The sequence below is a fragment of the Bacillus cereus group sp. N31 genome, from assembly GCF_016483245.1.
Taxonomy (GTDB): domain Bacteria; phylum Bacillota; class Bacilli; order Bacillales; family Bacillaceae_G; genus Bacillus_A; species Bacillus_A toyonensis.
Map to the genome: position 1 here is coordinate 57,672 of NZ_JAEHCH010000001.1, position 56,785 is coordinate 114,456.

Sequence of the window (56,785 nt, forward strand, 5' to 3'; positions counted from 1 at the left end):
TAACAGGGAGACAGCCAATTTTATTTTCAAAAAATAAAGTAGCAATTTCCTCAACGAAATCGAGAGGATGGCAAGTCATAACAGGATGTTTCATAATAAGTTCAAGTGGTTGCTGTAGCATATCGAGTGAAACTTGTTCATCTAAAATAGACGGACTTGCATCTCTTACATCCCGATCAGAAATAATGCCTACGACATGGTTGTGTTGATCGACAATTGGAATGTGCCGAATGCCTTTCGTACGTATCGTTCGGATTGCTGTTTCGATTGTATCGTTTGGATGTAGTGTAACTACATTTTGATTCATAATTTCTTCTACAATCATTCCAGTTGCCCCCTTCATTAATACATAAAACGATTGTGAAAACGTAGACGGTCAAATGCTTGAATAGAATCCGTATCGACGCGATTACCGATGCGGACCATTAAACAGTTGGCAGGATGTGAACAAATTTCAGGATCATCTGTAGCCATCCATTGTAAACCACCAGCATTCATCATCTTTTCCATTACTTTTCGGTACTCCCAAACATTTAAACCTGTTTGTTTTAAATCCCAGTGCCAATAATATTCAGTCGTCAATATAATGTAATCTTCCATATAATCGTCCATCATAGACACTTCTAATAAGTTCTTTCCGACAGAGCACCCACGGAAGGCTGGGACGACTTCAATTGCCCCGAGCTCAATTAAGTTTTCCATTTTTCCTTCTGACCATCGTTCGAGCGGATCAGGATACAAGTATGTAACATATCCAACAATCGTTTGGTCATGTCTAGCAATAATGAGACGGGCTTCAGGTAATTTAGAAATTTCGACAATTGCTTTATACTGCTGCTCGGCAGGACGAAACGCAATTAAATCTGGATGGAATTCATACATTTCAAGATTATGGGTAGAGACAGGACCTTCAATAATTAAAGTGCCTTTCGCTGTTTTCAAGTTTCTAGCATTGTATATTTTTTTATGAATCAATGTATTGCTCACCACCTTGAGGGTTTGTGAATCTATTAATATCGTACTTTATAATATATGCGATGTGAATCGAATTTTGTCATTAAAAATTTGTCTAAAAATCAACAAATATACTGAAAATTTTAAATGATATCATTATAATAGATAATAGAATACATAGGAGGGGGATGTAAAGTATGAAAGTAGAAACGCTTCCTGTCATTAAAGGAGAAAATAATTTGCCGAATTATGAAGAGGCATACGCGAATTTTAACTGGGAAGAGGTTAATAAAAATTTTACTTGGAATGAGACAGGCCGAGTAAATATGGCGTATGAAGCAATTGATAAGCATGCGAAATCCAATCGAAAAAATAAAGTAGCCCTTTATTATCAAGATGGATCGCGAAAAGAGAAATATACATTTAAGGAAATGAAGGATTTTTCTAATAAAGCAGGAAACGTCCTAAAAAATTATGGCGACGTTGAAAAAGGCGATCGCGTTTTTATTTTTATGCCACGTTCTCCAGAATTATATTTCGCGCTTTTAGGTGCAGTGAAATTAGGAGCAATTGTTGGACCGCTATTTGAAGCGTTTATGGAAGGCGCAGTTCGTGATCGTTTAGAAGATAGCGAAGCAAAGGTGTTAATTACAACTCCTGAATTGTTAGAGCGCATACCATTAAATGATTTACCAGCTTTAAAAACAGTCTTTCTTGTTGGAGATAATGTAGAAGAAGGCGGTAAAACGGTAGCGTTCAATCCTTTATTTGAACAAGCCTCAAAAGAATTACATATCGAATGGTTAGGCCGTGAAGACGGTTTAATTCTTCACTATACGTCTGGTTCTACTGGTAAGCCAAAAGGTGTTCTTCATGCGCAAAATGCAATGGTTCAGCACTATCAAACGGCGAAATGGGTATTAGATTTAAAAGAAGATGACGTATATTGGTGTACTGCTGACCCGGGCTGGGTAACAGGAACTGCTTACGGCATTTTTGCACCGTGGTTAGTCGGAGCATCAAATGTTATTTTAGGTGGACGATTTAGTCCAGATGCATGGTATGAAGCACTGCAAGATTACGGTGTAACAGTTTGGTATAGTGCACCGACAGCGTTCCGTATGTTAATGGGAGCTGGACAAGATGCAATTAAAAAATACGACTTATCACAAGTACGCCACGTATTAAGCGTAGGTGAGCCATTAAATCCAGAAGTAATTCGCTGGGGTATGAATGCATTTGGACTTCGTATTCATGATACGTGGTGGATGACAGAAACAGGTGGACAAGTTATTTGTAACTATCCTTGTATGGAAATCCGTCCAGGTTCAATGGGTAAACCAATTCCAGGTGTGAAAGCAGCGATTGTTGATAATGAAGGAAATGAAGTGCCTCCATACACAATGGGTAACTTAGCAATTGGTAAAGGTTGGCCAGCTATGATGCGTGGAATCTGGAATAACAAGCAAAAGTATGAGTCTTACTTTATGCCGGGAGATTGGTACGTATCAGGTGATTCAGCTTATATGGATGAAGATGGATACTTCTGGTTCCAAGGACGTATTGACGATGTAATTATGACGTCAGGTGAGCGCGTTGGACCGTTTGAAGTAGAAAGTAAACTAATCGAGCATGCTGCTGTTGCAGAGGCTGGTGTAATTGGTATTCCTGATCCAGTGCGCGGAGAAATCATTAAAGCATTTATCGCGCTTCGAGCAGGATACGAACCATCTGATGAATTAAAAGAAGAGATTCGTCAATTTGTAAAAAAAGGCCTAGCAGCTCATGCAGCGCCAAGACAAATTGAATTTAGAGATAAATTACCGAAAACGAGAAGTGGTAAAATTATGCGCCGTGTATTAAAAGCTTGGGAGCTAAACTTACCAACAGGTGACTTATCGACGATGGAAGATTAAGAGAGAAAGGTCTGAACGAAAAATGTTCAGGCCTTTCTTTTTTATGATATCATGAACTTATATATATAAGTTGAAGGGGATAGTATGATGAAAACAGAAAAAGAAAAGATGATACTAGGAGAAATGTACATACCAGCTGATCCAGTTTTAGTACAAGAAAGAGAGCAAGCACGTATATTAACGAGAAAATTAAATGATACGCCAGAAGAGCAATTGAAAGAGCGTAGCGAAATCGTAAAAGAATTATTCGGAACGACAGGAGATAATATTCATCTTGAATCTTCTTTTAGATGTGATTACGGCTATAACATTCATGTCGGCGAAAATTTTTACGCGAACTTTGACTGTACGATTTTAGACGTATGCCCGGTGACAATCGGAGTGAACTGTATGTTAGCTCCAGGTGTTCACATTTATACAGCAACGCACCCGCTTGATCCAATAGAGCGTATAAGCGGATCAGAATACGGAAAACCAGTTACAATTGGCGATAACGTATGGATTGGCGGAAGAGCAATTATTAATCCAGGTGTAACAATTGGAGACAATGCGGTGATCGCATCTGGTGCTGTCGTAACGAAAGATGTGCCTAATAATTTAGTAGTTGGCGGAAATCCTGCGAAGATTATTAAAAAAATAAAATAATATTTGAACGAAGTGCCTTCCTCGTCTGTATACATTTATGAAAGAATAGATGAGGGAGGCTTTTTTATGTCTAATAAATTACTTCTTACTTTTGCTTTAATTGGAATTATAGTCGTATTTTCTTGTGGTTTGCTATTACCAATGCCAATCGGATTTAAAGTTTCAATGATTACAGCTGGCGTTATGATGATTGTTATGTTTTCCATCATCATTCCATTTGATCGAAAATATATAGTACGGAAAAAAGGATATAAAATTGATTTTACAAAAACAAAAGTGTACTTTCGCTGGAATGTATTTGATACGATTTCAGCTTGTCTTGCAGTGTATGCATGCATATGTGTGCAAGCATTAAATATTTTAGTTTTAAGTGGTCATACAATACAAAATTCATATGTTCAATTTTTTACGCTTCAATCACAAACGTGGGTTATTGTCGCAAGTTGCTATTTAATTTCCCGTATTTCGTTAACGTTAAAAGGAATAAAGGAGATCAAAAATCATGGCGCAGATTGGGATTGAGGAAGAGCTCATGCTTGCGTACAAAAATGGAGATAAGCAGGCGGGAGAAAAACTATATGTTTTAATCAAACCAACGCTATACACATTTTTGTATCGATTTAATCGAGATGAACAATTGAGTATCGACCTCGTGCAAGATACGTTTTTGATGCTAGAGCGTAAGAAACATATGTATGAATCTGAAAAGGGCAAAATAAAAACGTATTTATTTCAAATTGGTTATCGTCTTATGATTAATAAATTAAATAGAAGAAAAAAGTGGCGTACGCTTTTGCCATTTTTAGTGCCGATTCAGGAAAAAGAATTTTCTCACGAAGATCGGCTCACAGTAAGAGAAGCAATTTTGAAAGTTCCCGAAGAGCAAAGAGCGGTCCTAATCCTTTCTTATTATCATGACATGCAGCAAAAAGAAATTGCAAAGGTATTAGATATTCCAGTCGGAACGGTGAAGTCGAGACTTCATAACGGAATAAAGAAATTGAAACAATTGCTGGAGGTGGATGAAATTGAGCGAAAATCCCTTTAAGAATGAATATAAATTAAAGCAGCATTTAGATAGTGATCATGTAGAAATACCAGATTTTCCAAAAACGGCAAGTCGCTACGATCGATTAATCGGATTTCTTGGTTCACCGGCGAAAGATCCTGTGGAGGCGACGATTGGAAATGATTTATCCATTGTTTTTCATACCTCGCTATTAGTCGGTGTTCCAATTCTTTCTCTCATTACGGTATTCTTTGTGACGTTATAAAGGATTGGCAAGGAGAGAAATCTGGCCCTTATTTGACACGCCTATATAAATGATGGTATAAAGAAAAGTATATGAATAATTGAGCGTGGAAAGGGAGAAGTAGTGATCATTTCCCTGTTTTAGAGAGCTGATGGTCGGTGGAAATCAGCACATAGATGATCGCGAATTACGCCCCTAGAGCATCTTTTTTCGATTGAATTGTATTCAAAAGGGAAAAGACGGTGCTAAGCCGTTATGTAAATAAGGTGGTAGGCTTTTTGGTCTGCAACTAGGGTGGTAACGCGATAATCAAAATCGTCCCTTATTTGAAGGGGCGATTTTTTTATGTTTTCAACCTTCACGCCAGTAATGAACTTAAAGGAGAGTATGTAGGATATGGGTATTTTACAAGATCTTGAATTTCGCGGTCTAATTAATCAGCAAACAGATGCTGAGGGCCTTGAGCAATTATTAGAAAAAGAAAGTGTTAAATTATACTGTGGTTTCGACCCGACAGCGGATAGCTTACACATCGGTCATATGTTACCAGTATTAATGTTACGTCGTTTCCAATTAGCTGGTCACCAACCAATCGCACTTGTTGGCGGTGGTACTGGTATGATCGGTGACCCAAGTGGTAAAAAAGCAGAGCGTACATTAAATACGAAAGATACAGTTGCTTACTACACAGAAAGCATTAAAAACCAACTTTCAAACTTCTTAGAGTTCGAAAACGTGGAAAACCCAGCAACAATGGCTAACAACTACGATTGGCTTGGTAACTTAGATGTCATTTCATTCTTACGCGATATCGGTAAAAACTTCGGTTTAAACTATATGTTAGCAAAAGATACAGTAGCATCTCGTTTAGAGACGGGTATTTCATTCACTGAGTTTAGTTACATGATCTTACAATCATACGACTTCTTAAACTTATACCAAAACCATAATTGCCGCTTACAAATCGGTGGTAGTGACCAATGGGGTAACATTACAGCTGGTCTTGAATTAATACGTAAATCAGAAGAAGATGCGAAAGCGTTCGGTTTAACAATTCCACTAGTTACAAAATCTGACGGTACGAAGTTTGGTAAAACAGAAGGCGGCGCAATTTGGTTAGATCCAGAAAAAACAACTCCTTACGAGTTCTACCAATTCTGGATTAACACAGATGACCGCGACGTTGTTAAATACTTAAAATACTTCACATTCTTATCTCATGAAGAAATTCTTGAGCTTGAAAAGCAAGTAGCTGAAGCGCCAGAAAAACGTGCAGCACAAAAAGCGTTAGGTTCTGAAATGACAAAACTTGTTCACGGTGAAGAAGCATTAGAGCAAGCAATTAAAATTTCAGCTGCACTATTCAGCGGTTCTGTAGCAGAACTGACTGCAAGCGAAATCGAACAAGGATTCAAAGACGTACCATCTGTAGAACGTACGGCAGAAGATACAGTGTTAATCGACTTACTTGTAGAAAGCAAAATCTCTCCATCAAAACGTCAAGCACGTGAAGATGTAACGAACGGTGCAATCTACGTAAACGGTGAACGTACACAAGCATTAGACTACGTTATAACAGAAAACGACCGCATCGAAGGTAAATTCACAATCATTCGCCGCGGTAAGAAGAAATATTTCTTAATTCGTTACTAATTAGAAACGAATATAAACAAATAGTACCCCGAATTGTAGGCTGAAAAGTTTATGATTCGGGGTTTTTATGTATGAATTTAGATTACCTTACGAGTTCTTGTAAATAGAATATGAAGAATTAATACGAGCATATAAAGTAAGCTAATGAGCATAACAATAAATGCTGTTGGATAAAATTTTGCTGCATATATAAAGAAATCGATTTGATAAATATCTTGGTAATTTGAAACGGTGCCTTTAAAATAATTCGTAAACTTAGCGCTATATTTCCATTCATCAGGATAATCTATTAAATTACTCCCCTGATACCAACTCATAAGTGCTGAAGTAATAAAAAGCATACATGCACTGCCCAATTGAACCATTTGGTTTATCGTCAAAAGAAATTAACCTCCTATTTTATGGTTATTATAGCGTGCATTCGTATTCCTGTAACCTTTTTGTTGTAATCTCCTTTTCGAGTTCATACGGAAGTCACATGTAAGCGGTATGATAAACGTATAACAAATAGAAAGGAGTGGTAAAACAAAATGTCACTAGAAGCGCTCATTATTTTTTCTTTGCTAAATGCGGGTCAGCTTGCAGAGAATTCGAAGGTGGATATACATAAAGAGCAAAAAGATGCTTATGTATATGTTCAAAAAGAGGAAAATAAATAATTTTATTTTATATATAAATGACAAAAAGCCAATCCAGAGGATTGGCTTTTTGTCATTGTGTTGGAAAAAGAGGGGAAATCCCTCTTTTTAAACATTAGCTAAAATTTGATCATAGCATGAAATAATAAGTGGTTCCAAATCTTTTAAATCATTAACATTATCAATGAAAATTCTACTTACTCCCTGTGATTTTGGGGCTTGCTCAACAACGAAATTAGGGCATAGCTGTTTAGTAGCTTCTAGATCTAGTCTTACAACTAAGGATTTTGCATCTCCATCAAGGAAGAGACGTATAAACCATTTTGTGATTACACGATTCATGATGCAAAAATAACTAATAGTATCTTTATATTTGAGGTCACTGATGTCTCTTTGATTTTCAGTTAATATTTCTTTAACAATGTTAAAGGCAGTCAGTTCATCTTCGATAGTGAAAACTCTATCTGTTTTGTCTTTTTTGCTAATGTCTTCCATTATTTCGGCAGAAGCGGCTGCAACTAGGCTTGTTTCTATTTTCTCCGTTATTTTTGTTTCTTTTGGTGTTAAACCATCACTGATTATTTCTAATAGTGTTCGATTAATTGCTTTTTTAACAATTGGTCGGAACCGCTCTAAAACGTTATTTGTAATTCTAGTTGAGCTAAAGTCTTTAATTAGAAAACGAAGGAAGTCATCTGAAGGATTTTTAAATAACTCTTTAATTGTGGAGTTTAAATTGGTCATATAAATAAGTTCTTCGGCATATTTTACGATCTCTTCAGCTTCAAAATTCTCTTTTGTAAAAGTTTCAATCGTTTCAATATCTAAATTACTTAAATTATCCATACTGAATGTGAAGAAAGGTTTTTCATCCATTACATTGTCATTTGTTAAATCAGTATAAAATTTGTATTCTATACCATTAGTTAGTACCCCTACTTTGACATCAGGTAAGGCATTGAAATACCTAGATAGTTGCGCATCGTGTTTAAGGAGGTTTTCTGTTACAGGTTTTGCCTCAATTAAAATAATTGGAACTCCATTTTTGAAAACCGCATAATCGACTTTTTCCCCTTTTTTAGTTCCAAAGTCTGCAATATACTCAGGTCTAACTTCTAAAGGGCTAAAAACGTCATAACCTAGCTTTTGAAGAAAAGGAATAATTAAGGATTGCTTGGTCATTTCTTCATTAGTTATGTACTCTTTTCGTTCTAAAATTTGGTTAGCTATTTTGTTTATGTCATTTCTGAATTCCATATCAACGTCTCCTCGTTATAAAGTTTAAAAATCCTTAATATTAATACTATTATTTAAAAATTCATAATATAACATAAGTTGTGTATGGAAATAGGAAGGTTATTTTTTTATTTGAATTAGATTAGATTAGATAAAACATATTTGTTTTAGGTGGGGGTATAGAGTATTGGGATTTTTATGTTACGTGGGATATAAAAAATTATGGTGAGAATTGAAAAAAGCCAATCCAGAGGATTGGCTTTTTGTCATTAACGAGAGTAGAACTCTACGATTAATGCTTCGTTGATTTCAGCTGCTAACTCAGAACGCTCAGCGTGACGAGTGTAAGTAGCTTCTAATTTATCAGCATCGAAAGTTAAGTATTCTGGTACGAAGTTGTTAACTTCGATCGCTTCTTTAACAACAACAAGGCTGTTAGATTTTTCGCGAACGCTGATAGTTTGACCAGGTTTAACGCGGTAAGATGGGATATCTACGCGAGCGCCATCAACCATGATGTGACCGTGGTTTACTAATTGGCGAGCTGCACGACGAGTGCGAGCTAAGCCCATACGGTAAACTAAGTTGTCAAGACGAGCTTCAAGAAGGATCATGAAGTTTTCGCCGTGCTTACCAGGCATTTTACCTGCTTGGTCAAATGTGCGACGGAATTGACGCTCAGTCATGCCGTACATGTGACGAAGTTTTTGTTTCTCTTGTAATTGTAAACCGTATTCTGAAAGTTTCTTACGTTGGTTAGGACCGTGAGGACCTGGTGCGTAAGGGCGTTTTTCTAATTCTTTTCCTGTGCCGCTTAGAGAGATTCCAAGACGACGAGACAGTTTCCAAGCTGGACCTGTATAACGAGCCATAGTTGACTCCTCCTTTAAAAATGTTTTTATTTACGTAAAATAAAAACAGACGTAATCGATATTTACGGGCATTTTGTTTTCATGTACCTTCGCTCCAGCAGCAGGGAGTTACGAGATACACCTCCGTAGAGGAACAAAATACAAACGATAAACTCACATTACAAGGCTGCCTTTTTATTTTACACAAACGCTATTATATCTTTTACCCAGAGTTTCGTCAAGCGAGTACGTTTTTGTTTTATGCATATAAATTTTGGAAATTAATATAAGAAGGAATTTAAAACAATATAAAAGAAGAGATAGAAACACAAATAAAACGTTTACATAAAATGTAGTAAAAACATTCATCAGTTTTTTAATGGTGAATATGCGGGATAAAAACATAAAGGGGATGTTTTTATGAAAAAGAAGCATATGGAGACAGCGTTAATTCATCACGGTTATACATCTGAGGAACATAAAGGAAGTTTAACACCACCGTTATTTCAAACGTCTACATTTACATTTGAGACTGCGCAGCAAGGAGAGGCGAGTTTTGCGGGAGTAGATCCGTCTTATATTTACTCAAGACTTGGAAATCCAACTGTAAAATTATTTGAAGAGCGCATGGCTGTGTTAGAAGGGGGAGAAGAAGCACTTGCTTTCGGATCCGGAATGGCAGCTATTTCAGCAACGTTAATTGGCTTTCTAAAAGCTGGAGATCATATTATTTGTTCAAACGGATTATATGGGTGCACGTACGGATTTTTAGAAGTGTTAGAAGAGAAATTTATGATTACACATTCGTTTTGTGATATGGAGACAGAGACTGATATTGAAAATAAGATTCGCCCAAATACAAAGCTCATTTTCGTTGAAACACCGATTAATCCAACGATGAAATTAATCGATTTAAAACAAGTGATTCGAGTTGCGAAGCGAAATGGCCTACTCGTCATTGTTGATAATACGTTTTGTTCACCTTATTTACAAAGACCGCTTGAGCTTGGTTGTGACGCAGTTGTGCATAGTGCGACAAAATATATTGGTGGCCATGGTGATGTTGTGGCGGGTGTAACGATTTGTAAAACGAAAGTGTTAGCTGAAAAAATTCGTCCGATGCGAAAAGATATCGGCGGTATTATGGCGCCGTTTGATGCGTGGTTATTATTACGCGGATTAAAGACGTTAGCAGTAAGAATGGATCGTCATTGTGATAATGCAGAAAAAATTGTATCGTTCCTAAAAAATCATGATGTAGTAGAAGGGGTTTGGTACCCAGAAGGGGAGTTAGCATCTCGCCAAATGAAACGGGGCGGTGGCGTTATTTCTTTTTCTGTCAAAGGCGGGAAAGAGGAAACGCAAGCGTTTATCAATGACCTTCACTTTATTACGATCGCGGTAAGTTTAGGTGATACAGAAACGTTAATTCAGCATCCAGCAACGATGACGCATGCTGCGATTCCAGCGGAACTAAGAAAAGAAATGGGTATTTTCGATAATTTAATACGTTTATCTGTCGGTTTAGAATCGTGGGAGGATATCGTTTCTGATTTGGAGCAAGCGTTAAAGAAAATATCTACTGTTAGTAATCAATAAAAAAGAGTGAGCTATCGGTTTCGTACATTACGTACTTAATCGATAACTCACTCTTTTTCTTATATATGTTTTAACAGTGTTTCCACAAACTTTTCTAAATAGTGCTGATCTACTTCATCGAAACGATTTTTTTCAGGACTATCAATATCCAGCACACCAATGACATTTCCGTCTTTTATAATCGGTACAACGATTTCCGAATTAGAGGCACTATCGCAAGCGATATGTCCTGGGAATTGGTGAACGTCCGCTACAAGTTGCGTTGTTTTCGTTTCAGCTGCTACGCCGCAAACGCCGCGCCCAAATGGAATACGTACGCATGCTGGCATTCCTTGGAATGGCCCGAGAACGAGCTGATTTCCTTCTGTTACATAAAAGCCAACCCAATTAACGCGATCTAAAAATTGGTTTAATAATGCGGACGCATTTGATAAGTTTGCGACTACGTTTAATTCGCCAGTTAATAATGCATCCAGTTGTTTAATTACTGTCTCATACTGCTTTTCACGAGAACCTGCATAACTTTCTTTTGTAAACATGGAAACAACTCCCTTTTTATCGAGATGTGTAAAATATTAGCAAAATACGATGTATTTCACATGACTTTGTCGATAGAAAATTAAAGGAATTTGTCTTAAAAGTCAAGAAATTTAAACTATAGCTGTTCAGTGAGAGGAAGTGAGCGCATGAAGCAGACGAAACAAAAAGTAATTGATGCGGCAATATCGTTGTTTAATACGAAAGGTTATGACGGGACATCAGTGCGAGACATTGCAAAGCGAGCGGATGTGAATGTAGCGAATATTTCATACTATTTTGCTGGAAAGCAAGGCCTATTAGAGCAGCTTATTACTGATTTTTTAGAAGGATATATTCATGTGATTGAAACGTCCTTTGAACAGAGAGAGTATTTGTCGGCTAAAGATGTGATGGTGCAAATGGTGCGCGGGATTTTACGATATCAATTTGAAAATAGGGAACTGACACGTTTTTTTTATAGAGAGCTTTCGCTTGATACCACATTAATTCGTGAAGTGATGACCGTTTATTTTTCTAAAGAAAGATATTATATCGAGCAAATCATTAGAGAAGGACAAATGAAGAAAGAGTTTCGAAAGGTATCTTTTACAATGTTTATGACGCAATTAAAAGGCATGATAAATATGCCGTTTTTATATCCACAGTATATATCAGAAGTATTACATTCTTTTCCATCCGAAACATTTTTCTTAGAAATGTATACGAAGGAAATTGAGCAATGGATGGAACAAGCATTATGTAAAACGAATATGTATCAGGAATGGCCAAGAGCTGTTCATATGTGAAAAATCCCCACCTAACGAACCGAGGTGGGGATTCTTGTAGTTTCTTTTCTTTGCCATAAATTGTTACATAATAGCGCAATAATTGTTAATGAGGCTCCGGCAATTTCGATTTTGTCGACCGTATAACCTCGAAATATGGAACCGATAAGTGCAAGGACAGGAACTAAATTCATAAATAATATGCCGTTAATAGATGAAATATAGCGATTCCCCATATTCCAGCAAAACACAGCGATAACACCTGCAATAATCGACATATAAAAGAGTTCAAAACGAACGCTCACAATTGTGCGTAATGATGGTACAGTAATGACGTTTGTGTAAGTTAATAAAGTGACAATAACGATGAGTGACATTGAACCGAACAAACAAGTTAACGTTGTATATCGAAGTGGTGACCAAGATTGAAAACGAGCACCGCCATTTGTATAAATGACCCAGCAAGTAACGCCGCATAACATCAATATATTCGTAGATAAGTGACTTGCAGCTCCAAATAATAAGTGAATATTTCCTTTTGAAATGACAAGCATAACACCGAGTAATGCAACGAACATACAAAGAAAAGTGTAGTTTTGTGGACGCTTATTTTTTGTTATCCATTGTAATGATAAGGCAATTAGTGGCATGAGAGACTGAATCATCGCTGCATGGATTGCTCCAGAAGGTCCGGCAAGTTGTTGTCCGTAGAAAACGAGAAAACCATATCCAGCGAAACCGACTGTTCCGTAAAAAAATAAAGAAAGTGTTCGTTTTTCTAAGCGGAGCGAATGTGTCCCTTCAGTGATTAATAGCAAAATAAGAAAAATAATAGCTGCAGATCCGTAGCGAATAGTTGTGAAAAAGAACGGATCGATAAATTGTAAGGCATTTGCCATTACAGGAAACATAAATCCCCAGGCAGTTACGGCAAGTAAGCATAGGAGGGATCCGAAGAGCATTTGTTTTTTGTTCAAGAGTACCATTCTCCTTTACATTTCGTTATAGTAAGTTGATGAAATAAGTATAAAGAGTAATGATTTATAGAAGGAAATATCGATTTTTTATAACAGTTATAACTTTTTGTTAGAGGTGTATATGATGGATTTAGAGGCAGTACGATCGTTTATGGAAGTAAAGCATATGCGCAGTTTATCAAAGGCAAGTAAGCTTTTACATATTTCACAACCAGCGCTTAGTAAACAAATTCAAAGATTAGAAGCGGATTTAGAGGTTACTTTACTCAAGCGTTCTGCTCAAGGAGTGGAGTTAACAGAGGCTGGTGAGATATTTATAGCAAGAATGTTACCGATTTTGGAACAAATACATGAAGTGAAAACGGAGATGAAGAAGTATCAAGAGAAACGGAGAATTTCGATAGGTATATTGCCAAGTTTAGCGGCGTATTACATATCGAAATGCAAAGATATATTAGGTGATGGATTCGAAATAGAATGGAAAATTGAGCATACGAAAGTATTAATGGAATTGTTTAAAGAGCGGAAGATTGAAGCGATGTTCATTGATTCAGTAGTAGAAGGCGCTACATATATAAAAGAAATGCGGGAGGAAAAAATTGTTTGTGTAGTTTCAAATGATCATCCTTATAAAGAGAAAACAATAATCCGAATGGAAGGTTTGGAACATGAGAAATTAATTGTGTACCCAGAAATATGTGATGTAAGGGAAATGATTATGAACATGTTTCAAGGTATAGGTGCGAAACCAATCATTGCGTTTGAAACTTCTTATGCAGAACCGATGCTTGCGATGGTCGGAGCTGGACTTGGCATCACTTTACTTCCAGAAATGTCAGTGGAGCAAGCGGTAAAGCAGGGGAATGTGCATGTGATTTCTGTTGAACCCCCACTCATGCGCAAAATCTATTTCGTATCTCATATGAAAGAGTGCCCGTTATGGCAATCATTTGAGGATAGGTAGTGAAGCGGGCGGAAGATTAAGAAAGATTACAATTGCATTTAAAGAAACATGAAATTTTAAAAAAAACTAGGTCAAAAACACGTCATTACATGGTATGATTAGTACATTGTTAGTTGTTAAATATAGGGGAATTCCCTTTTTATACATAATGCCTTCCATTTCATAAACGGAACGGACAAAAAAAGAGATATAACTAGGAGGCTTTTTTGCATGGATTCTATCCTGACGATCGTTATCATTGTAGTAAGCTCTATTCTAGTGCTGCTCATGATAGAGCTTGTGATAAGAAATCGTTCATATAAAGATATTGAAGCACTGGAGCAGTGGAAACAAGAAATAAAAGATAAACCTGTAGCAGATGAACTAAAGCGAGTAAAAGATTTGAACATGACAGGTCAAACAGAAGAACTGTTTGGTAAATGGCGTGAAGAGTGGGATGAAATCGTATCAACAACTCTTCCAAAAGCTGAAAAAGATTTAGGGCAAGCGCGAAAATTCGCCTCGCAATTCTCCTTCCGCAAAGCAAAGCATGCGATGAACGAATCCATAAGTGGTTTAGATGACGCTGATAATCGTATTACAGACATTTTAAATGAATTACAGCAACTGTTAGAAAGCCATGAAAAAAATAGTTCGGAAATTGAAGGGTTACGTGATACATATCGTAGTATGAAAAAGAGTGTTCTTGCTCATCGACACATGTATGGAGCAGCTGAGCAGAGAATTGAAGAGATGCTAGATGCCGAATCTAATAAATTTAATAGTTTTGAAGAAGCAACAAATAATGGCGACTATTTAAAAGCGAGAGAAATTGTTATTAGTTTGGAAGAAGGTTTAGCTAATTTAGAAATCATTATTCACCAAATTCCAGATTTATTGGTAGAGTGTCAAGCAACGTTACCAGTTCAACTGGAAGATTTATTACACGGACATAATGATATGGTAAGACAAGGTTATGTATTAGATTACTTGGAAATCCCTAAAGAAGTCCGCGATATGACGACACAACTACAAACATGTTTAATGGATATACAGGAGCTTCATATAACGGAAGCGGCTGAAAAAGTAGAAAAATTAAAAACTCGTTTAGACGGTTTTTATGATCAACTAGAACAAGAAGTGCATGCGAGACATTATGTAGAGCAAAAAACACTTTCTGTTTATGAAGATTTAGAAGAACTTCGTGAAGAAACAATTGAAACGAAAGCAGAAACGCAACTTGTAAAACAAAGCTATCAGTTACAAGATAAGGATATTGAGTCTCAAAAAGTAATTGAAAAGCAAATGCACATTTTAATGAAACGTTTTGAAGTGATGCAATTACGCGTTGCTGAACAAGATATTGCATTCTCTATAATTCGTGAGGAACTAGAAGAGGTTTATGAGCAATGTGAAACTTTAAAAGTACTTCATGCAGAATATAAAGAAATGCTACAAACGATGCGTAAAGAAGAATTTGAAGCGCGTGAGAAGTTGCAGGAAATGCGCAATACAATTTTTGAAACGAAACGCTTTATGCAAAAGTCGAATTTGCCAGGTCTTCCAGAGAGTATTATGGAAGATTTACAAAGAGGGCAAATGGCAATGCAAGCTGTATATGAGCAATTAGAAATAAAACCGTTAAATATGCATGCTGTAAATAGCAGTTTAGAAGAAGCATACACAACTGTTAACGGTGTAGCTGAAATGACAGAAGAGTTAATTGGACAAGCGTATTTAGTTGAAAAATTAATTCAATACGGAAACCGTTACCGCAGTCATGATGAAAATCTTGCAGAAAGCTTAAATTATGCAGAGAAATTATTCCGTGAATATCAATACGATGCAGCTTTAGAACAAGCGGCTTCTGTACTAGAGCAACTTGAACCTGGCGTTGTTCAAAAAATAGCTGAATATGTAGACAATGAACAAACCCTTTCATAAAGGGTTTGTTTTTTTGTGTAATTTTGAAGGCGATGTTGCTATAATGAATAGCGGAATACAGTAAGGTTATTCGTTTCAAAATAAAGTGAAACTGTAATCAGTGGGGGGGATTCATCCCCACTGATTACTAGCCTTCACCAATCGGGATAAAACGGAACCTTTGTGTAGTCTTAGCGTAATTACACGTATTTATGATATGATTATATGATGTGATAGCGCTGAAAGGGGAAGAACGATGATCTATTTTGATAATAGTGCGACGACGAAGCCATATCCAGAAGCCCTTCAATCGTACGTAACGGTTGCTGGGAAATATTTTGGAAATCCTTCTTCTATTCATTCGCTTGGAGGAGAGGCAGAGCGTCTATTAACACAATCAAGAACGATTGCAGCGCAGCTTCTTCACGTAAAACCTTCTGAAATTATTTTCACATCGGGTGGAACGGAAGGGAATAACCTTGCGATTAAAGGGATAGCGATGAGGAATCGTTCGCGCGGCAAACATATCATTACAACAAATATTGAACACGCGTCTGTGTTTGAGGCATATAAGCAATTAGAAGAACTCGGGTTTGATGTAACATATTTACCGGTTAACGAGCATGGTGTTGTATCGGTAGAGGATGTGAAGCGAGTGCTTCGTGAAGATACAATTCTTGTTTCAATTATTCATGTGAACAACGAAACTGGAGCAATTCAGCCCGTTGCTGAAATTGGAACGTTATTATCGAATTATCCGAAAATAAGATTCCATGTGGACCATGTACAAGGGATAGGAAAAGTACCGCTTAATTTATATGCTTCGCATATTGACCTTTGCTCAATATCTGGACATAAATTCCACAGTGTAAAAGGAACAGGTCTTCTTTACGTGCGTGATGGCGTAAGATTAGATCCGATTTTATCAGGTGGTCAACAAGAGCTTAAGTATCGCTCTGGTACAGAGAACTTACCTGGCATTGTAGCGATGGTGAAAGCACTTCGCATGACAATGGAACAAGTGAAAGAAAAGATAGCTCATTTGCAAAGTTTACAAACAGAGCTTGTACGTTTCTTTAAAGAAATGGAAGATGTAACAATTAATACGTCGCTTGCATATGCAGCACCACACATTTTAAATGTGTCGTTTGTCGGTTTAAAACCGGAAGTGGTCGTTCATGCTTTAGAAGAACACGGTGTATATGTATCAACGAAGTCTGCTTGTTCTTCAAAAGCAAATGAAGTGAGCAGAGTGTTAGTGTCAATGGGGGTACCGCATGCAGCTGCTGCAAGCGCTATTCGTATTAGTCTAGCACCAGACAACACGATGGAAGAAGTAAAACAATTTGAAGGTATTGTAAAAGAGACAATGCCAAAATTATATGAAGTGATGAGGTAAAGAAATATGATGACATATGAATATATTTTAGTACGTTACGGAGAAATGACGACAAAAGGTAAGAACCGTTCTAAATTTGTAAGCACATTAAAAGATAACGTTAAGTTCAAACTGAAAAAATTCCCAAACATTAAAATCGATGCAACACATGACCGTATGTACATTCAGTTAAATGGCGAAGACCATGAAGCGATTGCTGAAAGATTGAAAGATGTATTTGGTATTCATAAGTTTAATTTAGCGATGAAAGTACCATCAGAATTAGAAGATATTAAAAAAGGTGCATTAGCAGCTTTCTTACAAGTAAAAGATGATGTGAAAACATTTAAAATTACAGTGCACCGTTCTGATAAACGTTTCCCAATGAAGACGATGGAGTTACTTCCAGAAATTGGCGGGCACATTTTAGAAAATACAGAGGATATCACAGTAGACGTCCATAATCCAGATGTGAATGTACGTGTAGAAATTCGCAGTGGTTACAGCTATATTATGTGTGGTGAGCACATGGGAGCTGGCGGTTTACCAGTTGGCGTTGGCGGAAAAGTAATGGTACTTCTTTCTGGTGGTATTGATAGCCCAGTAGCAGCGTACTTAACGATGAAACGCGGCGTATCTGTGGAGGCAGTTCACTTCCATAGTCCACCTTTCACAAGTGAGCGTGCGAAACAAAAAGTAATCGATTTAGCACAAGAGTTAACGAAATACTGTAAACGTGTAACACTTCACCTTGTTCCATTTACTGAAGTGCAAAAAACGATTAATAAAGAAATTCCATCTAGTTATTCTATGACAGTAATGCGTCGTATGATGATGCGTATTACAGAGCAGATTGCAGAGGAGCGTAATGCACTTGCAATTACGACTGGTGAAAGTCTTGGACAAGTAGCGAGCCAAACGTTAGATAGTATGCATACGATTAATGAAGTGACAAACTATCCTGTTATTCGTCCGCTTATTACGATGGATAAATTAGAAATTATTAAAATCGCTGAAGAAATCGGCACATATGATATCTCAATTCGTCCATACGAAGATTGCTGTACAGTATTCACACCAGCAAGCCCAGCGACGAAGCCGAAGCGTGAAAAAGCGAATCGTTTTGAAGCGAAATATGATTTCACACCATTAATCGAAGAAGCTGTAGCAAACAAAGAAACAATGGTATTACAAACGGTAGAAGTAGTAGCGGAAGAAGAAAAATTCGAAGAACTTTTCTAAAACCATAAATTACCATATCTAAAATGTGTATGAAGTCATGTTATTTATCACACTCTATACTCACAAGGAGGTGATATAACATGGCACGTAGCACAAATAAATTAGCGGTTCCTGGTGCTGAATCAGCATTAGACCAAATGAAATACGAAATCGCTCAAGAGTTTGGTGTTCAACTTGGAGCGGATGCAACATCTCGCGCTAACGGTTCTGTTGGTGGCGAAATTACGAAACGTCTAGTTTCACTAGCTGAGCAACAATTAGGCGGTTTCCAAAAATAATTCCATATACAATGGCTTAGAAAGAGCGGGTTCTCCCCGCTCTTTCTTTTTGTTGTTCGTATTAGTATAAATTCATTTCGACAAAAGCATAAAAAAATTGTCAAAAGAAGAGGGTTCAAAATTTACTGAAAATTCTTTATTATATAAGGGAGGCATAAAGAAAAAGGAGGATGTTTATGAAGAGAGAGGAATTGTTGGCACCACCATCTTATAATTTAGTTTCAGAAATAGAGAAATATACAGACGATAAAGAGAAGCTTGCTTTAATTTGGCAAGATGATAAAGGGAATAGACGAGAAGTTACATATTTTGAATTAATGCAAGGTGCAAATAAAATTGGAAACGCTTTTATAAAAAGTGGCTTACAAAAAGGGGACAAGCTCCTTATTATGATGCCGCGTTTAATTGAAGCTTACATGACGTATATCGCTGCGATTAAAGCAGGGTTTGTCGTAATTCCGAGTTCGGAAATGTTGCGTAAAAAAGATATTGAATACCGCATTGGACACGGAGAAGTAAAAGCGATTGTAAGTTATGAACCATATATCGGACAGTTTGATAACATAGGGGCGATGGAATCTCTTCAAAAGTTCGTTCTGAGCGAGCAGTCAGTAGACGGATGGATCAATTTAAAAACAGCATTAGAAACAGAAAGTGACATGTTAGAAATGGCGAAAACAGATAAAGAAGATATGGTCTTTTTATCTTATACGTCAGGGACGACAGGAAACCCGAAAGGTGTTGTTCATACGCATGCGTGGGCATACGCTCATTTACGTACGAGCGCCCCAAATTGGCTCGGAATTGAAGAGAATGATGTTGTATGGGCAACGGCTAGTCCAGGGTGGCAAAAGTGGATTTGGAGCCCGTTTTTAGCAACTCTCGGTTCAGGAGCAACAGGATTTGTATACAACGGTAAGTTTGAACCGAAAACGTATTTAAATTTATTAGACGATAATAAGGTGAATGTGCTTTGTTGTACACCGACTGAGTATAGATTAATGGCAAAGGTAGAAGACTTGACTGAGTACAATTTAGAAGCGTTACATAGCGCTGTATCCGCAGGTGAGCCGTTAAATAGAGAAGTCATCGAAACGTTCCAAAAGCACTTTGATATTACAGTAAGAGATGGCTATGGGCAAACGGAAAATACATTACTTGTTGGCGTAATGAAAGGGATGGATATTAGACCGGGATCAATGGGGAAACCAACGCCAGGAAACCATGTTGATATCGTTAATGAAGAAGGAATCCCAGTGCAGGTAGGAGAAGTTGGCGATATTGCAGTTCATATTGAAACACCAGCCCTCTTTAAGCAATATTATAAAGATGATGAACGCACAGCGATGCAATTCCGTGGTGATTATTATATTACGGGTGATAAAGCGAAAAAAGATGAAGACGGCTATTTCTGGTTTGAAGGGCGCGGAGATGATATTATCATTAGCTCTGGTTACACAATCGGGCCGTTCGAAGTTGAAGATGCACTTGTAAAACATCCTTACGTAAGAGAATGTGCGGTTGTCGCAAGTCCGGATGAAATTCGAGGGAGTGTCGTGAAGGCATTTATCGTATTAAGAGAGAATATAGAAAAGAACGAAGAAACATTAATTCCAGTGCTCCAACAACACGTGAAAGAACTCACTGCACCATATAAATATCCTCGCAAAATTGAATTTGTAAATGAACTACCAAAAACGATTTCCGGAAAAATTCGTCGTATTGAACTTAGAAAACAAGAGATGGAGCTTCCTTCAAAATAATTTTGAAAATAGGGAAATAAATAGTTGAATGAAATGTAAAACGATGATATTATAAAAACGAACATAAGTTCGATTTTATAAACTAAAAAAAGAGGTGTCCGTATGATTTTAGGTATTAATCCGTACTTAGTTTTAGATGGTAGTGGGCAAGAAGCTGTACAGTTTTACAAAGAGGCATTAGACGCAAAAGTAGAAGTAATGCAAACTTTTGGTGACATGCCTGAAAATCCAGAATACCCGATTCCAGCTGAAGCGAAAGAGCGCGTTTTACATGCTACTTTAAAAGTTGGTAATACGGACCTTATGATTTCTGATACATTCCCAGGTCAAGGGCATGCAATCGGATCTCAAGTAACAATCGCAATTCAAATTAGTAATGCAGAAAAAGCAAAAGAAGTATTCGAAAAGTTACAAGAGGGTGGAGAAGTTATTATGCCACTTCAAGAAACGTTCTGGAGCCCGGCATACGGACAACTAAAAGATAAATTTAGCATTGAATGGCAAATTACAACGAACCCTACTGAACAAAAATAATTTTTGGGAAAGCACCATTTTTAATTCAAATGGTGCTTTTTTTATACGGATTAATCTCGTAGACTAAAGGGAAAAAGGGGATGAGTATATGGGAGAAATTTGGTATGGCGGCACCATTTACACGATGCGAGAAGAGAATGAAAAAGTAGACGCTGTTTATGTTGAAAACGGTGTGATCGTTGATGTCGGGAGTAAAGAAGAGTTAGAAGACCGATATGCTACTACGGTTAAATTGCACGATTTAGAAGGCAAAACGATGATTCCAGGTCTCGTTGATAGTCATATGCATCTTATTGGGCATGGAGAGAGGTTACTTCGTCTAGATTTATCAAATTGTACATCTTATGGCGAAGTACTTACTCTTGTTCAGAAGCAAGTAGAAGACGCGCCAAAAGGTTGTTGGATTATCGGAGAAGGCTGGAATGAAAATAACTTTACAGATACGAAAGATGTTCACGCACGTGATTTAGATGCAATTTCGAAAGAACATCCCATTTTATTAAAACGAGTTTGTCGTCACGTTACATGGGTGAATTCATACATACTGCAAGAAGCGAACATAACAGAAGAGACGCAAGATCCGAAAGGCGGGAAAATTGGCCGGGATGCATCAAATAAGTTAACAGGGCTTTTATATGAACAAGGACAAGAATTAATGAAACACGTTCAGCCTGAAATTGATAAAGCTTATTTACAAAGAGCTTTGCAAACAGCGATTAAAGACTGCTGGCAATACGGAATCGTTGGTGGGCATACGGAAGATTTAAATTATTATGGTGGTTTTAGAAAAACGTATAATGCGTTTTCTTACGTTATAAAAGAAATGCCATTTAAAGCACATTTACTCGTTCATCATGAAGTAGCACATGAAAGAAAAGAATATGAAAATGAGCACTATATTGAATTTGGTGCGATGAAAATTTTTTCTGACGGTTCTTTTGGCGGAAGAACTGCTTTATTAAGTGAATCGTATGAAGATGCGCAGGAAACAAATGGAGTTGCGATTTTCTCACGTGAAGAGCTTGCATGTTTAGTGAAAAAAGCACGAGATTTACATATGTCAGTTGCCATTCATACAATCGGCGACTTATCGCTTGAATATGTCATTGATGCGCTTGAATTACATCCACCAGCAGAAGGGGTGCGTGACCGTATTATTCATTGTCAGCTAGCTCGTGAAGAGTTGATTGAAAGAATGAAACACTTGCCAGCTATTATTGATATTCAACCGGTCTTTGTTTCATCAGATTTTCCATCAGTCATTGAAAAACTAGGCGAGCGTCGTCTTCGTTACGCGTATGCCTGGAAGACGTTACTGGACGCAGGCTTACATTGCAACGGTGGTTCAGATGCTCCTATTGAACAAGTGAATCCGTTTTTAGGCATATATAGCGCTGTTACACGTAGAAGTTTTATTGACGGTGTATGCTATATGCCTGAGGAAAGATTAGCGGCATATGAGGCTGTTTCTTTATTTACGACAGGAAGTGCTTATGCAATAGGAAAAGAAGCGAAGCGAGGACAAATTATAAAAGGATATGAAGCAGACTTTACGGTATTAGATCGAAACATATTTGAAATAGAGGCAGAAGAAATAAAAGAAGTACAAGCGGAAATGACCGTCATTGATGGCCAGGTTGTCTATAGAAAAGATGCGTAAAATATATCAGCGATTTTCGGAATATATCGACTGTAACTCGAAATATATCAGCGATTATTAAAATATATCGACTTACCGACAAAAACTGACAAAAATAACGGCCCGATAGCGAGAGATTGTTGGCCGTGCCAATCGGGATAAATAAATAACCGCAGAATTATGGGATCCCCATAATTCTGCGGTTATTTTAATACTATAAAAATGTTCTCTGTACTTTTTCCCAGAAGGAATTGTTTTTTAATTTTACTGTTTTAATTTGTTTATCGCTTAAGCGTACAACAGCTTTTTCAACTTGTTTAATGCTAAGCGCTTCGTTATCCATGCCGATAACAGGATAATCGTTACCGTCTGGTTTAAGTTTTAAAGTTAGTGTACGTTCGTGGTTTAAGATGAACGGTGAACCGAGCGTACGGTATGTGTTGTTATTTAAAGATGCTAGTTCGCTTACTTGGAAACATGGGATAAGCGGATCGACAACGGCACCATGTAATGATTTGTTGTAAGCTGTACTTCCTGTTGGGGTAGAAACAACTAAACCGTCACCTCTAAATGTTTCGAAATATAAATCATCAACGTGAACATCTACAACGAATGTTTTAATAATGCTAGAACGTAATGAGAATTCATTTAAACAATGGAAAGATGTACCGTGATCTACATCTACCTGAATTGTTGGATATTTTCGCACTTCAATTTCATTTTTTGTAATTTCTTGAAGGGCTGTATCAACGTGATCAATGTGGAAATCACAGTAGAAAGAAATTTCATCTTTCGTAGAAATTCCTGCGTATAAGCAATCTTCTCTAAAACCAGTTTTACGAACGGCTTGTAAGAAAGTTGCATCATCTCCAACACTGACGATAGCGTTTGCATTTTTTGGTTGATCTAATATGGTAAATCCATTCTCTTCTAAAATACGATAGATTGGTTTCATCTTTTCAACGAGCGTTGCTTTGTCATCACCATAAAAGAAAAATAAATTGCGACGATCTGCCATTATGTATCCCTCCACTGCAGTTAAATTTTCTGTTTTTCGTGCTACATATCATTAGAGTCCGTTCCCTGATGATATGTTCAAATAATATATTTCGATATAAATTGTCAAAATACCTTTTTATTTTTAGAAAAATTTTTATATTCAATCTTACGGAACTCTGTTTAATGATGAATAAACTTGTCGATAATGGGTACGGAGTGAAAGGATGATACGTATGAAGTGGCTCGTAATTGGAATAATAATTCTTCTCCTTTTTATTTTGCTTATACTATTGTCGAAAATAAAGCTTAAAGTGACATTTTTATATTCAGAAATGGAAAAGCAATGTTTGTTTCAAGTGAAAATATGGATGATTCGATATACATTTGATGTGTTGGAAAGAATTGAAAAACAGCAGAAAAAGACAGGACAGAAAATCGAAAAAGCTGAAAAGGACGGCGGAATAGATAATAAAATTATGGCGCAACTTGACAGCATCGGGGAACTGATAAAAAGGCTTCAAAAAGTTCATACTATCGTTAAAGATTTTCTCAAACGAGTGAAAATCAATGGTTGGAAATGGCATACGCAAATTGGAGCAGGCGACGCAGCTAGTACTGGAATTGTCACTGGATATGCATGGGGGACAAAAGGAATGGCTGCTGGAGTTATAGGACAATATATGCATATTGTCGATGTACCAGAATTTGAAATTATCCCTGTTTTTCAAGGGAAGGGATTTGCATCAAGGTGCGAGTTAACAGCATCTTTTCGTATATTTCGTGCTATAAAAACAGGATTCAAATTACTCATGTTTATGAGAAAGCAAAAATCTGGTATGACAGAAAAATCTGTTCAAGCATAGGGGGGATATAGAGTGGACCATCCAATTCAAGGTTTAATGACAACCGCAATGCAGCATTTAAAACAAATGACTGATGTAAATACAATTGTTGGTGATCCAATTAAAGCAGCAGATGGAAGTGTAATTCTTACTGTTTCGAAAGTAAGCTTTGGTTTTGCTGCTGGTGGAAGTGAATTTGGTAAAGTAGAACATTCAGGTCGTCATCCATTTGGCGGGGGAAGTGGTGGAGGAGTTTCTATTAATCCTGTTGCCTTTCTTGTTATAAATGGAGATGGTGTGAAAGTATTACACTTAGATAAGCAGACACACGTCATTGATAAAATAATTGAATTAGCACCACAAGCTGTTGATAAAGTGAAAGAAATGATGGATAAACGAAAAGAAGATGATCCTGAATTTCAAATTTAACGAATAAAGAAGCTAATCAATGGATTAGCTTCTTTAATTTTTTTGTAAATAAAGCGATTTTATTTGCATTATCGATGGGGACAAACTATCATTTACATTGTACATATTTTGTTTAAATAAGGGAGGATCTTCAAGTGGCAAACGTAACTTTTAAAGGTAATCCAATGACTTTAGTTGGAACAGAAGTTAAAGTTGGCGATCAAGCGCCAAACTTCCAAGTATTAGCAAACGACTTATCTCCAGTAAGTTTAGAAACATACAAAGGCGAAGTAAAATTAATTAGTGTTGTACCTTCAATCGACACAGGTGTATGTGATGCACAAACACGTCGTTTTAACCAAGATGCAGCAGGTATTGAAAACGCGAAAGTATTAACAATTAGCGCTGACTTACCATTCGCTCAAAAACGCTGGTGTGCAGCAAACGGTTTAGAAAATGTTGTAACACTTTCTGATCACCGTGACCTTTCATTCGGTGAAGCTTACGGCTTAGTAATGAAAGAACTTCGTTTACTTGCTCGTGCAGTATTCGTAGTAGATAGCAATGACAAAGTAGTTTACGCAGAATACGTAAGCGAAGGTACAAGCCATCCAAACTATGAAGCAGCATTAGAAGCAGCTAAATCTGCAAAGTAATAGGAAGGAAATGACCTCTTATAAAGAGGTCGTTTTTTCTCATCTATTGCTGCGAATGGTAACGATAGATGAGAAAAAATGTTATATCATATATAACTTGAAAGGGAGCTCTTTACAGGAGGTCGCTTTTTCTTTTTGGAAAAAATCACTTTGTGGTATGATATAAGTTATGTGTAAAAGAGAGAAGGAGGAATGTACGTGAGTCAGACAGTGGAAACATTATTTTCTATTTTTGATTCTTCTGCGGTAGTTTTACGTAAAGAATTAGATGTAACATATTTAGAGGCGCTTGTAGAAACAGGTGATAACTTGTTTGAAGGTGCGATTTTACAAGAGGAATTATCCGAATCAACAATTGAAAGGTTGAATCGTGAATATAGTACGTTTAATGAAGAAACATATAAAGGTGAAGAAATTCGTAAAGCATTTCAGCTAGCCATTTTAAAAGGAATGAAAGAGGGCGTACAAGCGAATCACGAAATGACGCCAGATGCAGTTGGAATGTTCATGAGCTACTTATTCCATAAATTTATGCAAGGCAAAACAGAAATTACTGTTTTAGATCCTGCAATTGGAACAGGTAATTTAATGACTACAGTATTTAATAGCGCTAAAGAAGAACTAGCAATGAGTGGATTTGGTGTAGAAGTGGATGAAGTGCTAATTAAACTTGCTTTAGTAAATGCGAATTTACAAAAGCATGGAATCGAATTCTTCCATCAAGATGGACTAGCACCACTTTATATTGATCCAGTTGATGCAGTCGTTTCAGATTTACCAATTGGTTATTATCCAAACGAAATCAGTGCGAGTGAATATAAGTTAAAAGCAGATGAAGGAATGTCATATGCGCATCACTTATTTATTGAACAAAGTGTGAAACATACGAAAGAAGGCGGGTATTTATTCTTCTTAGTACCAAACTTTATTTTTGAAAGTGATCAAGCGCCGAAACTACATGCATTTATTAAAGAAACATGCTTTATTCAAGGTTTGTTACAGCTACCTGTTTCCATGTTTAAAAACGAGAAAAATGCAAAAAGTATATTTGTTCTCCAAAAGAAAGGCCAAGGTGTAACAATGCCGAAACAGGCACTACTAGTGGAATTACCTAAATTCTCTAATATGAAGGCTATGGAGAACATTATGGATCAATTAAATACTTGGTTTGCAACACAAAAGTAACACGATATATATGTAACAGGGTTAGTGATTAATGTAGTACAGTTGTATAGAATATGTCATATTTTTTAATATATACAAGATTTAACTGAATTTTTTTGAAATCTGTAATATATTTTTTTTCTTGGTGTTACAATTTTTTCACTTGAAATATATGTCGGACGATGTTTAAATTAAAATCGTGAGTATAAAATTTACTGATGATGAAACGTTTTCATAGTGAGTGAATTTAATTAGATAAAATCGAGCGGTTTGTGGAATGATCCACACAACTACCAAGAGAAAAAGGGGCGAAAGACTAGATGTCAAAAATCATCGCGATTAACGCAGGAAGCTCTTCCTTAAAATTCCAATTATTTGAAATGCCAAGTGAAACAGTATTAACAAAAGGTTTAGTAGAACGTATCGGTTTAGAAGATAGTATCTTCACTATTACTGTAGATGGCGAAAAACAAAAAGAAATTACAAACATCCCAGATCACGCAGTAGCAGTTAACATGCTTCTTAGCAAATTAACTGAAAATGGAATCGTAAAATCTCTTGATGAGATTGGCGGTATCGGTCACCGTGTTGTACACGGCGGCGAAAAATTTGCGGATTCTGTTTTAATTACTGATGAAGTATTAGCGGAAATCGAAGAATTAAGCGATTTAGCACCACTTCACAACCCAGCAAACCTTGTTGGTATTAAAGCATTCCAAGAAGTATTACCAAACGTACCAGCAGTAGCAGTATTCGATACAGCATTCCACCAAACAATGCCGGAATCTGCATTCCTATACAGCTTACCGTATGAGTACTATGAGAAATTTGGTATCCGTAAATACGGTTTCCACGGAACTTCTCATAAATACGTAACTGAGCGTGCGGCTGAATTATTAGGTCGTCCAATTGAAAGCTTAAGCCTACTTTCTTGTCACTTAGGTAACGGTGCAAGTATCGCAGCAGTAGAAGGCGGTAAGTCTATCGATACTTCTATGGGCTTCACTCCACTTGCTGGTGTAACAATGGGTACACGTTCTGGTAACATTGACCCTGCGTTAATTCCATACATCATGGAAAAAACAGGCCAAACTGTAGAAGAAGTAGTTAACGTATTAAACAAGAAGAGTGGTATGTTAGGTCTTACTGGTTACTCTAGTGACCTACGTGACATCATTGCGAAAGAAGAAGAAGGCGACCACCGTGCGAAAGTAGCACTTGACGTGTTCGTAAGCCGTATCCATAAATACATTGGTTCTTACACAGCTCGTATGAAAGGCGTTGACGCTATCATCTTTACAGCTGGTGTAGGTGAAAACAGTGCAATTATTCGTGAGCGCGTATTAGAAGGCCTTGAGTACATGGGCGTATACTTCGACGCAAAACGCAATAACGTATTCGGTGAAGAAGCATTCATCAGCTTCCCTCACTCTCCAGTAAAAATTATCGTAATTCCAACTGACGAAGAAGTTATGATTGCTCGTGACGTACTACGTCTTGGAGATATTGGTTAATATATGAAAAGAAAGACGAGATCCTATAGGATTTCGTCTTTTTTCCTTTTAATATATTTTAAAATTCCATCTGGATATAATAATTTTTCCTTCTGAATGAATGCAGTAATGGGAACCCATTTTGCATATGACGCTGTTTGCTCATCTTGTATATTCACTATTTCCATTTCATATAGTGATCTGTCTAATAAACGCAAAGAATATAGTTGAATAATTTCATGACCAATTTCCTCATCTAGATGAAAGATGTTTTCTAAGCAACCTAAATAATCGATAATTTCTACTTCTGTATGAAGCTCTTCATTAAACTCTCGAATAACTGTTTCATCTGATTTTTCTCCGAGTTCAATTGATCCACCAAGAGGACAGTAATAGGTTTCATTGTCTATATTATATTCTTGTAGTAGAAGTCGATTGTGATGTATAACAATACCAAAGGATTTTGCACGTGGGTACATGAATATGATCGCTCCTTATTCATTTATATGTGGATAATTATAAGTTGAAATATAGAGAAAATCACCTTTTTATTCACGTTGTTGAGCTAATTGTAATACCGTCTAATAGTTCTTTCCAAAATGCTTCATTGTACTGGTATATATCCATCACTGGGCATTTTATAACGCAAATGTTTTGTAATCCCCAATCTTCTTCAGTGATAGTTGGTACATCGGCAGGAAGTAATAAAAGGACGGAGAAGTTATGCTTGACCATTTGAGATAAAATTTCTTCAAGAGAAAGTGCTTCTTCATATGTTCCCCCGGTTCGAATAAACAATATGGATTCTTCCATTTCTACTGTAGTTAGAAAACGATTAATCCGATGCTCATAATTTAATTTAATATCTGTATAAGAAGGCCAAGAAGTTGGTGTATTTACATCTGTTTTAAAGTCATGGCAGGAGTCAATTTCATAAATGTTGTCTCGTAGTCTTAATTTCGCATCATCATCCCAAAATGAGATGAAGGACAAATTTCCTAATTCTAAAAAACGGTGAAAGCGATTTTGTAATAATAAATTTACTTTCTCTAATGAAGGACTTAGCATAAAATCAATAACGCCAAAAAATGGGGATAATCCTAGTTGATATAAAGCCCAAGCAGGCCAGCAGTTTTGTCCTAAGCTAAATACAGCATTATACTTTTGTTTTATATTGGATAGATTCATGTGATTCATCTCATCCTTTTTGCTAATATTTTATGTCATTAAAAAATGGTATGTGAATAGAGATAGACAAGCATATTTGCAAAGAATAAGCAGAAATATGTTACAATAGAAAAAAATCGAACGAGGTGGTTGTTACGATGCGATCGAAGCGAGAACAAGCCATTTTAGACAATATCAAGGAATGGGAAGCGCAATTAGTTGAGCAAGAAGCGACCGATTTTCAAAAAGTGTTTGATAAATGGTTACATACTACAGTTGCGAAATTACCTGAGAAAAAACGAAAAGAATTCTTTACGAAAGCAGATGGATGGCTTTTTCATTTGCATGCACTGATTCAAAGTTCACAATCACAATTAGATGCACGTAATCGTATTTTAGGAACATCAAGATTATTTAATGAATCAATTGAACAACTTGAAGATTTGAAAGCATTATCTATTGATCAGTTAACATACATAGCAGAGCAACAAACAGCACGTCATCGTCTATATTCATTCGTGCAAGGCGGAGCAACGGGTGCTGGAGGATTATTATTATTGACAGCTGATTTTCCGGTTATGATTGCGTTAAATGTGAAGGCTGTCCAACTTATTGCAACATCGTTTGGGCATGATGTGAACAAGCCTTATGAAATGATGCTGGCGTTAAAGGTGTTTCATGCGTCATTATTGCCAGGAAGACTTCAGCAATACGCTTGGTACAACTTGCTACGAGAGCTGGAGCAAGAAGATTCGTTCTTTTATGAAGGAGACGAAGCAGTGTTACAAACAGCCTCTACCGAAGTTTTGTTAAAGCAAATTTTGAAAACATTTTCAATTTATGCTCTTCGTCGTAAATTATTCCAAGGTATCCCAGTCATCGGAATGGCAATCGGATCTACAGTAAATTATCGTTTAACAAGAAATGTTACTGAATTTGCGAATCGATTTTATCAAGTGCGCCACATAATGGAGAAAGAAAAAAAATCATAAAAAAAGCGAGAGGCCGAAGCCTTTCGCTTTTTTAATTTGTTGCATGTTTTTTGGTCATTGGAATAGATACTGGTTGCTTTTCTGCTGCTTTTTCTGCTTTTGGATAATAAATTAAATCCAATGTTTTTGCCTGTACGGCAATTGAAAGAATAGTAAAAGCAATTTCTGTCCAATTTAAATAATATAATGAAAGCGCAAGAACAATCGCGTCAAAGACGAAGAAAATTTGCCCAATTGTAAAACGAGTTCGTTTACTTAATACAATTGTTAAAATATCGTCTCCACCGGTTGCACCGCCAAATCGCAATATAAAACCGAGTCCAATACCAGCTAAAGCACCGCCAACTATTGCAGCTATAAATAAATTGTTTGATAAATCTACCGTAAATGGAGAATAATTTTCCATAAGGGAATAAAATACTCCGAATGAAATTGAACCTAAAAATGAATAGCCAACCATTTTTTTACCTAAAAATGAAGCGCACAGTAAAATAATTGGGATATCCATTATTACAGTTGAAATAGATGGTGAAATATCATAAAAATTTTGGATGAATAGTGCAATACCTACAAAGCCACCTTCTGTTAAGTGGTTTTGGAAGTGAATGTGATATAGCGCTGCCGCTAAAATAAATGAACCGATTAAAACCATAAAAACTTCTTTAATAATTTGTCGACTTTGGATGTTCCTCATCGTTATTCCTTCTTTCCGTAGTTAGTAGTCCTTTTTGTGTTGTAAACTAACTACGAGCTCACATGTAGCTTTCAGTTAGTTTACGAAAAAACTAACTACGCTATATGTCGCTGAAGAAATAACGAATAATCCTCTCGTCCATCAATTCTCCCTACCTTCGTTTTAGTTTAAGTCTTAAAACGACTAAACAAAACGTGGAGTAGGATTCGTCATTTAGCAATCCTGCTCTTCTTTGTTTTGTTTAGCTAATAACAATTAAGTCCTAAACAAAACGCTACGTGTAAGAAGAGTCTTTTTTTTGCCAAATTATCCTTCGGGCAATCATAATTTCCCCACTCTCGTATTTTTTTCGCTAGACTAAAGTATCTGAGCTGAAAAATACGCTACGTGTATGATTCGTCAATACGATGCCACATGCTCCTTCGAGCGATCATGATATCAAAATCCCTTCCTTCAAGATTTATATTATTATATCATACTTTCAAAAAATGTATGCGGATGGAAACCGACAATAAACGGAGGGAATCTACAAAAATTGTTATGTTTAAATATTTTTGTAGAAAAGCCTAAGTTATTTTGTAGGATTGGACAGTTTTTAGAAGTTTGTCCAATAAGTAAGCAAAGATGGTTTTTTATTCAGTTGTATTGTTTTCGTCACCTTTATCTTTAAAAAATGCATCCCAGCTAATCACACTTAAAAATGTTAAAGCGATAATAATGAAAGCTCGCATCATTTTGAGGCCTCCTTTTGTACATAGTATATGAATACCTTACTTTGTAATGTGTCATTTTTTTACATATTATATTAATATAGATAGATGAAAGGGAGAGTGGAGATATGCTAAAAGACATGTTTAAAAGAAGAGAATTAAAATGCGTTTCATGTCAGAAAAAGATTGAATATGAAGAAGAGCTAGTTGCTTTTGTGAAGTTGCCGAAAGAAAGAAGTATATTAGTAGGTCCGTTTGATGTATGTTTAGCAAAAACGGCGCAAGAAATATATTGCAAAGCTTGTTACGACAAAAAAGCATGACCCAAAGTGAATGAGGGGCATGCTTTTTTCATTGGTGTGCTTTTCCCTCAGATACATTTTGAGTGAGGCGATACCAAAGCCAAAGGTCGTTAATAATAGAGGCTAAATCAGCTATTTCAGAATTAAGCCTACAGGAAATTTCAAAATTATCTTCGTTATTTAAACGATGTTGTTTTTGATTAATGTAATGTTCAAGCTCTTTTATACGATCAGGTATTTTTCCGCGAATTTGCTCCCATTTTAATAAAATACCATGCTGTGTTTTTTCAGAGATGTCTTCCCATTCTTCTTGTATGTTTGGCACTGCAATTCCTAGATGTTCATTGTATATAAAATACTTTTCCATAGACACACCTCCAATTTCCTGCCTCTATTTTACATAAAAAAAGAAAGAAATTCGACGAAATTGTTTGAAAAAAATTATGAATTCCCCTTGATTCATTTTATGAAAGGTGTTAAAGTTTGAATTATTATAAGAAATAATGAATATTTATTCTTTAGGGGGATGTAAAATGGAGAAGAAAAAAGTTGTATTAGCATATTCCGGAGGTCTTGATACTTCCGTTGCAATTAAATGGTTACAAGAGAAGAATTATGATATTATCGCGCTTTGTTTAGATTTAGGGGAAGGAAAAGACTTAGCGTTTGTAAAAGAAAAAGCACTTTCAGTAGGTGCAATTAAATCGTATATGATTGATGTTCAAGAAGAATTCGCGAATGAATATGCATTGATGGCGATGCAAGCACACACGTTATACGAAGGGAAATATCCTCTTGTCTCTGCATTATCTCGTCCACTTATTGCGAAAAAATTAGTAGAAATCGCAGAACAAGAAGGAGCAACTGCAGTTGCACACGGATGTACAGGGAAAGGGAATGACCAAGTTCGTTTTGAAGTTTCTATTCAAGCATTGAATCCATATTTAGAAGTGATTGCGCCTGTACGTGAATGGAAGTGGTCACGTGAAGAAGAAATTGCATATGCAAAAGAAAACGATGTACCAATTCCAATTAATTTAGATAGCCCATTCTCAATCGATCAAAACTTATGGGGACGCAGCAACGAATGTGGAATTTTAGAAGATCCATGGGCAGCGCCGCCAGAAGATGCATACGAAATGACATTAGCATTAGAAGATACACCGAATAAACCAGAGTTTGTAGAAATTGGATTTGAAGCAGGAATACCGACGACTTTAAATGGCACTTCATATTCACTGTCAGAACTAATTAAAACGTTAAATGCCCTTGCTGGAAAACATGGCGTTGGACGTATCGATCACGTAGAAAATCGTCTTGTCGGTATTAAATCTCGTGAAGTATACGAATGCCCAGCAGCAATGACGTTAATTACAGCGCATAAAGAGTTGGAAGATTTAACACACGTGAAAGAAGTAGCACATTTTAAACCGGTGATTGAACAGAAAATAACGGAACTTATTTATAATGGCTTATGGTTCTCTCCTTTAAAACAAGCGCTTCATGCATTTTTACAAGAAACGCAAAAGCATGTAACAGGTACAGTGCGTGTGAAATTATTTAAAGGTCATGCGATTGTAGAAGGGCGTAAATCTGAATACTCGTTATATGATGAGAAATTAGCTACGTATACTGCCCAGGATGAATTTAATCATGATGCAGCAGTTGGATTCATTTCATTATTCGGTTTACCGACGAAAGTATACAGTCAAGTGAATCAAAAGAAGGTGGAAGCGTGAGCAAACTTTGGGGCGGACGTTTTACAGAAGAAGCGGAAGCGTGGGTTGAAGAGTTTGGAGCGTCCATCTCCTTCGATCAACAATTAGTCAATCAAGATATAAATGGGAGTATTGCACACGTAACGATGCTAGCAAAGCAAGGGATCGTTACGAAAGAAGAAGCCGAGAAAATAAAGCTAGGTCTTCAATATTTATTAGAAGAAGCGAAACAAAATAAGTTACATTTCTCAGTTGAAGCTGAGGACATTCATTTAAACATTGAAAAGATGTTAATTGAAAAAATCGGTGAAGTGGGAGGGAAACTTCATACAGGCCGAAGCCGTAACGACCAAGTGGCAACAGATATGCATTTGTATATAAAAGAAAAGGTAGAAGATATTATAAAAGCTACAAAACAATTGCAAACTGTTCTTGTTCATCAAGCAGAAAATAATATTGAAACAATTATGCCTGGCTATACGCACTTGCAACGTGCGCAGCCTATATCATTTGCACATCATATTCTTGCTTACTTTTGGATGTTAGAGCGCGATGTGAATCGTTATGAAGATTCGTTAAAACGCATTAACATTTCACCACTCGGAGCAGGAGCGTTAGCTGGGACGACATTCCCGATTGACCGAGAATATAGTGCGGAGCTTCTCGGATTTAATGGCATCTATGAAAATAGTTTAGATGCGGTAAGCGATCGTGATTTCATACTGGAGTTTTTAAGTAACTCATCTATGCTCATGATGCACTTATCACGCTTTTGCGAAGAACTTATTTTATGGAGTAGCCAAGAGTTTCAATTTATTGAAATGAGCGATCAATACGCAACGGGAAGCAGTATTATGCCGCAAAAGAAAAATCCGGATATGGCGGAACTAATCCGCGGTAAAACAGGCAGAGTATACGGTAATTTATTCAGTTTACTTACAGTAATGAAAGGATTACCGCTCGCGTACAATAAAGACTTACAAGAAGATAAAGAAGGAATGTTTGATACAGTAAAAACAGTAGAAGGATGCCTTCATATTATGGCAGGCATGCTGGAAACGATGACTGTAAACAAAGAAAAAATGGGGCAAGCTGTGACCCAAGATTTCTCTAACGCAACAGAAATTGCGGACTACTTAGCAAGTAAAGGACTGCCATTCCGTCAAGCTCATGAAATTGTTGGGAAGTTAGTTCTACATTGCACACAAAAAGGAATTTATTTATTAGATGTCCCACTTGAAACATATAAAGAAATGAGCTCTTTATTTGAAGAAGATTTGTATGAAGTTCTTTCACCATATGCGGCTGTAAAGCGCCGTAATAGTGCTGGTGGGACAGGGTTTGAGCAAATCAAAAACGCTTTGGAGAAGGCGAAGGGGTTAACGAAAGAAGTTATTAAGAATTGAGTTGGGAAGTACGCCAGTCTATTAAAGTCTGGCGTACTTTATTTTTTATTAGCATTTAAGTTACGATGTAGTAAAAAATAACAATTTAAGGGAAATCTATGAAAAAAATAGTGTTTATCATTGTATTGTTAATTAGCTTAATTGCAAATGCTAAAGTGTTTCTTTTGGACAAATATATGTATGTTGGTGAAAAAGAAAAGCGAGAAGAAGCAATTATCGCAACGATGTGGCATTTGCAAGATAAAGGATATAAAGAAAGTGATATTTTATATATAAAACCGGCCTTTTATAGCAAAATGGATTCGTATGGTATGAATGTGCAGTTTAAAGATGAACCAAATGAATCATATACATATAGAGTTTTAAAAGATGCGAAAACAAATAAACTAACTGTACACCAAGATAGCAATGAGCCAGGTGGTATGGGCGGGAAGCAACAAGAGCTTAAATAAAGAAAGAAAACGACTGATGGCATTCGCCTGCAGTCGTTTTTCTTTTAATCATACTTATGTCGATCTTCCGTAATTCGAATATACTCAATATCCATCAAATCTCGCAGTAATGCACCGTTACTTAGTTCAATTCCATGTGTCTCTTTAAAATGTGTACGAATCGTATCTAACATTTCGATTTCTTTCCCATTCACATCTAAAATAATACGTTCAGAATCATCCATGTAGCATCCTCCTTTTCTAAACACATATATTTTGTCCGTCTATTTCTAAAAAATGTATGTTAACGTAATGTTAGGAAATAAGAAAGGGATGGAAAATGAGACGTATTTATTTTATAGGGCTAATTTTGTACACATTAATTGTATTACATGTTGCATTCCCAAATATCTTTTCATTTGAGGATGTAGAAACAGTACACGTTGCGATATTTATTTTTGCTCTATTTGTAGTAGATTGCTTTATTTCTATATGGCTTTCGAAAAGAAAAGATATACAAGGAAAAAAAGAAATGGAACGGGAAAAGAGAAAACGTTCATTTTGGATGATGACGTACTGTTTATCTTTAGTACTTACTGCTGCTTTTTTTAGTGAGCATATTCCATTAGAAAGATTAAATATTGGTTTTGGAGCGTTCGTATTTGCATATTATTTTTTTATGCACTTTCTTCCTTATATGAAAGAAAAGCGAGGAGAAGAGGAAGATCCGCTTGTAGAAGAAGCGAGAGAGCAAGAGCATGAAAGAATAGAAGAAGATATAAAGAAACTTGGAGAACAAAAATGGTATTTGAAATCCAAAATCATATATGTTCTTTGCTTCATTACACCACCAATCGGTTATGTATATGTTTTCTTACTTCGTAAAAAAATGACAGAAGATGCAAAGCAAACATACTTAACGGTTGCGACGATCATGATGGCGCTATGGTCTTTGAAGTTCCTACCGCCATATGTGTTGGCAGTAGCTGTTGTAGTGGTTGTTTGTCTTGTATTTATAGTGAAGTATGTGAAATGAAGAAAAACAAGAGCCTGTGTTATTAAACTAACAGATAGATTAAAGTAAGAAATGTTATACTATAATCTGCTTATTCAGTAATAATAGGAGGGATAATAATGGTTCAATCAATAGTTCATATCGCATTAGTAGTAAAAGACTACGATGAGGCAATAGAGTTCTATACAAAGAAACTAAATTTCACACTAGTCCAAGATATATATCAGCCAGAGCAAAACAAGAGATGGGTAGTGGTATCACCTCCTGGTTCAGTCGGCACCACAATATTACTGGCTAGAGCATCTAAACCGGAGCAAGATTCTTTTATTGGTAACCAGTCAGGTGGCAGAGTTTTTCTTTTCTTAAATACTGACGATTTTTGGAGAGATTATAATGAAATGATTTCAAGAGGAATAGAATTTGTAAGAGAGCCGAAAGAGCAAGAATATGGAATAGTTGCAGTATTCAAGGATTTATACGGGAATTTATGGGATTTGTTGCAACTAAAAGACGACCATCCAATTGCTCAAAGAATTAAGTAGAATACAGTGTAAACTTGATTAAACAATCAATTGAAAAATGAGGATTTTAAAATCCATGCAAGAATAGAGAAAAAACAGAGCAGACTTATTCCTATGAATAAAGGCATGTCGTGAAAAAAAGGAGTGGATTACCCACTCCTTTTTCGTTTATTATCATTGTTTAACAACATGTATTTATTGTTCATTCGGGCCTCGAACTTAATTTTCCGTATCCTTCGGTAAAACATGTGGACTCGGTGTTTTATTTATGAATTAAAGATCACCTTGCTCCTCATCACCACGAACAACAAGGACATCGCATTTCGCATAGCGAATAATATGTTCAGAGACGCTACCAATTAGGAAACGTTCAACAGCATTTAAACCAGTTGCACCACACATAATTAAATCTACTTTATGGTTTGGAGCGATTTCTTTTGAAATTTTAGATTTAGGATTACCAAATTCTAATACAGTTTCAATTTTTTCAAGGCCAGCTTCAAGCGCAGTTTTTTTGTAGTCTTCTAATAAGTCTTCTGCAAATAGATTTGCACGTTCAGCAATTGCGCGGCTATAAGCTTCTACTGCTGAGTATGCTTTTACATCAACGATATGAGCAATTGTTAATTTTGCATTGTTTCGTTTTGCGACTTGAATTGCTTTTTTAAAGGCTTTTTCTGCTTCTTTAGAACCGTCCACCGCGATTAAAATATTTGTATATGTATTATTCATAGTAAATTCCTCCCAATCATTTTTATTACCTTTTACAACTTTATTATAAAACAAATTTTGGTAATGTGCTTGTCGGAAACGTTACAGAATTTTGAAAACTCTGTTTCAATTCATTTTAGTTGTAATTGGTGCGAGAACTTGTTACATATGAACTATAGCAATTTAAAAGGGGGCAGTTTTGTGAGACATGCGCTCATTACAGCCGGTACGAAAGGTTTAGGAAAGCAAGTAACAGAAAAATTATTGGCTAAAGGCTATTCAGTAACAGTAACATATCATAGCGATATAACGGCTATGGAAACGATGAAAGAAACATATAAAAATATGGAAGAGCGTCTACAATTCGTGCAAGCGGATGTCACGAAAAAGGAAGATTTACATAAAATGGTAGAAGAAGCGATGAGCCGTTTTGGCAAAATTGACTTTTTAATTAATAATGCTGGTCCATATGTATTTGAACGGAAAAAGTTAGTCGATTATGAAGAAGAAGAATGGAATGAAATGATTCAGGGCAATTTAACAGCGGTATTTCATTTATTAAAACTTGTCGTTCCGGTCATGAGAAAACAGAACTTTGGCCGTATTATTAATTACGGATTTCAAGGGGCAGATAGTGCACCGGGATGGATTTATCGCTCAGCTTTCGCGGCAGCAAAAGTAGGACTTGTTTCATTAACGAAAACAGTTGCTTACGAAGAAGCGGAATACGGTATTACTGCAAACATGGTATGTCCTGGTGATATTATTGGTGAAATGAAAGAGGCGACAATTCAAGAAGCGCGCCAGCTGAAAAGTCATAACACACCAATTGGTAGATCTGGAACAGGTGAAGATATCGCAAGAACGATTTCGTTTTTATGTGAGGACGATTCCGATATGATTACCGGTACAATTATTGAAGTGACTGGTGCAGTGGATGTTATTCATAGACATCGATAGAACAAAATAAAATGGAGTTTTAAATAATTGGACAGTTTATCCTTCATACTAAGAGATGCGGATAATACTGTCCTTTCATGTAATATTAAATCTATCGGAAAACTTGTGTTGTTTTTTTGTCAAATATTGAGATATTATGTTAGAATATAAGGGCGTAGAAAGCGCTTTAAAAAATGATTCAGGGGTCATTTCATAACTCAAGGGGGAACTAATAATGCGTATCGGTATTCCAACAGAAATTAAAAACAATGAAAACCGTGTGGCAATGACGCCAGCGGGAGCAGTACATTTAGTACAAAATGGTCATGAAGTTTTTGTTCAAAAAGGAGCAGGTTTAGGATCTGGCTTTACAGATGAAGAATACGTACAAGCTGGTGCGAAACTTGTTGAAATTGCTGAAGAAGCATGGAACCAAGATATGGTTATGAAGGTAAAAGAGCCAGTTGCAAGTGAATACGGTAATTTCCGCGAAGGTTTAATTTTATTCACATACTTACACTTAGCTCCAGAACCAGAATTAACGAAAGCATTAATTGATAACAAAGTGGTATCAATTGCATATGAAACAGTACAATTAGACAATCGTTCTTTACCATTACTTGCACCTATGAGTGAAGTAGCTGGTCGTATGTCTGCACAAATCGGTGCACAGTTCCTTGAGAAAAACAAAGGTGGTAAAGGTATTTTACTTGCAGGCGTTCCAGGGGTGAAACGCGGAAAAGTAACAGTTATCGGTGGTGGTCAAGCTGGTACAAACGCAGCGAAGATTGCAGTAGGTTTAGGTGCAGATGTAACAATCATCGACTTAAGCGCAGAACGTCTTCGTCAATTAGATGACATTTTCGGTAACCAAGTAAAAACGTTAATGTCTAATCCTTACAACATTGCAGAAGCAGTAAGAGAATCTGATCTTGTTATTGGTGCGGTATTAATTCCAGGTGCAAAAGCGCCAAAACTTGTAACAGAAGAAATGATTCAATCAATGGAACCAGGTTCTGTCGTTGTAGATATTGCGATTGACCAAGGTGGTATTTTCGAAACAACTGACCGTATTACAACTCATGACAACCCAACTTACGAAAAACATGGCGTTGTTCATTATGCAGTTGCAAATATGCCAGGTGCGGTTCCACGTACATCAACTCTTGCATTAACAAACGTAACAGTACCATATGCAGTACAAATTGCTAACAAAGGCTATAAAGACGCTTGCTTAGGCAATTCTGCATTACTAAAAGGTATTAACACATTAGATGGATATGTAACATTCGAAGCAGTTGCAGAAGCACACGGCTTACAATACGCTGATGCAAAAGAGCTTCTTGAAAAAGCTCCTGCTTTATCATAATAGAGATACATTAGAGACCTTCCTCTTATGAGGAGGGTCTTTTTTTAGGGAATAATATGTAAAAAATTGTTACTTATTGATGTTAATAGATATTAGTTGTGATAATTTAGAATTATAAAATAAAAAGAGGGGATTCAATGGGGAGAAAAAATAAGAAGAAAAAGCAAGCTAAGAGACAAAAATATATAAAGAAAAAACAGGAACAGAACATTCCAACTTCAAAAAAAATAGTCATTATGATAGAAAAAACGTTTCGGTATGTTTGTATGGTTCTGTATGTGATTTTGTGTATGGGTTCATTTGGGGTGCTTTACAGTTTTGGGATAACCCCGAATATTATTGAGAGTATTTTAGAGGTTATACTTGCCGTAATAGAATTAGTTTTATTCGTTATATTCTTTGATACAGTATGGCCTAGTCATGAAAGTAAGAGGGATAGGAAAAGAAAAAAGAGAAAGAAATCTTCATACGCTTCAAGTTCATCAAGTGGATTTGGTGGCTACAGTAGCAACGATTGTAGCAGCTCAAGTGATGGTGGAGGAGATTGCGGAGGTGGAGGAGACTAAGTTGTTTTTTCAGAAGAACGACTAATGAAAGGATGAGACGAAAGATGGAAACTGTGAATTTAATCGAATTAACAAAGGGCATTCAAGATCAACATAAAAACTTCGTCGTTTCAAATGTAAATAGTCATTGCTTACGAATCGCTGTATTTACTGGTGAATATGATTGGCACTATCATTCTAATTCGGATGAGTTATTTATTGTTTTAGAGGGAGAATTACTTATCGACTTTCAAGACGGAGAAACAGCGGTTTTAAAGCCGAATGATTCTATCTTAATTCCAGCATGTACGATTCATAGAACGAGAGCATTCAAGAGAACTGTAAATCTTTGTTTTGAAAATATAGAGGCTGATACGATTATAGTGGAGCAATTATGAGGGAATTGTCTGTAGCCCAGTATAGAAAAATACTTTCGATTTTAGAAAGTAATACAAGAACCACAACTTTTGCTTATGCAGTATGTGATCAAACGATAGATGGTAGGGTTTTTGCAAACGAGGAGTTAACAGCAGGACTAATTATCACAGCTAATGGCATTTATTATTTATTTGGTAATACGCAAGAGAAAAGTTATAACGAAGATGTATTTTCGTATATAAAAACGGCCATTGAAAAAACAGAGAAGAGATTTACATTGTTCACTTCGAGTGAAGAATGGGAAATGATGTTAGAAGAGCGTTTTAGTAATGTGCTTCGGAAAATTCCGCGAATGAAATTTCAAAGAGTAACCTTTGAAGAGAGAAAGCGAGATTGTAACAAAAATACATATGAAGTGAAGCGTATTGATAGAAGAGATATAGAACGAAGTAATGAATTTACACAGGCGTATTATAAAGAATATTGGGGATCAAATGAAGCATTTTTGAATGATGGTTTTGGATTTTGTATAGAACAAAATGGGATGACTGTAGCGGAATGTGTTTCGATATTTAGTGGGAATGGATTTGCTGAAATTGATATCGTGACGCATGAAGCGTATCAAGGGAAAGGGTTAGCTCAAGCTGTCGCGACACGTTTCATTGAACATTGTATACAAAATGATATTACACCGTGTTGGGATTGTTATGTAGACAATATTCCTTCGCAAAAATTAGCTAGTAAATTAAGTTTTCATCATCCAATAGAATATGGTTTGTTTGTACGTAAGAGAATGGGGGAATGAAAATGAATGTGGAGTTAACGAGATTTAAAGTGAAAAAAGGTAAAAGTCATCGTGTAGATGAATGGATGCAGCTTCTTAATGACAATATGAAAGAAGTGCTGTTGACACTAAACGACGAGAAAATGTACGTAGAGACAATTTTCCGGGAAATAAGAGATGGAGAAGAATACTTATATTGGTATTCTGTGCAAGGAGAAGGCGGGGCTCTTGTCGAAAATTCTCATCATGAAATTGATAAAAAGCATGTAGCGTTTTGGTATGAGTGTATTGATGAAGAAGCACCGTCTGTTGATATGAAAACAGAAGTTGTTATGATTCAAGATGTTGTGAAGGAAGCGATGAAATAATAGAATAGTGTTTTTGGAGAAGCACATTAAAATAGATGTGCTTTTTATTATGCAAAATTTTAAAAAAGAATAGCTGTATTTAGATATTTTTAAGTGAAAATAAAGGGGGATTTCAAGAGCATTTTAGGACAAACTATAATGAAAAGACCTACCAATATACGGTGTAGTCGTAACAGGAAAAACAGAGGATTTACAAAGTTTACAAGAGTTACCGTATATTAAGGCTGCTGTTAGAGGTGTAACGGTTGAGAAATATTGATTACAAGTAATTAATGTGAATAATCAGAAAATTTATGTTATAATATGGGAAAAGGAGGTTTATATGAGGCAAATACATGGAGCAATTTATATTTACATAACAATGTTTTTCGTGGCGATATCCTATGGATTGGGGCACGTGTATTCGCATCCTATACTAACTTTTTTAAGCGGAGCATGTATGGCGTTTGCGCTTCTTGTCCACCTTTTCTCAGTTTGGATCGTAAAATTTCAATTAAATATTAGTGAAATAGAAGAAGGCACTTTTTAAAGGGCCTTCTTTTTTAGTAATATTGGCGAAGTCCTTGTAGTAATTTTTCAATTTCGTATTCAGTTTCCTTACATATAGATATTGTACGTAATCTGAAAAATAAGCTACGTAAGAAAGCTTTTATATTTCCGTATAGAAATTCGTATGATTCAATATGTAGCGTTGATTTTTGAACTTGTAATTGAGTTGCTAAATCACGAAGGGCTAATATGAGTACTTCTTCCTTTAGGCCATTTTGCAGCATTGCGACAATTGGATAAACGAGACGCTCATCTTCTTCGTATTTGTAATAGATGGAATGAACACAAACTTTGTTTAATAAAGTTTGTAATATTTCTTCGTAATATAAATTTTCCAGTTTAGGACTATTCACAAGCGCTTCAAATGTATCAGAAGCATGAGCGACACTATGCGCCCAGCCACGTTCTTGGACATAGCCTCGTAAGTCGTGCTCTTTGTTCATATATAAAATTAATTGATCTTTTACATTTAATATATCAGTCTGTGATAAGAAATTATGATTTGTATCCGCATCAATAATGAGCGCAATTAATAATGTCGTAAATGCACGGGTAAATACCGCATCTTCGTCATCCGAATGAATCTTATACAATAAATATTTATCACTGATGCTTTCTAATAATAGTTTCTGCAAGTGTGAGTGTGAAATATAGCCCTTCTTGATGAGATGATAAAAAGTAGAGTAAATAAGTTTATCCCTTAAATAACTATCAGTAACACCGATATGTTCAAGCATATTGGAGCTTAAAGAATCAATATGAATTGTGTTGTCCAGTATGTAATTATTATTACGAATTTCTTCTAACTGTTGTTGTAACATATAAACCTCCTATTTTAGAAAATTCTGCATTTTAATAATATAATAAAAGGAAGAAATAGACAATAAAGTGAAGCTTTAATCAGTGGGGGGTTCATCCCCCAACTAACTTCTTTGCTTTCACCGAATTTTGAGGTTGGGGTCTTACTGCCCGTTACTGCGGGATAAATAAGTGCTTTTGAATGGAGGGCATTATGAAGAGAGTATTATTCTTTTTTATAAGTATTTTCTTTTTAGGAAGTTGTTCGATTTCGTATGTTACTTTTTCTAGCGAGAGCAAAAGTTGGACGGGGCAATATAAAGGGCATATTAAGGATGACAGTGAAGATGGAATATTTACGTTTCAGTATAAGGGCGGAGATGGAAATACAGAATTTAAAAATTTGGAGATTTCTATTCATGGGACCTTTAGTACAATGACAGAAACGTCAGAAGTTCATAAAGGAGCAAGGATTGAAATGAAATCTTCTTGTGTAAGTTGTGCGCCTCTATCTAAAGATGAACCGATAGAGATTGTGATTAAATGGGATGATAAGTATGAAGAGAAGATGGTTTTAAAGCGGAAATAGCAAACATAGAGTGAGGGATAAAAATGAGTAGGAATATGAGAGTTTCTATGTATATATTTTTTAGTGTATTTCTAATCATATTATCAGCGTGTACTACAAAACAAGTAGAGGTAAAAAAAGTACCTGAAGAAGGGTATGTCATAGTAAGAAATGATTCGGTATTTTTTGTCGGTGATAAAACGTTTAATACAAAAGTAGAGTTGCAACATTATATAGAACAACAAATGAATAAAGAACATCCATCAGATATAGTGTTGAGCTTTAAGGAGAAAAACGCATCTAATCAATTAAAAACAGGAGATAAAATAAAAGTATGGTCTTCTCACATACTTGAAAGTTACCCAGGACAAATGATTGTAGAGAAATTTAAAGTAGTAGAAAAATAGAAAAAGGCAGCAATTAAGCTGCCTTTTTCTTATTTTACAAATTGTAATTCTTTCGGGAATTTCGTTAAAATTTCTGATCCGTCTTTTGTGATGTAAATATCATCTTCAATACGAACGCCACCTACGTTTGGTACGTAAATACCTGGTTCGATTGTGAAGACCATACCTTCTTTTAATAGAGAATCGTTGCCTTCTTTTACATCTGGATATTCGTGAACGCTAATTCCAAGTCCGTGACCAAGTCGGTGCGGGAAGAAGTCTCCGTAACCTGCATCCGCGATAACAGAACGAGCAGCATTATCAATTGCGCCAAGTGTAACGCCTGGTTTACATGCTTCAACTGCTTGTAGTTGTCCAGCAAGTACAGTGTTGTAAATGCGAGTTTGTTCTTCAGAAAGTTCACCGAATGCTACTGTACGTGTAATATCAGAGCAATAACCGTCAATAATTACGCCTAAATCAAATAGTACGAAATCGCCGCGCTTCATTTTGTTAGCACCTGGAATACCGTGTGGAAGAGCAGAGTTAGCACCTGCTAATACCATCGTATCAAATGACATTTTATGTATGCCTTTTGTTTTTAATTCGTGTTCAATAATTGCTAATACTTCTAGTTCGCTGCGGTTTTCTTTAATTGCATTTACCCCAACTTCAACAGCATAGTCTGCCATTTTAGCTGCTTCACGTAAAATAGAAAGTTCTTTTTCATCCTTAATTAAACGAAGCTCGCGAACTTTTTCCTCTGCTGATTTGAAAGCTGCATTTGGGAATAATTTTGTTAATTCTTCGTAACGTTCTACGTTTAAATGTTCTTTTTCAATTGCAACTGCATTTGCATTGATGCCACGGTCTTTAATTGCTTTTGCAATCATATCCCATGGTCTGTCAGTATCAGTAAATCCGATAATTTCATGTGCCCATCCAGCGTTACGTGCTTGGCCTTCTTCCATTTTAGGGCAAATTAAAATAGGCTCTTTTTCTTGGAATACAAACATACCAAGTAGTCTTTCGTGTGGTTCACAGTGGAAGTTTGTCATGTAGAAAACGTTTGGTGTAGAAGTTAAGAACGCGGCTTCTACGTTTTTTTCTTTTAGCCAGTGCATTAAATTTTCTAATCTAGCATTCATCGATTGGCACCCCCGAGATATTTAATTACAAATATAACTTTACCTCGGAAGAAAGCGTTATGACAAGTAAATAGATGTTAGAAAAGACAGGGAATTGAAAAATCATGTAGAATAAAAAGTGAGAATGTGAATAGGGGAGGAATGTAATAATGAAAGTATCTTATCATGGGCATTCAGTTGTAAAGATTGAAACGAATGGAAAAGTGATTTTAATTGATCCATTTTTAACGGGAAATCCGAAAACAGATTTAAAGGCTGAAGATGTAAAAGTAGATGCAATTCTTTTATCGCACGGTCATGGTGATCATGTTGGAGATACAGTAGAGCTTGCGAAGAAAAATAATGCAGTTGTTGTGGCGCCATTTGAACTAGCGACATTTTTAAGTTGGCAAGGTGTAGAAACACATCCGATGCATATTGGTGGTTCACATGAATTTGACTTCGGAAAAGTGAAGTTTACACAAGCATTCCACGGCTCTAGTTATATTGATGAAGAAAATAAGACGATTACATATACAGGTATGCCAGCGGGTATTTTATTTACAGCAGAAGAGAAAACGGTTTACCATGCAGGGGATACGGCTCTATTCTCTGATATGAAGTTAATTGGGGAACTGAATGATATAGATATAGCGTTTTTACCAATTGGTGATAATTTCACAATGGGACCAAAAGATGCTGTTTTAGCAGCAAAATGGATTCATGCGAAAACTGTTGTACCGATGCATTACAATACGTTCCCAGTTATTGAACAGGATCCATATCAATTTGTAGAAAAACTACAAAATTGTACAGGGAAAGTATTAGAAGTTGGAGAAAGTATTACGCTATAAAACAGATACCCTTCATTTGAAAAGACAAGTGAAGGGCTTTTTATGCGTGTAGTACAGCTTTTAAAGTCTGTATTTGTTTAGTTGACTCTTCTCTTTTTGAACGTGGCTGTTCAGGAGTTTCATTCAAATCCATTGCAACTTTTTTCCCATCTACACAAGCTAAAAATACTGCGCCTATAACCTCTAAAATTTTTTTCATCATGTATTCGCTCCTTTGTTTCATTTCTTGTCTTAATTGTATATGGAAGTGTGTGGACGAACTATCGAACGAGATGACAATAGCATTACATTGTTGTAATGGAATGACTAGTGGAATGTAAGGGTCATTTTGTTATAAAAAAAATAGTACAGATATACAAAGAGAGAGTGTAACAGTTTTGAAAATATAGTATACTGGGAATACAACACATGAAGAATTTAGGGAAAAGAAAGTATGGTGAAACCATTTGGCTACCAAACATAATCAAATTTTAGAACATATTAATAGCCTACCGGTAGGGCATAAAATTTCTGTAAGGCAAATTGCGAAAGATTTGAGTGTAAGTGAAGGGACAGCTTACCGTGCGATTAAAGATGCAGAAAATAAAGGATATGTTAGTACAATTGAACGTGTCGGAACAATTCGAATTGAACAAAAGAAGAAAGAGAATATCGAAAAACTAACATATGCAGAAGTCGTTAACATTGTCGATGGTCAAGTACTTGGAGGCAGAGAAGGACTACATAAAACATTAAATAAATTCGTAATCGGGGCTATGAAATTAGAAGCGATGATGCGCTATACAGAAGCGGGGAACTTGCTTATCATCGGGAACCGTACGAATGCACATCAATTAGCATTAGAAACAGGGGCCGCTGTATTAATTACAGGTGGATTTGATACAGAAGAGCATGTGAAAAAGTTAGCAGACGAATTGAAGTTGCCAATTATTTCGAGTAGCTATGATACATTTACGGTCGCAACGTTAATTAACCGCGCAATTTATGATCAACTTATTAAGAAAGAAATTGTACTCGTTGAAGATATTTTAACACCGATTGAAGAAACACTATATTTAAAGCCTAGTGATATCGTGCAGAAATGGCATGAGTACAATGAAGAGACGATGCATGGACGTTATCCAATTGTGGATGAAAATAAAAAGGTGTTAGGTATCGTAACTTCGAAAGATATGATTGGTGTTGCGAAAGATACACCAATTGATAAAGTGATGACGAAACACCCTATTACGGTAAATGGAAAGATGTCTGTCGCAGCTGCAGCGCGTATGATGGTATGGGAAGGTATTGAATTACTTCCTGTTGTGGAAGATGGAAATAAATTGCAAGGTATCATTAGTCGTCAAGATGTACTTCAGGCATTACAGATGATTCAGCGTCAACCGCAAGTTGGTGAAACGATTGATGATATTGTAACGAATCAATTTATGACGCCGAAAGAAGCAAAAAATGAGCATTTGTATCAATTTTCAGTGACACCACAAATGACGAATTCAATCGGAACATTATCTTACGGTGTATTTACAACAATTGTGACAGAAGCAACAAACCGTGTCATTCGTGCTCAGAAGAAGAGTGATTCAATTGTTGAGAACTTAACAATTTATTTTGTAAAGCCGGTTCAGATTGATAATGTTGTATCCGTTCATCCGAAAGTATTAGAAATTGGCCGTAAATTTGGTAAGGTTGATGTAGAAGTACACCATGAAGGTAATGTTGTTGGAAAAGCATTACTTATGGTGCAATTGATTGATAAATAAAAAGATGGAACAAATCGTTTTGATTTGTTCCATCTTTTTTTTATGTAGAGAGTGATTTATATAATATTAAATGACAGAATATTAATTTATTTAGATGGTAGACTATGTTACAATTATATTGTAAGAAAATGGATTTTGAGGAGGCGGTATGCAATATGTCATCAGAAATAATCTTCTTTGGTGGTATCGCACTATTTTACTTTCTTGTAATGATACCGATCCAATATTTATATTTACAAGGTTTACATGAAAAAAGGAAACGTACAGGATTATCTCAGCGAGAACTATATGAAAAAATGTCTTTTGAAGAGGAACAATTACATTTTCATGTGCAAGGCAACCTATTTAATATACCTTCTGCGTTTGTTGCATATATGATTTTAAAAAGTAGAGGACGTAAAAAAGCATCACAATGGTGATGCTTTTTTACGTTGCTTCATATGCTTCTGCTTCTTTAACTGCTAATGGAAAGAAATGTTTATATTGGCGAAATCCATTAAATGCACTCGCACTACCAAATAGAACGAATAAAACACCGACGATCATACGAGCGGTTGAAAGTTCTAAAAAGAATTGGTTTATCCCGAAGAATAAGACGAATGAACCGAGTGCCATTGCGGATTTTCCTGAGAGCCAACCTTTTTCCATTGGGCGGTTTGTACGAAAGTATTTTGTTTTGTAGAAGAGGTACAACATAAATGAGACGATAATACAGAAGACTAATACTGGCATAATGCACACTCCCATCGCTTTGTGAAAATTATAGTGAAGAAAAAAGAAATATCTAAACTTTCTAATTTTTATTATAAAGCAATTGTTCGCATGTATGAAATACTTTCCGTTATAATGGAGGATAAAGTGAAGAAGTTGAATAAAAAGGAGATTATACATATGCATGAGCAAATTTTAGGAGCAATTAAAGAATTTGAGACAATTATTATTCATCGTCATGTGCGTCCGGATCCAGATGCGTTAGGTTCACAAGGCGGTCTTGGTACGATTTTGCAAGAATCGTTTCCAGAGAAAAATATTTATACGGTTGGGTACAATGAACCGTCACTAGCATACTTACGAGTAATGGATAATATTGAAGATAGCGTATACGAAAATGCACTTGTTATCGTTTGTGATACTGCGAACCAAGAACGTGTTGACGATCAACGCTATACAAAAGGGAAGATGTTAATCAAAATTGATCATCATCCAAATGAAGATCCGTACGGAGATATTACGTGGGTAGATACGACAGCAAGTTCTACAAGTGAAATGATTTATGAGTTTTATAACTATGGAAAAGATAAAGGATTAAAAATAACAAAAGAAGCAGCTCGCCTTATTTTAGCGGGGATTGTTGGAGATACAGGTCGTTTCTTATTCCCGAATACAACAGCAAAAACACTCCTTTACGTAAGTGAGCTTGTTGATATGGGTGTGAAATTCACAGATTTATACAATGAAATGTATAAGACAAAAGAAAAAATCGCTCGTTTAAACGGTTATATTTTACAAAACTTTACGATGGTAGAAGAAGGAGCAGCTTACATTAAATTAACGAAAGAAGTATTAGAAGAATTTGATGTACTTCCTTCTGAAGCATCTGGTGTTGTTGGAGCGCTTGGTAATATTGACGGATTAAAGGCATGGGTTCTATTTTTAGAGGAAGACGATGTAATTCGTGTTCGCCTTCGTTCAAAAGGGCCAGTTATAAATAAATTAGCAATGCAATATAACGGCGGAGGACATCCGATGGCTTCTGGTGCAAAAGCATCTTCTTGGGAAGAAGCGGATCGTCTGTTTGCTGATTTACGTGATATTTGTAAATAAGAGAGTATATGTTAAAACGAAAAGAAGGAGTGGCACTTAAGCCCTCCTTCTTTATTTTTCTTTCTCTATATCAATACTAATTTCAAGTACAGTATCAAAAGAAATTGTATCGACTTTAAAGCGGTATATACGATCGTAATGTTTATACGTTTTGTTTTCGATTGCTTTTTTGAGTAGGTCTTTATTTTTTGCGATACTTTGAATGTTTTTCGTTAAAAGATGCTGGAGGTCATTATGGATAGAAGTGGTCATATTTTCGAGTGTTAGATTGTCTAAATCATATTTTTCTCGATTTATTATTTTTATTTTAATCTCTTGAATTGTTAAGAGACGTTTATTTTCTGTGTTCAACTTTTCTTGATCTTCGAGAAGGACGTGGAGCTTTGCTTCTTGTTTTTCTATAATTTCTCGTTGCTCTGCTATTTTACTAGATTGTTCTTCTTGAAAAACACCGTATATGTACAAAAAAATAAACCAGCTCAACACGCCTCCAACAGCAGCACCAGCTAAAACTAAGTACCATCTTTTTGCTGTATTGGCACTTGGCACTCTCATACATGTTCCTGCGTTAGCCATTTAATAATAATAAGACCTGTTTGCATACCGCCAGTTGCGAAAAAAATAAGGAGAATTTGTTTTACGATATCTTTCATATCTCCGCCAAAGAAGCTTCTTTCAAAGCTATAAAAGGTATCAAATGTTCCGCCGATTGCTGCAACGAGTGCCCAAATTCTTAAATTTTGGGCGAATTGATTAATGTAAGTTAGAGCTGGTTTTCCGATAAGAAACGCACCAAATCCACCAATTAATGAACCGCCAAGTATAACCCCAAAGGCAATAAAATAACTAATAATAAGCAGAGAGAAAAAAGTATGTTCTCTTACATCCATCGTCATTCCCCTTTCTTCTTCATATATATGGACAAAGTATGAGAAGTATGTTTTGATTTCCGCTTTCCTCATCACCTATAATGAAAGTAGTCAAATAGGTAAAGAGAGGGTACAACAGTGAAGTTTGTGCATTTACAATGTCAAACCGTTTTTAGTTTATTAAAAAGTGCTTGTAAAATTGATGAGCTTGTAGTCAGGGCGAAAGAGCTTGGTTTTTCATCGTTGGCTATTACGGATGAAAATGTTATGTATGGCGTTATTCCGTTTTATAAAGCATGTAAGAAACATGGTATACAGCCTATTATCGGCTTAACAGCTTCTATTTTTAGTGAAGAAGAAGAAAAGTCTTATCCGCTCGTCTTACTTGCTGAAGATGAAATAGGCTATCAAAATTTATTAAAGATTTCTAGTAGCATTATGACGAAGTCAAAAGAGGGTATTCCGAAGAAGTGGCTTGCGCATTATGCGAAAGGATTAATTGCTATTTCACCAGGTAAAGATGGGGAAATTGAACAATTATTATTAGAAGACAAAGAGGATCAGGCGGAAGAAGTAGCTTGTACATATCAAAATATGTTCGATAATTTTTATATGAGTTTGCAGCATCATGCGATTCAAGATGAACTGCTCCTGCAAGAAAAATTACCTGAATTTATTAGTAAGGTAAATGTCCCAGTCGTTGCAACAAATGATGTGCGCTATATCAATCAAAGTGACGCGCTCGTTCACGAATGTTTACTATCAGTTGAAAGTGGAACGAAAATGACTGATCCAGACAGGCCGAGGCTCAAAACGGATCAATATTATTTAAAGTCATCGGATGAAATGGAAGCACTATTTTCTCACACGGAAGAGGCGATTTACAACACTGTAAAAATTGCAGAACGTTGTAAAGTAGAAATACCGTTTCATGTAAATCAATTACCGAAATTTCCTGTTCCATCTAACGAGACGAATGATACTTACTTACGCCGTGCTTGTGAAGAAGGCTTGCATAAACGTTATGGTACGCCAAAAGAAGTGCATATAAAGCGTTTGAATCATGAACTAAACGTCATTTCTAGTATGGGATTTAGTGATTATTTTCTCATCGTATGGGACTTTATGAAGTATGCACATGAAAATCATATTTTAACAGGACCAGGCCGTGGATCGGCAGCTGGCTCACTCGTTTCGTACGTATTAGAAATTACAGATATTGATCCGATTGAATACGATTTGTTATTTGAAAGATTTTTAAATCCCGAACGTGTGACCCTTCCGGACATTGATATCGATTTTCCAGATATAAGACGTGATGAGATGATCCGATATGTGAAAGATAAGTATGGTCAGCTCCGCGTGGCGCAAATTGTAACGTTTGGGACGCTTGCAGCGAAAGCAGCAATTAGAGATATTGCTCGTGTAATGGGACTTCCGCCGCGAGACATTGACATATTTTCAAAACTTATTCCATCAAAGCTTGGTATAACGTTAAAAGATGCATATGAAGAATCACAATCACTCCGTGAGTTTATACAAGGGAATCTTCTTCATGAGCGTGTGTTTGAAATTGCAAAACGTGTAGAAGGCTTACCTCGTCATACGTCTATTCATGCCGCTGGCGTTATTATGAGTCAAGAACCGTTAACGGGTAGTGTAGCAATTCAAGAAGGACATAACGATGTTTATGTTACGCAATATCCTGCTGATGCATTAGAAGAACTCGGGTTGCTCAAGATGGACTTTTTAGGCTTACGTAATTTAACGTTACTTGAAAATATTATAAAGTTTATTGTGAAAAAAACGGGGAAAGAAATTGATATAAGGAATTTACCTCTCCAAGATGAAAAGACGTTCCAATTGCTAGGAAGAGGGGATACAACGGGGGTATTCCAGCTTGAATCAGGTGGTATGCGAAATGTACTTCGCGGATTAAAACCGAATGAGTTTGAAGACATTGTCGCTGTTAACTCGTTATACAGACCAGGACCGATGGAGCAAATCCCAACCTTTATTGAATCGAAGCATGGAAAAAGAAAAATTGAATATTTACATCCGGATTTAAAGCCGATTTTAGAAAGAACATACGGTGTAATTGTATACCAAGAACAAATTATGCAAATTGCATCGAAGTTAGCAGGATTTTCGCTCGGAGAAGCGGATTTATTACGCCGAGCAGTGAGTAAAAAAAATCGTGATATTTTAGATCAGGAACGTCAGCATTTCGTGCAAGGTTGTTTGCGAAACGGATACGATGAGACATCAGCAGATAAAATTTACGATTTAATTGTAAGATTTGCGAATTACGGTTTTAACCGAAGTCACGCTGTAGCTTACAGTATGATCGGATATCAGCTTGCCTACTTAAAAGCGAATTATACGTTGGAATTTATGACAGCATTATTATCAAGTGCAATTGGAAATGAAGATAAGATTGTGCAGTATATACGAGAAACGAAGCGGAAAGGTTTCCACGTTTTGCCACCGTCACTTCAGAAGAGTGGTTACAACTTCCAAATAGAAGGGAATGCGATACGTTACAGCTTACTTTCAATTCGAAATATCGGAATGGCTACAGTGACGGCATTGTTAGAAGAACGAGAGAGCAAAATGTTTGAGGATTTATTTGAATTTTGTCTTCGTATGCCAGCGAAGTTTGTAACAGAACGAAATTTAGAGGCGTTCGTCTGGTCGGGATGTTTTGACGATTTTGGTATTTCGAGAACGAATTTATGGAAAAGCCTTAAAGGAGCGTTAGAGTACGCAAATCTTGCCCGTGATTTAGGGGATGCTGTTCCAAAATCAAAATATGTACAAGGAGAAGAGCTCTCTTTTATTGAACAGTTAAATAAAGAAAAGGAAGCACTTGGCTTTTATTTATCAAGCTATCCGACAGCGCAGTATGTGAAGTTAGCAAAAGAATTAGAAATTCCATCTCTCGCTCAGGCGATGCGAAATAAGAAAAAAGTACAAAGGGCTATCGTGTATATAACAAGTGTGAGAGTCATTCGTACGAAAAAATTGCAAAAGATGGCGTTTATTACATTCTGTGATCAAAATGATGAAATGGAAGCGGTTGTTTTCCCGGACACGTATATACATTTCTCAGACAAGTTACAAGAAGGGGCAATTGTTTTAGTTGACGGTACGATTGAGCTAAGAAATCATAAGCTGCAATGGATTGTAAACGGACTATATCCGTTAGAAGAAATGGATGTTTATGAAGAAAAGAAAGATGCATCTGTTTACGTGAAATTGCCGTCTCAGTATGAAAAAAAGCTTTTGAATCAGGTTACAAAAATATTGTTTGACTATTCGGGTTTTGCGAAAGTACTAATTTATTATGAAAAGGAACATAAAATGGTACAATTATCTCGAAGTTTATCGATTCATCCAAGTGAAAAATGCTTAGGAACACTTCGTGAAATTGTCGGGGAAGAGAATGTAGTTGTGAAAATATAATGGACAATTTCCCTACACTTCGATTATTATAGTAGTAGTGTTCGTGGTCAGACCACTTGGAGAAATTGATACCAGCTAGAATAATTTGAGGAGAGTGGATAGTTTGTCAACACTTCGTGAAGAAGCACTTCACATGCATAAAGTGCATCAAGGAAAATTAGAAACTGTATCAAAAGTAAAAGTAGAAAATGCAAAAGATTTAAGTCTTGCATATTCTCCAGGGGTTGCAGAGCCTTGTAAAGAAATTTATGACGATAAAAGTAAGGTATATGAATATACGATGAAGGGAAATATGGTAGCAGTTGTGACGGATGGAACGGCTGTACTTGGTCTTGGTAACATTGGACCTGAAGCATCTCTTCCAGTAATGGAAGGTAAAGCTGTATTATTCAAGAGCTTTGCTGGTGTAGATGCATTCCCAATCGCCTTAAATACAAACGATGTAGATAAAATTGTTGAAACTGTAAAATTAATGGAGCCAACTTTTGGCGGCGTTAACTTAGAAGATATCGCAGCACCAAACTGCTTCATTATTGAAGAACGTTTGAAGAAAGAAACAAATATTCCTATCTTCCATGATGATCAACACGGAACAGCTATCGTAACAGTAGCGGGCCTTGTGAATGCGCTGAAATTAGTTGGAAAGAAAATGTCTGACATTAAAGTTGTCGCAAATGGCGCAGGTGCAGCAGGTATTGCAATTATTAAACTTTTATATCGCTATGGAGTACGCGACATTATTATGTGCGACCGTAAAGGTGCAATCTATGATGGTCGTCCTACTGGTATGAATCCAGTGAAAGATGAAGTTGCAAAATATACAAATAAGAATCGTATAGAAGGTTCTTTAGCTGATGTTGTACAAGGTGCGGACGTATTCATTGGTGTATCTGCAGAAGGTGCATTAACAGAAGAGATGGTTCGTACAATGAATGACAATGCGATTATTTTTGCAATGGCGAATCCGGTTCCGGAAATTATGCCAGAATTGGCAAAAGCAGCGGGCGCAGCTGTTGTTGGAACAGGTCGTTCTGACTTCCCGAACCAAGTAAATAATGTACTAGCGTTCCCTGGTATTTTCCGCGGTGCACTTGACGTACATGCGACACAAATTAACGAAGAAATGAAGATGGCAGCTGTACAGGCTATTGCTGAGCTTGTAGCAGAAGATGAGTTGAATGCAGACTATATCATTCCGGCACCGTTTGACGCGCGTGTAGCGCCTCGAGTGGCAGCTTACGTTGCGAAAGCAGCAATGGAGACAGGAGTAGCTCGTCGTCAAGTAGATCCAAATGAAGTTGCTGAGAAAACAAAACAATTAGCGCTGATTGGTAAAGAATAAGCGAGGAATTTCCATTGACATCATCAAATACAAAAGTATATCTCGAAATTGTAAAAAAAATCCGTTCCATTATGGAAGAGGATGGATTGGTAGCAGGGGATCGTTTGCCGTCTGAGCGGGAGCTAAGTTCACGCTTAAACGTAGGACGCTCATCTGTAAGAGAAGCATTGCGTGCTTTAGAACTGGTAGGGTTAATTGAAACGAGACGGGGTGAAGGGACGTTTATTCGAAACTTTTACGATAACGGTCTTGTACAACTAATTGCTCCGTTTCTATTGCAAGATGAGAAAACAATTCGTGATTTATTACAAACAAAACGATTGCTTGAGAAAGATATGATTCGAATTGTATGTAATTTACCGAAAGAAACATTTTCTAAAGTGCTAAGTAGATTACAGAAAGTGCTTGAAGAAAATGAAAGTTCGATTCCAATGCTTCACCAAACGTTCTTTAAAACACTAATTGAACAAGTCGATAATTATTTACTATATCGCATTTGGATGATCGTAAATGATTACGTAGCAACTCTTTCTTGTAAAGTTTCAGGAGATTCTATCGATATGTATAGAAAGCTTTATGCTACTTTGGAAGAAAAACAAGAAAATGATGCACTAAAAATTTACGATGAATTAGTAGAGAATATACAGTTTCACTCGTAATGTATAAAATTTGTCGAAATGACCATGACACGTTATGACAAACATTCTACCGCATAGCGGTTAAAGTTAAACGTAAAGAGAGAGGTTATTAGACAGATTGAGAAGATAAGGCTAACATCAAACATTGGTGTTAGCCCCATTTTCTTCTTACGCTAACCTTAGCTCTCAACGAAGGGGGTCAAATTGTGCTAAGAGATTTATTCGTGAAAAAGAAAAAGTATGCTGCAATACCTTCAGAACAAGTAC

The 56,785-nt window shown here is 36.3% G+C and carries 66 protein-coding genes, 1 pseudogene and 1 other annotated feature (2 of these 68 only partly in view); of the genes and pseudogenes, 47 read left to right on the forward strand and 20 right to left on the reverse strand.

The window, feature by feature from the left end; all coding sequences use genetic code 11:
- On the reverse strand, positions 1-325 hold the 5' portion of the coding sequence (locus tag JDS81_RS00330) for an acetoin utilization AcuB family protein (protein WP_000634576.1). It extends 320 nt beyond the left edge of the window; the window shows 325 of its 645 coding nt (coding positions 1-325); the start codon lies at positions 323-325; its stop codon lies off the left edge, out of view.
- A 17-nt stretch (positions 326-342) separates the two neighbouring features.
- Positions 343-975 carry an acetoin utilization protein acetyltransferase AcuA gene (gene acuA, locus JDS81_RS00335; RefSeq protein ID WP_000581385.1) on the reverse strand — a complete coding sequence of 211 codons (633 nt, stop codon included), beginning with the start codon at positions 973-975 and terminating at the stop codon, positions 343-345.
- Between the two features lie 176 nt (positions 976-1,151).
- On the opposite strand from acuA, the gene acsA reads away from it, so the two are divergent.
- The 6 genes from acsA to tyrS all read left to right on the forward strand — a co-directional run bounded on the left by acsA (position 1,152) and on the right by tyrS (position 6,421).
- On the forward strand, positions 1,152-2,870 hold the full coding sequence (gene acsA / locus JDS81_RS00340; RefSeq protein WP_097952242.1) for an acetate--CoA ligase: 1,719 nt from the start codon (positions 1,152-1,154) through the stop codon (positions 2,868-2,870).
- Between the two features lie 84 nt (positions 2,871-2,954).
- The gene (locus JDS81_RS00345; protein ID WP_097952244.1) at positions 2,955-3,515 is read left to right on the forward strand and encodes a maltose acetyltransferase domain-containing protein; all 561 of its coding nucleotides are present in this window, start codon (positions 2,955-2,957) and stop codon (positions 3,513-3,515) included.
- Between the two features lie 66 nt (positions 3,516-3,581).
- Positions 3,582-4,037, forward strand: a complete 456-nt coding sequence (locus tag JDS81_RS00350; RefSeq protein WP_097952246.1) for a hypothetical protein — start codon at positions 3,582-3,584, stop codon at positions 4,035-4,037.
- A complete protein-coding gene (locus tag JDS81_RS00355; RefSeq protein WP_097952248.1) occupies positions 4,018-4,563 on the forward strand; it encodes an RNA polymerase sigma factor in 546 nt (181 codons plus the stop codon). The genes JDS81_RS00350 and JDS81_RS00355 overlap by 20 nt, the downstream gene beginning before the upstream one ends.
- Entirely contained in the window at positions 4,544-4,789 is a 246-nt protein-coding gene (locus JDS81_RS00360; protein ID WP_097952251.1) for a hypothetical protein, read from the forward strand. Before JDS81_RS00355 ends, JDS81_RS00360 begins: the two co-directional genes overlap by 20 nt.
- Before the next feature lie 77 nt (positions 4,790-4,866).
- Positions 4,867-5,094: a binding site (T-box leader), on the forward strand.
- A 70-nt stretch (positions 5,095-5,164) separates the two neighbouring features.
- Complete coding sequence (gene tyrS / locus JDS81_RS00365; RefSeq protein ID WP_097952253.1) at positions 5,165-6,421, forward strand: tyrosine--tRNA ligase; 1,257 nt, start codon at positions 5,165-5,167, stop codon at positions 6,419-6,421.
- Between the two features lie 77 nt (positions 6,422-6,498).
- Here tyrS and JDS81_RS00370 read toward each other — a convergent pair whose 3' ends face one another.
- A complete protein-coding gene (locus JDS81_RS00370; RefSeq protein WP_000154643.1) occupies positions 6,499-6,801 on the reverse strand; it encodes a YjdJ family protein in 303 nt (100 codons plus the stop codon).
- Between the two features lie 150 nt (positions 6,802-6,951).
- On the opposite strand from JDS81_RS00370, the gene JDS81_RS00375 reads away from it, so the two are divergent.
- Positions 6,952-7,080 carry a hypothetical protein gene (locus tag JDS81_RS00375; RefSeq protein WP_000050940.1) on the forward strand — a complete coding sequence of 43 codons (129 nt, stop codon included), beginning with the start codon at positions 6,952-6,954 and terminating at the stop codon, positions 7,078-7,080.
- 87 nt (positions 7,081-7,167) lie between these two features.
- On the opposite strand, the gene JDS81_RS00380 is transcribed toward JDS81_RS00375, so the two are convergent.
- Both JDS81_RS00380 and rpsD read right to left on the reverse strand, forming a co-directional pair.
- Positions 7,168-8,316, reverse strand: coding sequence for a type I restriction endonuclease (locus JDS81_RS00380; RefSeq protein WP_097952254.1), 1,149 nt, complete (start codon positions 8,314-8,316; stop codon positions 7,168-7,170).
- Between the two features lie 248 nt (positions 8,317-8,564).
- Positions 8,565-9,167 carry a 30S ribosomal protein S4 gene (gene rpsD, locus JDS81_RS00385; protein WP_000135316.1) on the reverse strand — a complete coding sequence of 201 codons (603 nt, stop codon included), beginning with the start codon at positions 9,165-9,167 and terminating at the stop codon, positions 8,565-8,567.
- A 399-nt stretch (positions 9,168-9,566) separates the two neighbouring features.
- Here rpsD and megL point away from each other — a divergent pair, with 399 nt between their 5' ends.
- Positions 9,567-10,745, forward strand: coding sequence for a methionine gamma-lyase (megL, locus tag JDS81_RS00390; RefSeq protein ID WP_000726604.1), 1,179 nt, complete (start codon positions 9,567-9,569; stop codon positions 10,743-10,745).
- A 59-nt stretch (positions 10,746-10,804) separates the two neighbouring features.
- On the opposite strand, the gene JDS81_RS00395 is transcribed toward megL, so the two are convergent.
- Entirely contained in the window at positions 10,805-11,284 is a 480-nt protein-coding gene (locus JDS81_RS00395; RefSeq protein WP_000494323.1) for a GAF domain-containing protein, read from the reverse strand.
- A gap of 147 nt (positions 11,285-11,431) precedes the next feature.
- Here JDS81_RS00395 and refZ point away from each other — a divergent pair, with 147 nt between their 5' ends.
- On the forward strand, positions 11,432-12,070 hold the full coding sequence (gene refZ, locus JDS81_RS00400; RefSeq protein ID WP_000814925.1) for a forespore capture DNA-binding protein RefZ: 639 nt from the start codon (positions 11,432-11,434) through the stop codon (positions 12,068-12,070).
- A gap of 11 nt (positions 12,071-12,081) precedes the next feature.
- On the opposite strand, the gene JDS81_RS00405 is transcribed toward refZ, so the two are convergent.
- Positions 12,082-13,026 (reverse strand): DMT family transporter, encoded by a 945-nt coding sequence (locus tag JDS81_RS00405; RefSeq protein ID WP_001036045.1) that lies wholly within the window; start codon positions 13,024-13,026, stop codon positions 12,082-12,084.
- A 124-nt stretch (positions 13,027-13,150) separates the two neighbouring features.
- Here JDS81_RS00405 and JDS81_RS00410 point away from each other — a divergent pair, with 124 nt between their 5' ends.
- From JDS81_RS00410 to JDS81_RS00445, 8 genes are all read left to right on the forward strand, one after another.
- Complete coding sequence (locus JDS81_RS00410) at positions 13,151-13,990, forward strand: LysR family transcriptional regulator (protein WP_097952257.1); 840 nt, start codon at positions 13,151-13,153, stop codon at positions 13,988-13,990.
- Positions 13,991-14,200: 210 nt separating this feature from the next.
- Positions 14,201-15,913, forward strand: coding sequence for a septation ring formation regulator EzrA (gene ezrA / locus JDS81_RS00415; protein ID WP_000377321.1), 1,713 nt, complete (start codon positions 14,201-14,203; stop codon positions 15,911-15,913).
- A 235-nt stretch (positions 15,914-16,148) separates the two neighbouring features.
- Positions 16,149-17,291 (forward strand): cysteine desulfurase family protein, encoded by a 1,143-nt coding sequence (locus tag JDS81_RS00420; RefSeq protein WP_000638978.1) that lies wholly within the window; start codon positions 16,149-16,151, stop codon positions 17,289-17,291.
- 6 nt (positions 17,292-17,297) lie between these two features.
- On the forward strand, positions 17,298-18,512 hold the full coding sequence (gene thiI / locus JDS81_RS00425; protein ID WP_000989269.1) for a tRNA uracil 4-sulfurtransferase ThiI: 1,215 nt from the start codon (positions 17,298-17,300) through the stop codon (positions 18,510-18,512).
- Between the two features lie 80 nt (positions 18,513-18,592).
- The gene (locus JDS81_RS00430) at positions 18,593-18,790 is read left to right on the forward strand and encodes an alpha/beta-type small acid-soluble spore protein (protein WP_000124490.1); all 198 of its coding nucleotides are present in this window, start codon (positions 18,593-18,595) and stop codon (positions 18,788-18,790) included.
- A gap of 176 nt (positions 18,791-18,966) precedes the next feature.
- Positions 18,967-20,553 carry an acyl-CoA synthetase MbcS gene (gene mbcS, locus JDS81_RS00435; protein ID WP_097952259.1) on the forward strand — a complete coding sequence of 529 codons (1,587 nt, stop codon included), beginning with the start codon at positions 18,967-18,969 and terminating at the stop codon, positions 20,551-20,553.
- Positions 20,554-20,655: 102 nt separating this feature from the next.
- Positions 20,656-21,087 (forward strand): VOC family protein, encoded by a 432-nt coding sequence (locus tag JDS81_RS00440; protein WP_088048009.1) that lies wholly within the window; start codon positions 20,656-20,658, stop codon positions 21,085-21,087.
- Positions 21,088-21,175: 88 nt separating this feature from the next.
- On the forward strand, positions 21,176-22,747 hold the full coding sequence (locus JDS81_RS00445; protein ID WP_097952261.1) for an amidohydrolase: 1,572 nt from the start codon (positions 21,176-21,178) through the stop codon (positions 22,745-22,747).
- 193 nt (positions 22,748-22,940) lie between these two features.
- On the opposite strand, the gene JDS81_RS00450 is transcribed toward JDS81_RS00445, so the two are convergent.
- Positions 22,941-23,744 (reverse strand): NAD kinase, encoded by an 804-nt coding sequence (locus JDS81_RS00450; RefSeq protein WP_000785189.1) that lies wholly within the window; start codon positions 23,742-23,744, stop codon positions 22,941-22,943.
- A 205-nt stretch (positions 23,745-23,949) separates the two neighbouring features.
- Between JDS81_RS00450 and JDS81_RS00455 the strand changes: the two genes are divergently transcribed.
- From JDS81_RS00455 to ackA, 5 genes are all read left to right on the forward strand, one after another.
- Positions 23,950-24,588, forward strand: coding sequence for a DUF2953 domain-containing protein (locus tag JDS81_RS00455; RefSeq protein WP_002093186.1), 639 nt, complete (start codon positions 23,950-23,952; stop codon positions 24,586-24,588).
- Between the two features lie 12 nt (positions 24,589-24,600).
- Positions 24,601-24,996 (forward strand): GerW family sporulation protein, encoded by a 396-nt coding sequence (gene ytfJ, locus JDS81_RS00460; protein ID WP_000350003.1) that lies wholly within the window; start codon positions 24,601-24,603, stop codon positions 24,994-24,996.
- Between the two features lie 134 nt (positions 24,997-25,130).
- Positions 25,131-25,631, forward strand: a complete 501-nt coding sequence (tpx, locus tag JDS81_RS00465) for a thiol peroxidase (protein ID WP_000024525.1) — start codon at positions 25,131-25,133, stop codon at positions 25,629-25,631.
- A gap of 198 nt (positions 25,632-25,829) precedes the next feature.
- Complete coding sequence (locus tag JDS81_RS00470) at positions 25,830-26,816, forward strand: class I SAM-dependent methyltransferase (protein ID WP_000084369.1); 987 nt, start codon at positions 25,830-25,832, stop codon at positions 26,814-26,816.
- 299 nt (positions 26,817-27,115) lie between these two features.
- Positions 27,116-28,309, forward strand: a complete 1,194-nt coding sequence (gene ackA / locus JDS81_RS00475; RefSeq protein WP_000034585.1) for an acetate kinase — start codon at positions 27,116-27,118, stop codon at positions 28,307-28,309.
- Between the two features lie 23 nt (positions 28,310-28,332).
- On the opposite strand, the gene JDS81_RS00480 is transcribed toward ackA, so the two are convergent.
- Complete coding sequence (locus tag JDS81_RS00480) at positions 28,333-28,767, reverse strand: NUDIX hydrolase (protein WP_097952263.1); 435 nt, start codon at positions 28,765-28,767, stop codon at positions 28,333-28,335.
- 73 nt (positions 28,768-28,840) lie between these two features.
- Positions 28,841-29,476, reverse strand: coding sequence for a DUF1796 family putative cysteine peptidase (locus JDS81_RS00485; protein ID WP_097952265.1), 636 nt, complete (start codon positions 29,474-29,476; stop codon positions 28,841-28,843).
- A 137-nt stretch (positions 29,477-29,613) separates the two neighbouring features.
- Here JDS81_RS00485 and JDS81_RS00490 point away from each other — a divergent pair, with 137 nt between their 5' ends.
- Complete coding sequence (locus JDS81_RS00490; RefSeq protein WP_001256857.1) at positions 29,614-30,447, forward strand: EcsC family protein; 834 nt, start codon at positions 29,614-29,616, stop codon at positions 30,445-30,447.
- A 31-nt stretch (positions 30,448-30,478) separates the two neighbouring features.
- Here the strand turns inward: JDS81_RS00490 and JDS81_RS00495 are convergent, their stop codons facing one another.
- On the reverse strand, positions 30,479-31,141 hold the full coding sequence (locus tag JDS81_RS00495; protein WP_001244520.1) for a YitT family protein: 663 nt from the start codon (positions 31,139-31,141) through the stop codon (positions 30,479-30,481).
- Between the two features lie 838 nt (positions 31,142-31,979).
- Here JDS81_RS00495 and JDS81_RS00500 point away from each other — a divergent pair.
- Entirely contained in the window at positions 31,980-32,174 is a 195-nt protein-coding gene (locus JDS81_RS00500) for a hypothetical protein (RefSeq protein WP_000910296.1), read from the forward strand.
- A gap of 28 nt (positions 32,175-32,202) precedes the next feature.
- On the opposite strand, the gene JDS81_RS00505 is transcribed toward JDS81_RS00500, so the two are convergent.
- Positions 32,203-32,520: a hypothetical protein gene (locus JDS81_RS00505; RefSeq protein WP_000417202.1), complete on the reverse strand. Its 318-nt coding sequence runs from the start codon at positions 32,518-32,520 to the stop codon at positions 32,203-32,205.
- A 166-nt stretch (positions 32,521-32,686) separates the two neighbouring features.
- Between JDS81_RS00505 and JDS81_RS00510 the strand changes: the two genes are divergently transcribed.
- The 3 genes from JDS81_RS00510 (at position 32,687) to JDS81_RS00520 (ending at position 35,729) form a co-directional block, all read left to right on the forward strand.
- On the forward strand, positions 32,687-33,892 hold the full coding sequence (locus JDS81_RS00510; RefSeq protein WP_097952268.1) for an argininosuccinate synthase: 1,206 nt from the start codon (positions 32,687-32,689) through the stop codon (positions 33,890-33,892).
- Positions 33,889-35,277 (forward strand): argininosuccinate lyase, encoded by a 1,389-nt coding sequence (argH, locus tag JDS81_RS00515; RefSeq protein WP_097952270.1) that lies wholly within the window; start codon positions 33,889-33,891, stop codon positions 35,275-35,277. The genes JDS81_RS00510 and argH overlap by 4 nt, the downstream gene beginning before the upstream one ends.
- A gap of 98 nt (positions 35,278-35,375) precedes the next feature.
- Entirely contained in the window at positions 35,376-35,729 is a 354-nt protein-coding gene (locus tag JDS81_RS00520; protein ID WP_097952272.1) for a DUF3139 domain-containing protein, read from the forward strand.
- Between the two features lie 44 nt (positions 35,730-35,773).
- Here the strand turns inward: JDS81_RS00520 and JDS81_RS00525 are convergent, their stop codons facing one another.
- Positions 35,774-35,953, reverse strand: coding sequence for a hypothetical protein (locus JDS81_RS00525; protein ID WP_000342762.1), 180 nt, complete (start codon positions 35,951-35,953; stop codon positions 35,774-35,776).
- 95 nt (positions 35,954-36,048) lie between these two features.
- On the opposite strand from JDS81_RS00525, the gene JDS81_RS00530 reads away from it, so the two are divergent.
- A complete protein-coding gene (locus JDS81_RS00530; RefSeq protein WP_097952274.1) occupies positions 36,049-36,744 on the forward strand; it encodes a hypothetical protein in 696 nt (231 codons plus the stop codon).
- Positions 36,745-36,842: 98 nt separating this feature from the next.
- Complete coding sequence (locus JDS81_RS00535) at positions 36,843-37,265, forward strand: VOC family protein (RefSeq protein WP_000250789.1); 423 nt, start codon at positions 36,843-36,845, stop codon at positions 37,263-37,265.
- Positions 37,266-37,517: 252 nt separating this feature from the next.
- On the opposite strand, the gene JDS81_RS00540 is transcribed toward JDS81_RS00535, so the two are convergent.
- Positions 37,518-37,976, reverse strand: coding sequence for a universal stress protein (locus JDS81_RS00540; RefSeq protein ID WP_001066671.1), 459 nt, complete (start codon positions 37,974-37,976; stop codon positions 37,518-37,520).
- Positions 37,977-38,123: 147 nt separating this feature from the next.
- Between JDS81_RS00540 and JDS81_RS00545 the strand changes: the two genes are divergently transcribed.
- From JDS81_RS00545 to JDS81_RS00580, 8 genes and pseudogenes are all read left to right on the forward strand, one after another.
- Positions 38,124-38,915: an SDR family oxidoreductase gene (locus tag JDS81_RS00545; RefSeq protein ID WP_033659421.1), complete on the forward strand. Its 792-nt coding sequence runs from the start codon at positions 38,124-38,126 to the stop codon at positions 38,913-38,915.
- Between the two features lie 214 nt (positions 38,916-39,129).
- A complete protein-coding gene (gene ald / locus JDS81_RS00550) occupies positions 39,130-40,263 on the forward strand; it encodes an alanine dehydrogenase (RefSeq protein WP_097952276.1) in 1,134 nt (377 codons plus the stop codon).
- A gap of 137 nt (positions 40,264-40,400) precedes the next feature.
- Complete coding sequence (locus JDS81_RS00555) at positions 40,401-40,829, forward strand: hypothetical protein (protein WP_097952278.1); 429 nt, start codon at positions 40,401-40,403, stop codon at positions 40,827-40,829.
- A 44-nt stretch (positions 40,830-40,873) separates the two neighbouring features.
- On the forward strand, positions 40,874-41,206 hold the full coding sequence (locus tag JDS81_RS00560) for a cupin domain-containing protein (RefSeq protein WP_000450949.1): 333 nt from the start codon (positions 40,874-40,876) through the stop codon (positions 41,204-41,206).
- Positions 41,203-41,991 carry a GNAT family N-acetyltransferase gene (locus JDS81_RS00565; RefSeq protein ID WP_001208749.1) on the forward strand — a complete coding sequence of 263 codons (789 nt, stop codon included), beginning with the start codon at positions 41,203-41,205 and terminating at the stop codon, positions 41,989-41,991. Before JDS81_RS00560 ends, JDS81_RS00565 begins: the two co-directional genes overlap by 4 nt.
- A 2-nt stretch (positions 41,992-41,993) precedes the next feature.
- A complete protein-coding gene (locus JDS81_RS00570; RefSeq protein ID WP_002060104.1) occupies positions 41,994-42,338 on the forward strand; it encodes a DUF6176 family protein in 345 nt (114 codons plus the stop codon).
- A gap of 142 nt (positions 42,339-42,480) precedes the next feature.
- A pseudogene (locus JDS81_RS00575) lies at positions 42,481-42,597 on the forward strand (anti sigma factor C-terminal domain-containing protein); the annotation flags it as partial.
- 63 nt (positions 42,598-42,660) lie between these two features.
- Positions 42,661-42,867, forward strand: coding sequence for a hypothetical protein (locus JDS81_RS00580; RefSeq protein ID WP_001248905.1), 207 nt, complete (start codon positions 42,661-42,663; stop codon positions 42,865-42,867).
- 13 nt (positions 42,868-42,880) lie between these two features.
- Here JDS81_RS00580 and JDS81_RS00585 read toward each other — a convergent pair whose 3' ends face one another.
- Complete coding sequence (locus JDS81_RS00585; protein ID WP_000941466.1) at positions 42,881-43,708, reverse strand: DUF2785 domain-containing protein; 828 nt, start codon at positions 43,706-43,708, stop codon at positions 42,881-42,883.
- Positions 43,709-43,899: 191 nt separating this feature from the next.
- Between JDS81_RS00585 and JDS81_RS00590 the strand changes: the two genes are divergently transcribed.
- A complete protein-coding gene (locus JDS81_RS00590; RefSeq protein ID WP_142312467.1) occupies positions 43,900-44,274 on the forward strand; it encodes a hypothetical protein in 375 nt (124 codons plus the stop codon).
- Between the two features lie 23 nt (positions 44,275-44,297).
- Entirely contained in the window at positions 44,298-44,660 is a 363-nt protein-coding gene (locus JDS81_RS00595; RefSeq protein WP_097952280.1) for a DUF3221 domain-containing protein, read from the forward strand.
- A gap of 29 nt (positions 44,661-44,689) precedes the next feature.
- Here the strand turns inward: JDS81_RS00595 and pepQ are convergent, their stop codons facing one another.
- The gene (gene pepQ, locus JDS81_RS00600) at positions 44,690-45,787 is read right to left on the reverse strand and encodes a Xaa-Pro dipeptidase (protein WP_097952282.1); all 1,098 of its coding nucleotides are present in this window, start codon (positions 45,785-45,787) and stop codon (positions 44,690-44,692) included.
- Positions 45,788-45,936: 149 nt separating this feature from the next.
- On the opposite strand from pepQ, the gene JDS81_RS00605 reads away from it, so the two are divergent.
- Entirely contained in the window at positions 45,937-46,620 is a 684-nt protein-coding gene (locus JDS81_RS00605; protein WP_097952285.1) for a metal-dependent hydrolase, read from the forward strand.
- A 40-nt stretch (positions 46,621-46,660) separates the two neighbouring features.
- Here JDS81_RS00605 and JDS81_RS00610 read toward each other — a convergent pair whose 3' ends face one another.
- A complete protein-coding gene (locus JDS81_RS00610; RefSeq protein WP_000976100.1) occupies positions 46,661-46,822 on the reverse strand; it encodes a hypothetical protein in 162 nt (53 codons plus the stop codon).
- A gap of 244 nt (positions 46,823-47,066) precedes the next feature.
- Between JDS81_RS00610 and JDS81_RS00615 the strand changes: the two genes are divergently transcribed.
- Together JDS81_RS00615 and JDS81_RS00620 are read left to right on the forward strand one after the other, a co-directional pair.
- Positions 47,067-48,380 (forward strand): DRTGG domain-containing protein, encoded by a 1,314-nt coding sequence (locus tag JDS81_RS00615; protein WP_000201581.1) that lies wholly within the window; start codon positions 47,067-47,069, stop codon positions 48,378-48,380.
- Positions 48,381-48,535: 155 nt separating this feature from the next.
- Positions 48,536-48,799, forward strand: a complete 264-nt coding sequence (locus JDS81_RS00620; RefSeq protein ID WP_000093555.1) for a DUF3949 domain-containing protein — start codon at positions 48,536-48,538, stop codon at positions 48,797-48,799.
- A 7-nt stretch (positions 48,800-48,806) separates the two neighbouring features.
- On the opposite strand, the gene JDS81_RS00625 is transcribed toward JDS81_RS00620, so the two are convergent.
- Positions 48,807-49,112, reverse strand: a complete 306-nt coding sequence (locus JDS81_RS00625; protein ID WP_001144779.1) for a YtpI family protein — start codon at positions 49,110-49,112, stop codon at positions 48,807-48,809.
- A 159-nt stretch (positions 49,113-49,271) separates the two neighbouring features.
- Here JDS81_RS00625 and JDS81_RS00630 point away from each other — a divergent pair, with 159 nt between their 5' ends.
- A complete protein-coding gene (locus JDS81_RS00630; RefSeq protein WP_000545153.1) occupies positions 49,272-50,204 on the forward strand; it encodes a DHH family phosphoesterase in 933 nt (310 codons plus the stop codon).
- A gap of 51 nt (positions 50,205-50,255) precedes the next feature.
- Here JDS81_RS00630 and ytrI read toward each other — a convergent pair whose 3' ends face one another.
- Positions 50,256-50,759: a sporulation membrane protein YtrI gene (ytrI, locus tag JDS81_RS00635; protein ID WP_001265738.1), complete on the reverse strand. Its 504-nt coding sequence runs from the start codon at positions 50,757-50,759 to the stop codon at positions 50,256-50,258.
- A complete protein-coding gene (locus tag JDS81_RS00640; protein ID WP_002034291.1) occupies positions 50,756-51,169 on the reverse strand; it encodes a YtrH family sporulation protein in 414 nt (137 codons plus the stop codon). Before JDS81_RS00640 ends, ytrI begins: the two co-directional genes overlap by 4 nt.
- 42 nt (positions 51,170-51,211) lie before the next feature.
- Between JDS81_RS00640 and dnaE the strand changes: the two genes are divergently transcribed.
- The 4 genes from dnaE to accD form a co-directional block, all read left to right on the forward strand.
- On the forward strand, positions 51,212-54,538 hold the full coding sequence (gene dnaE / locus JDS81_RS00645; RefSeq protein WP_000673710.1) for a DNA polymerase III subunit alpha: 3,327 nt from the start codon (positions 51,212-51,214) through the stop codon (positions 54,536-54,538).
- A 133-nt stretch (positions 54,539-54,671) separates the two neighbouring features.
- The gene (gene ystJ / locus JDS81_RS00650) at positions 54,672-55,880 is read left to right on the forward strand and encodes an NADP-dependent malic enzyme (protein WP_162148121.1); all 1,209 of its coding nucleotides are present in this window, start codon (positions 54,672-54,674) and stop codon (positions 55,878-55,880) included.
- A 14-nt stretch (positions 55,881-55,894) separates the two neighbouring features.
- Positions 55,895-56,539 (forward strand): FadR/GntR family transcriptional regulator, encoded by a 645-nt coding sequence (locus JDS81_RS00655; protein WP_000204451.1) that lies wholly within the window; start codon positions 55,895-55,897, stop codon positions 56,537-56,539.
- Between the two features lie 185 nt (positions 56,540-56,724).
- A protein-coding gene (gene accD / locus JDS81_RS00660; protein ID WP_000942864.1) for an acetyl-CoA carboxylase, carboxyltransferase subunit beta crosses the window boundary here: on the forward strand, positions 56,725-56,785 show its start. Its footprint extends 809 nt past the window's final position; the window shows 61 of its 870 coding nt (coding positions 1-61); it begins with the start codon at positions 56,725-56,727; its stop codon lies off the right edge, out of view.

What these genes read in the sequence shown, in the direction of transcription:
- acsA (WP_097952242.1), top strand. Translation starts at nt 1,152, where the DNA reads ATGAAAGTAGAAACGCTTCCTGTCATTAAAGGAGAAAATAATTTGCCG.
- JDS81_RS00345 (WP_097952244.1), top strand. Translation starts at nt 2,955, where the DNA reads ATGATGAAAACAGAAAAAGAAAAGATGATACTAGGAGAAATGTACATA.
- JDS81_RS00350 (WP_097952246.1), top strand. Translation starts at nt 3,582, where the DNA reads ATGTCTAATAAATTACTTCTTACTTTTGCTTTAATTGGAATTATAGTC.
- JDS81_RS00355 (WP_097952248.1), top strand. Translation starts at nt 4,018, where the DNA reads ATGGCGCAGATTGGGATTGAGGAAGAGCTCATGCTTGCGTACAAAAAT.
- tyrS (WP_097952253.1), top strand. Translation starts at nt 5,165, where the DNA reads ATGGGTATTTTACAAGATCTTGAATTTCGCGGTCTAATTAATCAGCAA.
- JDS81_RS00375 (WP_000050940.1), top strand. Translation starts at nt 6,952, where the DNA reads ATGTCACTAGAAGCGCTCATTATTTTTTCTTTGCTAAATGCGGGTCAG.
- JDS81_RS00380 (WP_097952254.1), bottom strand. Translation starts at nt 8,316, where the DNA reads ATGGAATTCAGAAATGACATAAACAAAATAGCTAACCAAATTTTAGAA.
- rpsD (WP_000135316.1), bottom strand. Translation starts at nt 9,167, where the DNA reads ATGGCTCGTTATACAGGTCCAGCTTGGAAACTGTCTCGTCGTCTTGGA.
- megL (WP_000726604.1), top strand. Translation starts at nt 9,567, where the DNA reads ATGAAAAAGAAGCATATGGAGACAGCGTTAATTCATCACGGTTATACA.
- JDS81_RS00395 (WP_000494323.1), bottom strand. Translation starts at nt 11,284, where the DNA reads ATGTTTACAAAAGAAAGTTATGCAGGTTCTCGTGAAAAGCAGTATGAG.
- refZ (WP_000814925.1), top strand. Translation starts at nt 11,432, where the DNA reads ATGAAGCAGACGAAACAAAAAGTAATTGATGCGGCAATATCGTTGTTT.
- JDS81_RS00410 (WP_097952257.1), top strand. Translation starts at nt 13,151, where the DNA reads ATGGATTTAGAGGCAGTACGATCGTTTATGGAAGTAAAGCATATGCGC.
- ezrA (WP_000377321.1), top strand. Translation starts at nt 14,201, where the DNA reads ATGGATTCTATCCTGACGATCGTTATCATTGTAGTAAGCTCTATTCTA.
- JDS81_RS00420 (WP_000638978.1), top strand. Translation starts at nt 16,149, where the DNA reads ATGATCTATTTTGATAATAGTGCGACGACGAAGCCATATCCAGAAGCC.
- thiI (WP_000989269.1), top strand. Translation starts at nt 17,298, where the DNA reads ATGATGACATATGAATATATTTTAGTACGTTACGGAGAAATGACGACA.
- JDS81_RS00430 (WP_000124490.1), top strand. Translation starts at nt 18,593, where the DNA reads ATGGCACGTAGCACAAATAAATTAGCGGTTCCTGGTGCTGAATCAGCA.
- mbcS (WP_097952259.1), top strand. Translation starts at nt 18,967, where the DNA reads ATGAAGAGAGAGGAATTGTTGGCACCACCATCTTATAATTTAGTTTCA.
- JDS81_RS00440 (WP_088048009.1), top strand. Translation starts at nt 20,656, where the DNA reads ATGATTTTAGGTATTAATCCGTACTTAGTTTTAGATGGTAGTGGGCAA.
- JDS81_RS00445 (WP_097952261.1), top strand. Translation starts at nt 21,176, where the DNA reads ATGGGAGAAATTTGGTATGGCGGCACCATTTACACGATGCGAGAAGAG.
- JDS81_RS00450 (WP_000785189.1), bottom strand. Translation starts at nt 23,744, where the DNA reads ATGGCAGATCGTCGCAATTTATTTTTCTTTTATGGTGATGACAAAGCA.
- JDS81_RS00455 (WP_002093186.1), top strand. Translation starts at nt 23,950, where the DNA reads ATGATACGTATGAAGTGGCTCGTAATTGGAATAATAATTCTTCTCCTT.
- ackA (WP_000034585.1), top strand. Translation starts at nt 27,116, where the DNA reads ATGTCAAAAATCATCGCGATTAACGCAGGAAGCTCTTCCTTAAAATTC.
- JDS81_RS00480 (WP_097952263.1), bottom strand. Translation starts at nt 28,767, where the DNA reads ATGTACCCACGTGCAAAATCCTTTGGTATTGTTATACATCACAATCGA.
- JDS81_RS00485 (WP_097952265.1), bottom strand. Translation starts at nt 29,476, where the DNA reads ATGAATCTATCCAATATAAAACAAAAGTATAATGCTGTATTTAGCTTA.
- JDS81_RS00490 (WP_001256857.1), top strand. Translation starts at nt 29,614, where the DNA reads ATGCGATCGAAGCGAGAACAAGCCATTTTAGACAATATCAAGGAATGG.
- JDS81_RS00495 (WP_001244520.1), bottom strand. Translation starts at nt 31,141, where the DNA reads ATGAGGAACATCCAAAGTCGACAAATTATTAAAGAAGTTTTTATGGTT.
- JDS81_RS00500 (WP_000910296.1), top strand. Translation starts at nt 31,980, where the DNA reads ATGCTAAAAGACATGTTTAAAAGAAGAGAATTAAAATGCGTTTCATGT.
- JDS81_RS00505 (WP_000417202.1), bottom strand. Translation starts at nt 32,520, where the DNA reads ATGGAAAAGTATTTTATATACAATGAACATCTAGGAATTGCAGTGCCA.
- JDS81_RS00510 (WP_097952268.1), top strand. Translation starts at nt 32,687, where the DNA reads ATGGAGAAGAAAAAAGTTGTATTAGCATATTCCGGAGGTCTTGATACT.
- JDS81_RS00520 (WP_097952272.1), top strand. Translation starts at nt 35,376, where the DNA reads ATGAAAAAAATAGTGTTTATCATTGTATTGTTAATTAGCTTAATTGCA.
- JDS81_RS00525 (WP_000342762.1), bottom strand. Translation starts at nt 35,953, where the DNA reads ATGGATGATTCTGAACGTATTATTTTAGATGTGAATGGGAAAGAAATC.
- JDS81_RS00530 (WP_097952274.1), top strand. Translation starts at nt 36,049, where the DNA reads ATGAGACGTATTTATTTTATAGGGCTAATTTTGTACACATTAATTGTA.
- JDS81_RS00535 (WP_000250789.1), top strand. Translation starts at nt 36,843, where the DNA reads ATGGTTCAATCAATAGTTCATATCGCATTAGTAGTAAAAGACTACGAT.
- JDS81_RS00540 (WP_001066671.1), bottom strand. Translation starts at nt 37,976, where the DNA reads ATGAATAATACATATACAAATATTTTAATCGCGGTGGACGGTTCTAAA.
- JDS81_RS00545 (WP_033659421.1), top strand. Translation starts at nt 38,124, where the DNA reads ATGAACTATAGCAATTTAAAAGGGGGCAGTTTTGTGAGACATGCGCTC.
- ald (WP_097952276.1), top strand. Translation starts at nt 39,130, where the DNA reads ATGCGTATCGGTATTCCAACAGAAATTAAAAACAATGAAAACCGTGTG.
- JDS81_RS00555 (WP_097952278.1), top strand. Translation starts at nt 40,401, where the DNA reads ATGGGGAGAAAAAATAAGAAGAAAAAGCAAGCTAAGAGACAAAAATAT.
- JDS81_RS00560 (WP_000450949.1), top strand. Translation starts at nt 40,874, where the DNA reads ATGGAAACTGTGAATTTAATCGAATTAACAAAGGGCATTCAAGATCAA.
- JDS81_RS00565 (WP_001208749.1), top strand. Translation starts at nt 41,203, where the DNA reads ATGAGGGAATTGTCTGTAGCCCAGTATAGAAAAATACTTTCGATTTTA.
- JDS81_RS00570 (WP_002060104.1), top strand. Translation starts at nt 41,994, where the DNA reads ATGAATGTGGAGTTAACGAGATTTAAAGTGAAAAAAGGTAAAAGTCAT.
- JDS81_RS00580 (WP_001248905.1), top strand. Translation starts at nt 42,661, where the DNA reads ATGAGGCAAATACATGGAGCAATTTATATTTACATAACAATGTTTTTC.
- JDS81_RS00585 (WP_000941466.1), bottom strand. Translation starts at nt 43,708, where the DNA reads ATGTTACAACAACAGTTAGAAGAAATTCGTAATAATAATTACATACTG.
- JDS81_RS00590 (WP_142312467.1), top strand. Translation starts at nt 43,900, where the DNA reads ATGAAGAGAGTATTATTCTTTTTTATAAGTATTTTCTTTTTAGGAAGT.
- JDS81_RS00595 (WP_097952280.1), top strand. Translation starts at nt 44,298, where the DNA reads ATGAGTAGGAATATGAGAGTTTCTATGTATATATTTTTTAGTGTATTT.
- pepQ (WP_097952282.1), bottom strand. Translation starts at nt 45,787, where the DNA reads ATGAATGCTAGATTAGAAAATTTAATGCACTGGCTAAAAGAAAAAAAC.
- JDS81_RS00605 (WP_097952285.1), top strand. Translation starts at nt 45,937, where the DNA reads ATGAAAGTATCTTATCATGGGCATTCAGTTGTAAAGATTGAAACGAAT.
- JDS81_RS00610 (WP_000976100.1), bottom strand. Translation starts at nt 46,822, where the DNA reads ATGATGAAAAAAATTTTAGAGGTTATAGGCGCAGTATTTTTAGCTTGT.
- JDS81_RS00620 (WP_000093555.1), top strand. Translation starts at nt 48,536, where the DNA reads ATGTCATCAGAAATAATCTTCTTTGGTGGTATCGCACTATTTTACTTT.
- JDS81_RS00625 (WP_001144779.1), bottom strand. Translation starts at nt 49,112, where the DNA reads ATGCCAGTATTAGTCTTCTGTATTATCGTCTCATTTATGTTGTACCTC.
- JDS81_RS00630 (WP_000545153.1), top strand. Translation starts at nt 49,272, where the DNA reads ATGCATGAGCAAATTTTAGGAGCAATTAAAGAATTTGAGACAATTATT.
- ytrI (WP_001265738.1), bottom strand. Translation starts at nt 50,759, where the DNA reads ATGAGAGTGCCAAGTGCCAATACAGCAAAAAGATGGTACTTAGTTTTA.
- ystJ (WP_162148121.1), top strand. Translation starts at nt 54,672, where the DNA reads ATGCATAAAGTGCATCAAGGAAAATTAGAAACTGTATCAAAAGTAAAA.